General features: G+C 54.8%; 43 protein-coding genes and 3 pseudogenes. 33 read left to right on the forward strand and 13 right to left on the reverse strand.

Annotation, left to right across the window (positions count from 1 at the left end):
• Positions 1–91: 91 nt before the first annotated feature.
• Positions 92–1,942 (reverse strand): dihydroxy-acid dehydratase, encoded by a 1,851-nt coding sequence (ilvD, locus tag BUC32_RS17610; RefSeq protein WP_073256211.1) that lies wholly within the window; start codon positions 1,940–1,942, stop codon positions 92–94.
• Between the two features lie 364 nt (positions 1,943–2,306).
• Between ilvD and BUC32_RS21015 the strand changes: the two are divergent.
• From BUC32_RS21015 to BUC32_RS17640, 6 genes and pseudogenes are all read left to right on the forward strand, one after another.
• A pseudogene (locus BUC32_RS21015) lies at positions 2,307–2,762 on the forward strand (DUF2269 family protein).
• A 52-nt stretch (positions 2,763–2,814) separates the two neighbouring features.
• Positions 2,815–3,918, forward strand: coding sequence for an NAD(P)/FAD-dependent oxidoreductase (locus BUC32_RS17620; protein WP_083599389.1), 1,104 nt, complete (start codon positions 2,815–2,817; stop codon positions 3,916–3,918).
• Positions 3,905–4,219: a (2Fe-2S)-binding protein gene (locus BUC32_RS17625; RefSeq protein WP_073256110.1), complete on the forward strand. Its 315-nt coding sequence runs from the start codon at positions 3,905–3,907 to the stop codon at positions 4,217–4,219. Before BUC32_RS17620 ends, BUC32_RS17625 begins: the two co-directional genes overlap by 14 nt.
• Positions 4,216–5,601: an FAD/NAD(P)-dependent oxidoreductase gene (locus tag BUC32_RS17630; protein WP_073256113.1), complete on the forward strand. Its 1,386-nt coding sequence runs from the start codon at positions 4,216–4,218 to the stop codon at positions 5,599–5,601. Before BUC32_RS17625 ends, BUC32_RS17630 begins: the two co-directional genes overlap by 4 nt.
• 56 nt (positions 5,602–5,657) lie before the next feature.
• Positions 5,658–7,481 (forward strand): Na/Pi cotransporter family protein, encoded by a 1,824-nt coding sequence (locus tag BUC32_RS17635; protein ID WP_073256116.1) that lies wholly within the window; start codon positions 5,658–5,660, stop codon positions 7,479–7,481.
• 3 nt (positions 7,482–7,484) lie between these two features.
• Entirely contained in the window at positions 7,485–7,751 is a 267-nt protein-coding gene (locus tag BUC32_RS17640; RefSeq protein WP_073256119.1) for a hypothetical protein, read from the forward strand.
• A gap of 75 nt (positions 7,752–7,826) precedes the next feature.
• Here the strand turns inward: BUC32_RS17640 and BUC32_RS17645 are convergent, their stop codons facing one another.
• Positions 7,827–8,975 carry an alpha-D-ribose 1-methylphosphonate 5-triphosphate diphosphatase gene (locus BUC32_RS17645; protein ID WP_073256121.1) on the reverse strand — a complete coding sequence of 383 codons (1,149 nt, stop codon included), beginning with the start codon at positions 8,973–8,975 and terminating at the stop codon, positions 7,827–7,829.
• A gap of 236 nt (positions 8,976–9,211) precedes the next feature.
• Here BUC32_RS17645 and phnF point away from each other — a divergent pair, with 236 nt between their 5' ends.
• Entirely contained in the window at positions 9,212–9,943 is a 732-nt protein-coding gene (gene phnF / locus BUC32_RS17650; protein ID WP_073256124.1) for a phosphonate metabolism transcriptional regulator PhnF, read from the forward strand.
• 7 nt (positions 9,944–9,950) lie between these two features.
• Here the strand turns inward: phnF and BUC32_RS17655 are convergent, their stop codons facing one another.
• Together BUC32_RS17655 and hemP are read right to left on the reverse strand one after the other, a co-directional pair.
• Entirely contained in the window at positions 9,951–10,871 is a 921-nt protein-coding gene (locus tag BUC32_RS17655) for a CehA/McbA family metallohydrolase (protein WP_073256127.1), read from the reverse strand.
• Between the two features lie 107 nt (positions 10,872–10,978).
• Positions 10,979–11,134: a hemin uptake protein HemP gene (hemP, locus tag BUC32_RS17660; protein WP_073256130.1), complete on the reverse strand. Its 156-nt coding sequence runs from the start codon at positions 11,132–11,134 to the stop codon at positions 10,979–10,981.
• A 184-nt stretch (positions 11,135–11,318) separates the two neighbouring features.
• On the opposite strand from hemP, the gene BUC32_RS17665 reads away from it, so the two are divergent.
• Positions 11,319–12,149 (forward strand): BKACE family enzyme, encoded by an 831-nt coding sequence (locus BUC32_RS17665; protein ID WP_073256133.1) that lies wholly within the window; start codon positions 11,319–11,321, stop codon positions 12,147–12,149.
• Positions 12,150–12,283: 134 nt separating this feature from the next.
• Here the strand turns inward: BUC32_RS17665 and BUC32_RS21020 are convergent.
• Both BUC32_RS21020 and BUC32_RS17675 read right to left on the reverse strand, forming a co-directional pair.
• A pseudogene (locus BUC32_RS21020) lies at positions 12,284–12,490 on the reverse strand (IS6 family transposase); the annotation flags it as partial.
• A 175-nt stretch (positions 12,491–12,665) separates the two neighbouring features.
• Positions 12,666–13,421 (reverse strand): cupin domain-containing protein, encoded by a 756-nt coding sequence (locus BUC32_RS17675; protein WP_073256136.1) that lies wholly within the window; start codon positions 13,419–13,421, stop codon positions 12,666–12,668.
• 275 nt (positions 13,422–13,696) lie between these two features.
• Here BUC32_RS17675 and BUC32_RS17680 point away from each other — a divergent pair, with 275 nt between their 5' ends.
• The 8 genes from BUC32_RS17680 (at position 13,697) to BUC32_RS17715 (ending at position 23,313) form a co-directional block, all read left to right on the forward strand.
• Positions 13,697–14,815, forward strand: coding sequence for an ABC transporter substrate-binding protein (locus tag BUC32_RS17680; protein WP_073256139.1), 1,119 nt, complete (start codon positions 13,697–13,699; stop codon positions 14,813–14,815).
• A gap of 117 nt (positions 14,816–14,932) precedes the next feature.
• Positions 14,933–15,859 carry an ABC transporter permease gene (locus BUC32_RS17685; RefSeq protein WP_073256142.1) on the forward strand — a complete coding sequence of 309 codons (927 nt, stop codon included), beginning with the start codon at positions 14,933–14,935 and terminating at the stop codon, positions 15,857–15,859.
• A complete protein-coding gene (locus BUC32_RS17690; RefSeq protein WP_073256145.1) occupies positions 15,856–16,662 on the forward strand; it encodes an ABC transporter permease in 807 nt (268 codons plus the stop codon). Before BUC32_RS17685 ends, BUC32_RS17690 begins: the two co-directional genes overlap by 4 nt.
• Positions 16,663–16,664: 2 nt before the next feature.
• Entirely contained in the window at positions 16,665–17,762 is a 1,098-nt protein-coding gene (locus tag BUC32_RS17695) for an ABC transporter ATP-binding protein (protein WP_073256215.1), read from the forward strand.
• Between the two features lie 43 nt (positions 17,763–17,805).
• Positions 17,806–18,462, forward strand: coding sequence for a TetR family transcriptional regulator C-terminal domain-containing protein (locus BUC32_RS17700; RefSeq protein ID WP_073256217.1), 657 nt, complete (start codon positions 17,806–17,808; stop codon positions 18,460–18,462).
• A 19-nt stretch (positions 18,463–18,481) separates the two neighbouring features.
• Positions 18,482–20,539 carry an oxidoreductase gene (locus tag BUC32_RS17705; RefSeq protein ID WP_073256148.1) on the forward strand — a complete coding sequence of 686 codons (2,058 nt, stop codon included), beginning with the start codon at positions 18,482–18,484 and terminating at the stop codon, positions 20,537–20,539.
• A gap of 21 nt (positions 20,540–20,560) precedes the next feature.
• Complete coding sequence (locus BUC32_RS17710; RefSeq protein ID WP_083599390.1) at positions 20,561–23,113, forward strand: oxidoreductase; 2,553 nt, start codon at positions 20,561–20,563, stop codon at positions 23,111–23,113.
• Positions 23,110–23,313, forward strand: a complete 204-nt coding sequence (locus BUC32_RS17715; protein WP_073256151.1) for a hypothetical protein — start codon at positions 23,110–23,112, stop codon at positions 23,311–23,313. Before BUC32_RS17710 ends, BUC32_RS17715 begins: the two co-directional genes overlap by 4 nt.
• Before the next feature lie 175 nt (positions 23,314–23,488).
• Here the strand turns inward: BUC32_RS17715 and BUC32_RS17720 are convergent.
• Positions 23,489–24,078: pseudogene (locus BUC32_RS17720) on the reverse strand (IS6 family transposase); the annotation flags it as partial.
• A gap of 157 nt (positions 24,079–24,235) precedes the next feature.
• On the opposite strand from BUC32_RS17720, the gene BUC32_RS17725 reads away from it, so the two are divergent.
• The 8 genes from BUC32_RS17725 (at position 24,236) to BUC32_RS17760 (ending at position 32,402) form a co-directional block, all read left to right on the forward strand.
• Positions 24,236–25,384, forward strand: coding sequence for a tyrosine-type recombinase/integrase (locus BUC32_RS17725; protein WP_073256154.1), 1,149 nt, complete (start codon positions 24,236–24,238; stop codon positions 25,382–25,384).
• A 73-nt stretch (positions 25,385–25,457) separates the two neighbouring features.
• Complete coding sequence (locus tag BUC32_RS17730) at positions 25,458–25,982, forward strand: hypothetical protein (RefSeq protein WP_139280776.1); 525 nt, start codon at positions 25,458–25,460, stop codon at positions 25,980–25,982.
• A gap of 71 nt (positions 25,983–26,053) precedes the next feature.
• Entirely contained in the window at positions 26,054–26,245 is a 192-nt protein-coding gene (locus BUC32_RS17735) for a helix-turn-helix transcriptional regulator (RefSeq protein WP_073256160.1), read from the forward strand.
• Positions 26,242–26,946 (forward strand): hypothetical protein, encoded by a 705-nt coding sequence (locus tag BUC32_RS17740; protein ID WP_073256163.1) that lies wholly within the window; start codon positions 26,242–26,244, stop codon positions 26,944–26,946. Before BUC32_RS17735 ends, BUC32_RS17740 begins: the two co-directional genes overlap by 4 nt.
• The gene (locus BUC32_RS17745) at positions 26,856–28,535 is read left to right on the forward strand and encodes a primase-helicase family protein (protein ID WP_139280777.1); all 1,680 of its coding nucleotides are present in this window, start codon (positions 26,856–26,858) and stop codon (positions 28,533–28,535) included. Before BUC32_RS17740 ends, BUC32_RS17745 begins: the two co-directional genes overlap by 91 nt.
• 728 nt (positions 28,536–29,263) lie before the next feature.
• Complete coding sequence (locus BUC32_RS17750; RefSeq protein ID WP_058274113.1) at positions 29,264–30,235, forward strand: ABC transporter substrate-binding protein; 972 nt, start codon at positions 29,264–29,266, stop codon at positions 30,233–30,235.
• Between the two features lie 67 nt (positions 30,236–30,302).
• Complete coding sequence (locus BUC32_RS17755) at positions 30,303–31,331, forward strand: ABC transporter permease (protein ID WP_073256169.1); 1,029 nt, start codon at positions 30,303–30,305, stop codon at positions 31,329–31,331.
• 12 nt (positions 31,332–31,343) lie between these two features.
• Entirely contained in the window at positions 31,344–32,402 is a 1,059-nt protein-coding gene (locus tag BUC32_RS17760; RefSeq protein WP_073256172.1) for a quaternary amine ABC transporter ATP-binding protein, read from the forward strand.
• A gap of 33 nt (positions 32,403–32,435) precedes the next feature.
• Here BUC32_RS17760 and BUC32_RS17765 read toward each other — a convergent pair whose 3' ends face one another.
• Positions 32,436–33,359, reverse strand: coding sequence for a LysR substrate-binding domain-containing protein (locus BUC32_RS17765; protein WP_073256175.1), 924 nt, complete (start codon positions 33,357–33,359; stop codon positions 32,436–32,438).
• 237 nt (positions 33,360–33,596) lie between these two features.
• On the opposite strand from BUC32_RS17765, the gene BUC32_RS17770 reads away from it, so the two are divergent.
• From BUC32_RS17770 to BUC32_RS17795, 6 genes are all read left to right on the forward strand, one after another.
• Positions 33,597–35,201 (forward strand): fatty acid--CoA ligase, encoded by a 1,605-nt coding sequence (locus BUC32_RS17770; protein WP_073256219.1) that lies wholly within the window; start codon positions 33,597–33,599, stop codon positions 35,199–35,201.
• Positions 35,198–35,884 (forward strand): dimethylsulfonioproprionate lyase family protein, encoded by a 687-nt coding sequence (locus BUC32_RS17775; protein ID WP_073256178.1) that lies wholly within the window; start codon positions 35,198–35,200, stop codon positions 35,882–35,884. The genes BUC32_RS17770 and BUC32_RS17775 overlap by 4 nt, the downstream gene beginning before the upstream one ends.
• Positions 35,885–35,895: 11 nt before the next feature.
• Positions 35,896–38,016 (forward strand): 3-hydroxyacyl-CoA dehydrogenase NAD-binding domain-containing protein, encoded by a 2,121-nt coding sequence (locus tag BUC32_RS17780; RefSeq protein WP_073256181.1) that lies wholly within the window; start codon positions 35,896–35,898, stop codon positions 38,014–38,016.
• Positions 38,013–39,197 carry an acetyl-CoA C-acyltransferase gene (locus tag BUC32_RS17785; RefSeq protein WP_073256184.1) on the forward strand — a complete coding sequence of 395 codons (1,185 nt, stop codon included), beginning with the start codon at positions 38,013–38,015 and terminating at the stop codon, positions 39,195–39,197. The genes BUC32_RS17780 and BUC32_RS17785 overlap by 4 nt, the downstream gene beginning before the upstream one ends.
• Before the next feature lie 128 nt (positions 39,198–39,325).
• A complete protein-coding gene (locus BUC32_RS17790) occupies positions 39,326–40,339 on the forward strand; it encodes an AraC family transcriptional regulator (RefSeq protein ID WP_073256187.1) in 1,014 nt (337 codons plus the stop codon).
• Positions 40,340–40,535: 196 nt separating this feature from the next.
• On the forward strand, positions 40,536–41,714 hold the full coding sequence (locus tag BUC32_RS17795) for an acyl-CoA dehydrogenase family protein (protein ID WP_073256190.1): 1,179 nt from the start codon (positions 40,536–40,538) through the stop codon (positions 41,712–41,714).
• 380 nt (positions 41,715–42,094) lie between these two features.
• On the opposite strand, the gene BUC32_RS17800 is transcribed toward BUC32_RS17795, so the two are convergent.
• The 4 genes from BUC32_RS17800 to BUC32_RS17810 form a co-directional block, all read right to left on the reverse strand.
• The gene (locus tag BUC32_RS17800) at positions 42,095–43,114 is read right to left on the reverse strand and encodes an IS110 family RNA-guided transposase (protein ID WP_073256193.1); all 1,020 of its coding nucleotides are present in this window, start codon (positions 43,112–43,114) and stop codon (positions 42,095–42,097) included.
• Positions 43,115–43,179: 65 nt separating this feature from the next.
• Positions 43,180–43,305, reverse strand: coding sequence for a hypothetical protein (locus BUC32_RS21150; RefSeq protein WP_281249005.1), 126 nt, complete (start codon positions 43,303–43,305; stop codon positions 43,180–43,182).
• Between the two features lie 176 nt (positions 43,306–43,481).
• Positions 43,482–45,035, reverse strand: coding sequence for a trimethylamine methyltransferase family protein (locus tag BUC32_RS17805; protein ID WP_073256196.1), 1,554 nt, complete (start codon positions 45,033–45,035; stop codon positions 43,482–43,484).
• Positions 45,032–47,014, reverse strand: coding sequence for an oxidoreductase (locus tag BUC32_RS17810; RefSeq protein ID WP_073256199.1), 1,983 nt, complete (start codon positions 47,012–47,014; stop codon positions 45,032–45,034). Before BUC32_RS17810 ends, BUC32_RS17805 begins: the two co-directional genes overlap by 4 nt.
• A gap of 241 nt (positions 47,015–47,255) precedes the next feature.
• Between BUC32_RS17810 and BUC32_RS17815 the strand changes: the two genes are divergently transcribed.
• The 3 genes from BUC32_RS17815 (at position 47,256) to aguB (ending at position 51,015) form a co-directional block, all read left to right on the forward strand.
• Positions 47,256–48,902 carry an ABC transporter substrate-binding protein gene (locus BUC32_RS17815; RefSeq protein WP_073256202.1) on the forward strand — a complete coding sequence of 549 codons (1,647 nt, stop codon included), beginning with the start codon at positions 47,256–47,258 and terminating at the stop codon, positions 48,900–48,902.
• Between the two features lie 151 nt (positions 48,903–49,053).
• Entirely contained in the window at positions 49,054–49,719 is a 666-nt protein-coding gene (locus BUC32_RS17820) for a TetR/AcrR family transcriptional regulator (RefSeq protein ID WP_073256205.1), read from the forward strand.
• Positions 49,720–50,139: 420 nt separating this feature from the next.
• Positions 50,140–51,015 carry an N-carbamoylputrescine amidase gene (gene aguB / locus BUC32_RS17825; RefSeq protein WP_073256207.1) on the forward strand — a complete coding sequence of 292 codons (876 nt, stop codon included), beginning with the start codon at positions 50,140–50,142 and terminating at the stop codon, positions 51,013–51,015.
• 1,570 nt (positions 51,016–52,585) lie between these two features.
• Here aguB and BUC32_RS17835 read toward each other — a convergent pair.
• A complete protein-coding gene (locus BUC32_RS17835) occupies positions 52,586–52,927 on the reverse strand; it encodes a hypothetical protein (protein WP_073256209.1) in 342 nt (113 codons plus the stop codon).
• Positions 52,928–53,760: the final 833 nt, after the last annotated feature.

The following is a 53,760-nucleotide window of genomic DNA, read 5'->3' on the forward strand; positions in this document are numbered from 1 at the left end:
ATTGGCCGAAGTCTGCGACATGTTCACACCGCAAGAATGCTGGAACTACTTTTGCGAGGCCGGGTATGCATCAGGTTAAAAGCGCGTAGCTTTAGTCGTCTTCTTCCACCGCCCGAACAGCGCCCAAAGACGCGTTTGTCACGTGTGACGCATAGGCCTTGAGCGCAGTCGACACAGCACGCGGACGACCAACCGCTTTCCAAGCTTTTTTGTCAGCTTGGGGATGATTGGCCCGGCGCTGCGCCAGAACCTCATCAGAAACCTGCAACTGGATCGACCGGTTTGGAACCGAGACTGTGATTTTGTCACCATCTTCCACCAAGGCGATCAGGCCTTTTTCTGCAGCTTCCGGCGACACGTGCCCAATCGACAGACCAGCGGTCCCACCCGAGAAACGACCGTCCGTGATCAGCGCACAGGTGGTGTCCAGTTTCTTGGCTTTCAGATAGGCGGTTGGATACAGCATTTCCTGCATGCCGGGCCCACCTTTGGGGCCTTCATAGCGGATCACAACAAACGAGTGCGGCTTAACCTTGCCACCCAGAATGCCTTCGACGGCATCATCCTGAGACTCAAAGACCACGGCAGTGCCTTCAAACTCATACATGTCTTTGATCACGCCGGCGGTTTTCAGGATACAGCCCTGCTCGGCGAGGTTGCCGAACAACACGCACAGGCCACCTTCCTGGCTATAGGCGTTGTCAAAATCGCGCACACAGCCGTCTTGGATATCCAGATCCAATTCGGTGTAAATCCGTGATTGGCTAAAAGCCTGCGTGGTGCGCACGCCGCCGGGCGCGGCAATGAACAGATCGCGGGCTTCGTTGCCCGCGCTTTCGCGGCGCACGTCCCATTTGTCGATAAACGCACCGACGGTTTTCTCATGCACCGTCGCACAATCGCGGTGAATCTTTCCTTCGCGGTCCAACTCGCCCAGAATGCGGGCAATGCCGCCTGCGCGGTGCACGTCTTCCATGTGATACTTGGGCGTTGAAGGCGCCACTTTGCACAGATGTGGGATTTCACGGCTGAGACGGTCCATGTCGGCCATGGTGAAATCAACTTCGCCTTCATGAGCAATCGCCAAAAGGTGCAGCACTGTGTTGGTTGAACCGCCCATGGCGATGTCCAGCATCATGGCGTTTTCAAAGGCATCAAAGTTGGCAATGCCACGCGGCAAGGCGGTTTCATCGCCGTCCTTGTACCACCGGTCACACAGCTCCACGATCTTGCGACCTGCTTCTTCGAACAGGCCCTGACGCTTCGAATGCGTCGCCAAAAGCGATCCGTTGCCGGGCAATGCAAGGCCCAGCGCCTCGGCCAAGCAGTTCATTGAGTTGGCGGTGAACATCCCCGAGCACGACCCGCAGGTCGGACAGGCAGAACGCTCAAGTTTATCCACATCCTCTTGGCTGCGGTCCGTATCAGTTGCGCCCACAATGGCCGTCACAAGGTCGGCCTTGTGTTCACCGTCTTTCAACAGAACCTTGCCCGCTTCCATCGGGCCACCAGACACGAACACGGCAGGAATGTTCAGGCGCATCGCCGCCATCAGCATGCCCGGCGTGATCTTGTCACAATTCGAGATACAGACCAGCGCATCGGCGCAATGGGCGTTGGCCATATATTCCACGCTGTCGGCGATCACTTCGCGCGAAGGCAGCGAATAGAGCATGCCATCGTGGCCCATCGCGATGCCGTCATCCACGGCGATTGTGTTCATTTCCTTGGCAACGCCACCGGCCTTTTCGATCTCGCCAGCCACCAGATCACCCATGTCCTTGAGGTGCACGTGACCGGGTACAAACTGAGTATATGAGTTCACCACTGCCACAATCGGCTTACCAAAATCTCCGTCCTGCATACCGGTTGCGCGCCATAGTGAGCGTGCTGCGGCCATGCGGCGACCAAAAGTAGATGTCTTTGAGCGAAGATCAGGCATATCGGTTTTCCCTGTAAGCTGCGGGTCCCAAAAAGGGGTCTGGTCCTGACGGGTGCCATCGGAAAGCATGATTTGCAAGGGAGTTCGGCAATTTTATTGATTTGAAAAGGCCGATGTCCGGACCAATACCCCATCTTTCAGGGCATCTAAAGATCATGAACCTGCGCTGTGACGCGACGCAAAACCACATATCGGCCAAAGGCGGCTCCACTCACGAAACAGGGCGTTGATTGACGAAATCCAGCTTCGTCAGAGCCAGAATTCGCAAGTAAGGTCTTTTTGAAACACGCGCTTTGCGGAGATTCAAACAATGTCCTTCTTTGGTCCCCTGATCGCTCAGTAACTCGACTACAATATACTCAAGATATTACACCTGTTCGGGGTCATTATCTTTATGGGCAACATAATCATCACTGGTTGGTGGAAAGTTATGGCCGATCGTACCCTTGAGCCGCGGGTGGTGGCATTCGCTCAAAGGCAAGTCACTCTGACTGATTGGCTGTTCACCTTTGGCGGTGTGCTGATCACGTTGATTGCCGCCTTTGGGATGGTGGCACATATGAACACCGCCATAATGGCTGAAATTCACTCTGAGCGCTGAATGTGGTGGGGGTTTTATCTGTTTGTGATCTCTGGCGTGATCTGGGCTGCCATCTTGGTGCCCTGTCAGATTGTTCAGGCCAGACAGGCCAAGGTGTTCGCTGAAACCGGTGTCATTCCGCCCTCGTATTGGGTTTATGGTCGTATCTGGTTGTGGTTTGGCATTGCAGCCATTCTGATCCCTCTGGCGAACGTCTATTGGATGGTCATTAAAGCCTAAGGCGCGCGATCCAAACCGTTGACGCCACCTGCGCTTGTGTCAGGGTGGCGCCATGAATGCGTTGCGTGCAGAAAACCTGGTGATTGGTGGTGGTGTGGTCGGCCTGTCAGTCGCCTTTGGCCTGCTTCAGGCCGGACACAAGGTGCATGTTCTGGACGGGGCCGATCGTGATCTGCGCGCCAGTCACGGTAACTTTGGTCTGACATGGTTGCAGGGTAAAGGCGCGCGGTACGCGCCGTATTCGCGCTGGACGTGGAGCGCGGTGCAGCAATGGCCGGCCTTTGCCGAAGAACTGGCCGAGATATCCGGTCAGGAGGTTGCTTTGGAACAGCCGGGTGGCTTTGAGTTCTTTACCGACTCGGATGAGCATCAGACCTTTGCCGCCGACCTTGCAGCCCAAGCCAAAACACTGGGCCACGATTTCACCTATCAAAGCTGTGACGGCGACACATTGCGCCGGAACATTCCCGGCATCGGACCGGATGTGACCGGGGCCACCTATTGTGCGCATGACGGGCATGTGAACCCTTTGAAGTTGCTGCACGCACTTCGCCTTTCGGTGCAACGACTGGGCGGAACCATTCAAACCAACGCAACGGTCAAAGACCTGAAGCGCGATGGCGCTTTCTACCGGGGCATTTTGGCTGACCAGTCACAAATCGCAGCGGACCGGGTATTTCTTTGTGCCGGGCTTGGCGCATCCGACCTTGCCCCGCAATTGGGGTTTCGAACAATCGTGCGCCCGCAACGAGGCGAGTTGCTGATCACTGAGCGCCTTGAGACCCGGTTGCCGTTTTTGTCGTCAACCATACGTCAAGTGGATGAGGGCGGCGTGCAGATTGGCGGCACCAAGGCCGAAGTGGGACCCGACGACGCCGAAACCTTGCCAAAGATGCGTGAGCTGGCACGCCATGCCGTTGCGATCTGGCCTGCGTTGGCCGAGGTGAACATACTGCGCAGTTGGGGGGCTTTGCGCGTGGTGACACCAGACGGCTATCCGGTCTATGGCCGAGCACCGGACGGCGGAGACGCCTTTCTGGTCACATGCCACAGCGGCGTAACCCTTTCGCCCGTCCATGCCAAACAATTGGTCGCTTGGTTTGACGACCACAAGGATGCACCAAATCTGGAGGGTTTTCGCGATGACCGTTTCTAGGTTCACACGGCGAAACGAAGCCATTCAAGACATCATTTCGTTCAGCCTTGATGGCCAACCAGCATCGGCTTGCGCCGGCGATACCGTGGCCGCAGCACTTCTGGCGCATGACAGCGCAGCTTTTCGCCACACTGGTATCCACAGCAGCCCCAGAACCCCGTTTTGCATGATGGGCATTTGCTTTGACTGTCTCGTGACGATTGACGGCGTGCAAAACCAGCAGGCCTGCATGATCACTGTGACCGTGGGCATGGACATCCGCCGCCAAGCCGGGTTTCGCAAGCTGGAGGGACGGTCATGAAGAATTTGATCGTCATCGGCGCAGGCCCGGCAGGTATGTCCGCCGCCGCCACGGCGGCCCGGGGTGGAGCCAAAGTGCTGTTGCTGGATGAACAACCACATCCCGGCGGGCAGATTTTTCGCAACATCACCCGCAATCGTAACACCCTGCCCCATCTTGGTCCTGACTATGCCAAGGGGTTGGAACAGGCCGAAGCATTGCAGCATCCCAACCTGACTTGTCGCTTTGGCAGTACTGTCTGGCGGATCGATGACGGTCGGGCAAAAGACGGGCCGCGCGTTGCCTATTCGCAAAACGGAAAAAGTCAGAGCGTGGCCGCCCGTCATGTTCTGATCGCCACGGGAGCACAAGAGCGCCCAACACCGTTTCCCGGCTGGACCCTGCCCGGAGTAATGCCGGCCGGAGCCGCGCAAATCCTGATGAAATCCTCAGACCTGATCCCACGCGAGGCCATTCTTGCCGGGACCGGCCCGCTTCTTTACCTGATTGCGGCCCAGATGATCGACGCGGGCACGCCGCCATTGGCGTTAGTCGAAACCCAGACGTCTTCGATGATGGCCCGCGCCTTGTCCAAGATGCCCCGTGCCATGATCGACCGACAACAGGTGTTCAAAGGTCTGTCTCTGCTGCGTAAAATCCAAAAAGCAGGTGTGCGCCGCTACACTGCAGCGCAAGAGTTTCGCGCGAGACCACAAGGCGATGGATTGACCTTTACCTTCACAAGCAAGGGAAAAGAACATGTCCTGCATTGTGCACTGCTTTTGTGTCATCAGGGCATTGTCCCATCGACCAACCTGACCCGGTCCGCAGGCATTCCCCATCAGTGGAACGTCACGCAGCTTTGCTGGCAACCCACACATGATGACGACGGGCGCACAGACCGACCCGGTCTGTGGGTGGCAGGCGACGGAGCCGGTATTTTTGGCGCTGACGCGGCATGTGCACAAGGGGTCATTACGGCCAATGCGATCTTGTGTGCGCTGGATGATCTCAGCCCGGACATTGCCCGCCACATCAATGCCCATGCGCTGAACCGCCGCTTTCGCGCCGATGCCCTACGCCCGTTTCTGGACGCGGCCTATGCACCCGCCCCGGAATTCTTGTCCCCTGTTGATGAGACGATCCTATGTCGCTGTGAAGAGATCACAGCGGGGCAAGTTCGCGTCGCCGCCTCAAATGGGGCAGAGGGACCGCGTCAGATGAAAACCGCCACCCGAGCTGGAATGGGACCCTGTCAGGGACGCATGTGTGATCTTAGCGTCACCACTACGCTTGCCGCCCACTCAGGCCGGCATCCGACTGATCTGGGGCCGCACCGGGCGCGCAGCCCCTGCAAACCTGTTACATTGGGCGAATTGTCCCGGCTTGATCTCGGGGATTGAACCCAAAGCAGACCTCTGCTCATAGTATCTACACGCCCCGAACCCGGAGACCTGACGTGGCCAGAAAGCTCATCCTGCCCCTTGTGCTTGCCCTGCTGGTTGTCGGTTTCTGGCTCAAACCTGACTTGCAGGAAATTGCCGCCGGGGTCGCGATCTTTCTGTTTGGCATGACCATGCTGGAAGACGGGTTCAAACTGTTCTCGGGTGGCTTTCTGGAAAGGATTTTGGCCAAGGCAACAGCATCGGTTCCGCGCGCCCTGGGGTTTGGGATGCTGACCACCACAATCATGCAATCGTCATCGCTGGTCACGATCATCACCATTTCCTTCCTGAGCGCGGGACTGATCACGCTCACCGCAGGTGTGGCGATCATTTTTGGCGCCAATATCGGCACGACAACCGGGGCCTGGCTGGTCGCAGGGTTTGGTCTCAAGGTTGACATTGCGGCTTACGCGATGCCGATGCTGGCGATCTCCATCGTGTTGGTGTTCCAGTCCTCAAAATACATGCGTGGTGCCGGGTTGGTTCTGGCAGGCATGGGTTTCTTGTTTCTGGGCATCCACTACATGAAAGAAGGCTTTGATGCCTTTCAGACTCAGTTTGACTTAAATCGTTTTGCGCTTCCCGGGTTGTTGGGATTGGTCGTCTACACGCTGATCGGGGCTGGCATGACTGTTGTTATGCAGTCCAGCCACGCCACGATGGTGATCATCATCACCGCGCTGGCCGCCGGACAAATCGGCTATGAGAACGCATTGGCGCTGGCAATCGGGTCCAATATCGGCACCACAATCACCGCCATCCTCGGAGCCATAGGCGCCAATTACCAGGGGCGCAGGCTGGCGCTGGCCCATCTTGTGTTTAATGTGTTCACTGCGGCTGTTGCCCTGGCTTTTATTGTGCCACTGGTCAGCATCGTGAATTTTCTGGGCACAGCCCTGGGCATTGCGCCGGATGACTACGCTTTGAAACTGGCGGTGTTTCACACGATTTTTAACGTGCTGGGCGTCTCGCTCATGTTGCCGTTTCTCTGGCGCCTGATCACATTTCTAAAGCGTCGTATCCCCGAACCGGCCAAAGACATCTCAACCCCAATTTATCTGTCTGACGCCACCGATGACTTCCCCGAAGTCGCCGAAGAAGCGTTGCGCAAAGAACTCGGGCACCTGATGCACAACGCCGAAGAGGTGATTGCCCAAGGGCTGAACCTCAATATGCCCCGCCTTTTGCAAACCTCTGATATTGCCGCCACGGTTGAAGAGAGCACAAAAGCATTCCCGGTGGACTTTGACATCGCTTACGATCAACGCGTCAAACCTCTGCATGCCGCGATTGTGGAGTTTGCGTCCCGCATGGGGTTGGGCGACAAAGACACGCCAGAAGACATCATGCACCGTATTCACGATTTGCGCGCCGGTGCGGGCCGCATCGTGCGGGCCGTCAAAGCGGTAAAGCACTTGCGGCGCAATACCACCCGCTACACCGAAACCAATCACGGCACGACCACAGTTCTTTACAACGCAATCCGTGCCGACATTGCGCGTATGTTGGTTGAGATGGACAAAATTCGCAACGAAGACTCCGAGAGCCGCAGTGCCCTTTGGCTCGACGAAGAACGGGTACAGGCCAAGCGATCTTACAAAGATGCGATCCATGTCACAGAAGCGTTAATCAGAGATGGTAGCCTGACAGCGGCCGAAGCCACTTCGATCCTCAACGATTCGCAGTATGGATATGAGGCGCTGAAGGATATGATTGAAGCCTGCAAAACTCTGCACGCTGAAACAAAGACTGGTCTGGAAGAGGTCGAGCGTATTCTGGCGCTGGAAGAAGACGAAGCAGATGAAATGGCGATGGATCGTCGACAAAGGGACGCGTGAGACATGGGACTTGGTAAAAGTATCGACAAACTCGACGACTATTATGACCGCCTTGCGCAAAAGAAGGTGGGCAAGATCACTCCGGATCATGTGGACAAAGTGCTGGCCAAGCTTCGCGCTAAGGAAGTCAAACTGCTGATCGAAATCGATGGAGCCGCGAAAGTGGCCAAGAAAGAACGGCTGACGGGAAAACTGGCGGTGGTGCGCGAACAAATTCAGCGTGGCGAATGGCTGCACGCGCAGATTACTGAAAACAACGAAACCGCCTAAGGTCTGACACCGTGGGATGGCGGGTGGGGCGATGTTGCATGGCAACGAGCGCCAGACACCAGCCCCAGACAAGCATCAGGCGACGCGCGCTCCTTTGCACCAAACGGCTTGCAGGGTCGGGACATTCCCAACCAGTTTGAAGCGGATCACATCCGCCGCAAGACCAACCCCAAGGCGCCCGCGATCTGTCCATCCGACCGCTTGCGCAGGCGTCGACGTAACGGTGGCCAATCCTTTGGCCATATTGTCCCAGCGCTGCCCCAGTTGCACTGCACCCAACAGCAAAGAGGCCGGGGCATAGTCCGATGAAATAATGTCCAGAATACCTAGGTCGGCCAATTCCGCGGCCGCCACATTTCCCGAATGGGACGCGCCACGCACGAGGTTCGGCCCTCCCAGAACAGTGGCCATACCACGCATCTTACTTGCACGCGCGGCCGCAACGGTTGTCGGGAATTCAGCCAATCGAGCACCGTATTGCACCGATGTCTCAACTTGCTGCTCAGTCGTATCATCATGGCTTGCCAAGACCGCGCCACAGCGTGCCGCAGCTTCAACGACCGCGTTTTCATGGGTTTGCCCCAAGCGGCTGCGCAATTCCTGCAAAAACCTCACATAGTCGTCAAACCCATCACTTGGCAGATCGTGTTTTCCGCGTGTGTAGGTTTCAAATTTGCCCATGTCCGCGAACTGGCGTTGACCGGGCGTGTGATCCATCAGGCTCATGATGCCAACGCGATCTTCCGGCCCAAAATCCGCGAGTTCATCAATGAGCGTTTCCGAGCAGGTCTCGGCGCGCAGATGCACATGATGCCTGATTTTCAAGGTGCCCTGCTCACCGAGGTTTCGCAGTTCAGTTGCCACCTCGCGCGCATATCCTTTTCGCAGTTTATTGCGTGCGGCAGACTGAAAAAACCCGATCCGCAATGCATCAAAAACCGTGGTTACTCCGGCCCCCGCCATTTCCTGATCATGCGCGAGTATCGCAGGCAAATGCGGCCAATTCACCTTGGGTCGCGGATGCAGGTGCCGTTCCAGATTGTCGGTATGCAATTCCACCAGCCCCGGTGCGACGTAATCGCCCTGACAATCCACAGCACCTGAGGGCACGGATGTACCGGTCTCTAATGCCTGGATTTTCCCATCCCGGAGCAACAATGCGCCCCGTACAGTTTCATCCGGCAGAACCAACATGGCATTCGCGAGGATTGTCTCTTGTGTCATTGCGTCCTTAGATCGTCCAGAACAACGCCTAGGCCAAATTGACCCGAAGCGTGCAATCGTTTGTAAGTCTCCTTCTACACGCCTCCCGCGGGTTCGTCAGCCACTTTTGGCTTAGCGCAGCAGCGGTGAGTGACACTTCGTCTCTTGGGGAATTCGCGCGCGCAGCTAATCCTTGCTGGACTTGAGCTAAACCAATACAATCAAGGCATCTTTTCCGATCCGGGCGTCACCAACTCATGAATCGCTTTCACAAAAAAACGCCCCTTTGGGAAAGCATTGCACGAAGTCTCACGTCGGACATTACCGAAGGGCAATATGGGCCCGGGGACAAACTGCCCACCGAGGCGGAACTGGCGGCGCGGTTTGATGTCAACCGACACACCGTACGTGCCGCCTTAAAGGATATGGCAGAGAGTGGATTGGTGACCTCACGCCGTGGTGCGGGAGTTTTTGTCGCAGAGACACCGGCCGATTACCCGCTTGGCAAACGTGTGCGGTTCCATAGCAACCTTGAACAGTCCGGTCGCCTGCCCACAAAGAAAACCTTGTCTGTTGAAACGCGACAGGCTGACCAGAACGAAGCTCAGGCCCTTGGGATTACAAAAGGCGATCCAGTACATGTGTTCGAAGGGCTTTCTTTGGCCGATGATCAGCCGATTGTGCTGTTTCGCAGCGTGTTTTCCGCCGACCGGTTGCCTGAAATGGTAGAACACATCGCATATTCCAACTCGGTCACAGCCGCGCTTCAGGCCTGTGGTGTAAAAGACTACACGCGCAGTTCAACCCGGGTCACAGCCTTGCGCGCGACAAGTACACAGGCGCATCATCTGCATATCCGCGAAGGCGATCCGGTTTTGCGAACGTTGGGTATCAACGTCGACCCAAACGGCACTCCAACCGAGTTTTGCACATCCTGGTTTGCGGGCGATCGCGTGACATTGTCCTTAACTGATACGGACATGCCATAGAGCGCAATTACAGCCAGATCGGGTTAGACCACGCGTGCTTTCCATCTTTGTCGATCACTGTCACGCGAATCCATGGACAGTTTTTGAAACGCTCCAAAGGCAGGCGCACATTGGTCAGCCTAGCCCCATGTTTGGCCCGAACCGCTGGCCCATATCCCTGAACAAACACATTGCTGACTTCAGAACAGGTAATCAGAATTTCATCGCCGGCAATCTCGACATGAAAAAGCTCGGGCCCTTGCGACGCATAGAAATCGCCCCGCTTCAACGCCTCTAACAATGGGCCCGGTTCATTGGATGTCGCCTTGACCATGACCCACCCCCCAAATTCATCTGGCAATCTGGAATGCGCATCATCCGCCGCAATCAGGGTCAGCTTGCGTCCTTCGGACAAAAGAGTTTCCAACATGTGCGCCCCATCAGGCCGGTCACTGCTGAGCGCACATTCGTGATTATAAATCTCAACCGCATGGGCAGCGTCCAGACCGCGCGCATCTTCAACCGTTAATCCGGACCACTGAGGATGTGCGATGGTCACAAAAGCCCCGGCCGCGCGTGCCCGGCGGGCAATGTCCGGGCCGCTTTCCTGCCCTTCAACGGGCTCAAACCCCGGGGCATTGGGCGGGGCAAAATCAGCTGGCAACCCCACCGCCAAAATATGCCAAAGCGCGCCGTTTGCCATGGCTCCTGAATGGAGTTCGGCTCCCAATATCGTGGTAAAATCTTCGGTGCGGTAGGGCGTCGTATCGGCAATTGGATACCCATATTGCCCAACAAAGTGATCACTCAGGCACAGGAAATCATACCCTTCATCGCGATATCTCTGGCATATGTCCTTGGGATCAAGGCATCCATCCGACAGGGTTGAATGGGTGTGCAAGTTACCCCGGTAGAATTTGCCGGGGGCTTTAAAGGCAGACAAGATCACCGGTTCTCTCCAAAGTTCGACATCTCAGGTCTCCTTGGTTTTACGGCATGTCGTCGCCCATGCGAAGCCATAGCACGCATTGTCGGTTAGAAACCGCCGAGCGCAATCTATTTGGTCAGGATCAGCTTGTTCGCACGGGTGATGCGCAGCGTGTAAACCTGTTCATCCAGCACAATGCGGGCCTGAATGTCGCCATTGGTCAATTCGCGTGCGTCATGCACGGGATGGGGATCCTGATAAGAGGCTTTGGGTTGGCTGAACATGTTTGAAACTCTCTTGAATTTTACTTGCATCAATTATCTGACTATTTTTGTCAGATAAGTCAAATGAAAATTTATGAGTGCCTTTTTGAGCAAAACCCGCGAAAAGAATGGACAAGCGACCTGTCATTTTGACATCACGCTTATGGGCGGAACCAAATACGCCTGATGAAAATCGAGGTATGACATGAGCAAACCCTGCATTCTGTGCTGTGCTATCACCGGTTCAGTGCCCACTCAGTCTGACAATTCGGCGGTTCCAATTACCATCAGCGAGCAGGTCGAAAGCAGTCAGGCTGCAGTCGAAGCCGGAGCCAGCATCATCCACGCTCATGTGCGCAACGACGACGGAACAACCACATCTGACCCGGAAAAATTCGCGCGATTGGGGGAAGAGCTGCGCAAGCATTGTCCCGGCGTCATCATTCAATTCTCTACCGGTGGCCGCTCAGGTGCCGGTGCCGCGCGCGGTGGCATGCTGCCGCTGCGCCCCGATATGGCCTCGCTTTCCGTGGGGTCCAACAACTTCCCCACACGCGTATACGAAAACGCGCCCGATTTGGTGTCATGGCTGTCCGAAGAAATGGTCAAATATGAGATCACCCCGGAAATCGAAGCCTTTGATTTGTCACATATCCTGCACGCCATTCGCATGCACAAAGACGGCAAATTATTTGGCAAACTCTATGTGCAATTTGTAATGGGCGTAAAGAACGCAATGCCCTGCGATCGCGAGGTATTCGATTTCTATGTCAAGATGATGCGTGAGCGTGCTCCAGATGCGCAGTGGTGCGCCGCGGGCATCGGCCCCAATCAGATCGTGGTCAACGAATGGGCCATTGCAGCGGGCGGCCATACCCGTGCCGGGCTGGAAGACAACATCCGACTGGATCGCGACCGGCTTGCGCCGTCCAATGCCGCACTGATCGCGCGGGCTGCCGAATTGTGCGAAAAACACGAGCGCCCTGTAGCCACGCCCAAACAGGCGCGTGAAATCTTGGGTTTACGGGCAGGGTAATCCAAATAGCGGACTCCTCAGAAAACATAACCCGGACGCGTCTGCATCTGGGTTTCTGAAATTCCGCGGTGACGGCACAGAGGTAGTGTCAGACGAATTCAAACCAGTCTCTTCTAGGCCAGTGAAGTTGTCCTTTATGCCGCACAAAGACCACGTCCCTCGGCAAGAGCGGCGGTGCGATTCAGTTTGAAATGGCATCTTTTCGGAAGGCTGCGTTCCTGATTGAAGGGGGTGAAAACAGAGGCATAAACGAAAACAAATTTCTGCAAACTTCACATACGACGAAAGCGGTGCATGGCTCGCTCTCGCTTTCGAAACGGCAGTTGAGAACTCTCGGTTCGGCATTGTCAGACTAAGACCAATTGCTATTCTTTTTGCGCGGATCTCTGGCTGGTTTCAATTGCTGATGTTTGGCAAAAGCCAATCAAATATGAAGATTTGCCCAATCTTTTAGCGGATTGGGGTGGGAGAGGCGGCCACACAGTTTTAATCTGACATCACCTCTCTATCCCTTAGTCAGACGTCTAGAATGGCGTAGTGTTTCTTGACGTGGTCTTTGATTTCCCAGCTACACACTGTGCCTTTGGGCACAAAGAAGCAGTCTCCGCCAATAAATGTCTGTGCCGTGCCGTCCCCTTCAGTGATCGTGACCTCTCCGGTCAGCATGCGCACGAACTCATGTGTCGGGAAGGGCAGCATCTTGGATACCATCGGCCCGCTTTCCCACGTGCCGGTAAAGAAGTTGCCAGCGTCATTGGTAAAGTTGGTGTGGTTTTTCTGAACTGGAGCGTCACCCTCGATGACAAAAGGATCGGTGTTGTCCATCACGGCGAGCGTGGCATTTGGATCCAGAACCTGGATCGCACCATCTGCAGAGTCAATTTTGGGCGTTTCTGCTTTTGGATCCATATAGGTGATGTAGAATTTCTTCAGATAGCCCTCTTGTAGCCAACTGACGGGGGCCGCATTGCGAAAGCTAACGCAGGAATTGGGCGGGCATACTACGGCGTCGCCACTGCCATCCAGCATTTTGAATTCACCGTCCAGCACCCAGATAAATTCGTCACCGGGGTAGGGGCCAAAAGCTTCTTGCATGGTCGATGTATCCCAGACGCCAACACTAAATCCAGCTTCCGGATCATCGTAATACACATGCAGATGTTGTGTGGGCAATGGGGACTGAAAACCCGCCGGGTCGCATTCCATCTCGGGCATGCCTGTTGCCGAGGGGCCGTTTCTTTCCAGTCGAATAACGCGTTTTTCCATAGTCATGAAGTGCTCCGTTTTGTCATTTTTCGGGGCATTTGAGCGCCGCGAATCCCAGTGTTGGTCTTGATTTGGCCAAAAACCTGACTTGACTCGACTCAAAAATCAACCCATCCATTGAATAAGTATTCAATTAGTGGGTCATCTTTTTGGCTAATGTAAGTTGAAATTCGGCGCGTTTCTTTCGGGAGGAACCAATAGAAAACGCACCGCATTCCACCGTTTAGGTGGGATTAAGGCCCGGGCACTTTCGGGCGCAAAACATAGGGAGACTAAGAAGAATGGATGTACTTGATCAGCTAGGATCGATGCGCGAAGGCAAGATGAGCCGCCGTGCATTTACCAAGTCGTTGATGGCCGCCGGCATCGGTGTTGCCACTGCGCCGATGTTGCCGCGTGGCGCTTCTGCTGCAGGTCAGCAGGGCACGTATTTCACATGGGGTGGTTACGATATCCCAGAGCTGTTTGGTGAATATGTAGAAAAAAATGGCGAATTGCCGAATTTTGCAATTTTTGGTGGCACCGAAGAAGGTTTGACCAAAATGCGCGGCGGTTATGTTGTGGATGTCGCGCACCCTTGTAACTCGGGTGTTCCGCGCTGGATTTCGACTGGATTGTTCCAACCGGTGGATACATCGCGTCTGTCTCATTGGGATGATGTGATGCCGGAGCTGGTCAATGTTCAGGGCAATGTTGTTGACGGCAAACCATATATGGTTCCGTTTGACTGGGGTCAAACCTCGGTGACATATCGCACGGACCTGTTTGAGGTCGAAGGCGAAGAGAGCTGGGATATGCTTTGGGACAAGCGCTATTCAGGTCGTCTTGGCAGCCTCGCATCTGGTGCTGATGCCTGGTGGTGCGGCGCGATTAAAGCAGGCGTTCCACTTACAGATATTGCCTCTGAAGACGCCTTTGAAAAGATCGCCGCTGCCATGCGCGAGCAGCGTCCTTTGATCCGTACTTACACAGATGACACCACAACCCTGGAACAGGCTCTGGCCTCAGGCGAAATGGTTGCAGCAATGACCTGGAACAGCTCGGCTGTTGTGCTGAAGTCTGAAGGTGTACCGGTGAAGTTCGCCAAGCCAAAAGAAGGCGCACTGACCTGGGTTTGTGGTATGATGATCCACAAGGACGCCCCAAATCTGGATCGTGCATATGATATCATCGACTCGCTTCTGAGCGTCAAGACCGGTGAGTTCATGATCAACGATTATGGCTATGGTCACTCGAACAAGAAAGCATTCGACGCCTTTGATGCTGCGACCCTCGAAGGTCTGGGTCTGAGCAAGAATCCGATTGAAATTCTTGAAGCTGGCCATTTCCAGATCCCGCAGACGCAGGATTGGGAAACACGCATGAACGAAACCTTTGAACAAATCAAAGCTGGTTTCTAAAGGTTATCTCCCTCTCCGTCGGCCTTTTAGGTCGGCGGGGTAATCTTGTCTGAACAATGTCGACCAAACCGCAATAGTCGTAGCGGCACGGGTGCGATCACTGGAAAGCTTGTCTCAATGACAGATACTTCAACGCTTTCGGAGACCGGCACGCCCTCGAAAGGGGCCAGCCACTTATCCCGGTATTTTTACAAGTCACCGCTTTCGCGTGGCTACGGGCTTTTGTCTCCAACATTGCTTTTGATGACACTTGGGATTGTAGTCCCGGTTTGCATTTTGCTTGTGATGAGCTTTTGGACCCGTCAGGGGTTCGGGTTTGACACGACGTTTACCACCGCAAACTATGTCAAAGCCTTTGACCAGCCAATCTATATGGCATTGATGAAACGGTCTTTGTACGTTTCTGCCTGGGCTACGATCAGCACCGTCTTGCTGGCCTACCCGATGGCGTATTATGTCGCATTTCATGTCCACAAAAACAAAATGATGTGGATTGTGCTGATGACCCTGCCGTTCTGGACCAGTTACCTGCTGCGTGTATTCGCGTGGAAAGTGGTTTTGGGCTACGAAGGCGTTATCAATTCCTTTTTGATGGGCATGGGCGTGATCGACGCGCCACTTGAATTCCTGCTCTACAGCCCAACGGCTGTGATCGTGACGCTGACACACGCGTGGGCGGCTTTTGCCATCCTACCGATGTATGTCTCGCTTGAAAAAATAGACAAGTCGCTGCTCGAGGCCGCCACCGACCTTGGTGACGGACCTATCTGGCGCTTTATCCGTATCACATTGCCGCTTTCGATGCCGGGCATCATCTCGGCCAGTTTCCTGATCTTCATCCCAACCACTGGCGACTATATCACTCCCGCCTTGTTGGGTGGCCCCGACGGCATGATGATTGGGAACCTGATTCAACTTCAGTTCGGTGCGGTCAACAACTGGCCGATGGGTGCCAGCCTGTCGATCATCCTGATGCTGTTTATCGCCTCAATCGGATTGGTCTTCCTGTTTTTGACTAAACTCGCAAGGGAGCGCATATCGTGAGAAACGACGTATCCTATATCAAACGACCGAACCGCCCCCTTCAGGTCTATGCGATCATCTTTTTGATCGTGCTCTACACGCCGGTCCTGTTTTTGCCGCTGTTCAGTTTCAATGACTCGATCTATGTCCGCTTCCCGCTCAAAGGCTTTACCATCCAGTGGTACTTTGAGTTGTGGGAACGTGCACAGGTCTGGAACTCGCTGATGAACAGCATCAAGGTCGGCATTTGCGTGTCCATCGCCTCCACGGGCCTTGGCATCTTTGCAGCCAAGGCGCTGACCAACTATCGCTTGCCGGGCAGACCTTCGATCATCGGTTTTATCATGCTGCCTTTGGTCGTGCCGGGGATCATTTTTGGTGTGGCGCTGTTGGTGCTGCTCAGCCAAATGGGTGTGCCGTTGTCGCTTTATACGGTCGCGATTGGGCATATGATTGTCTGTCTGCCATTTTCAATTGCGACGTTGCTGCCGCGGTTTGAGGGCTTTGATCGCTCGATTGAGGAAGCCTCGGCCGATCTGGGTGAAAACGCATGGTGGACTTTCTGGAGGGTGACCTTCCCGGTTGTCTATCCCGGCGTTGTGGCCAGCTTGTTGCTCAGCTTTACCATCTCGTTTGACGAATTCATCATGGCGTTCTTCCTCAGCGGAACCGAGCCAACACTGCCCATGTACATCTGGGGCCAGCTGCGATTCCCACAGGAGTTTCCTTCGATCCTTGCCCTTTCCTCCATCATCCTCTTCGTGTCGTTCTTGTTGGTCTTTATCGGCCAGTGGATCAATCGCGACGATGCCTACGGTAAATGACCATGACAAACAAAGACGCCTTTATCTCAATCCAAAACGTCGACAAGTATTTCGGTAAATTTCAGGCCATCGACAAAATCTCGATGGACATTGGGCACGGTGAATTCTTTTCGCTTCTGGGTTCGTCCGGCTGTGGGAAAACCACGCTTTTGCGCATGTTGGCTGGGTTTGAGACACCGACCAACGGCGAGATTTACATCGACGGTCAACCCATGTCCGAGGTGCCGCCACACTATCGCCCGGTGAATATGGTGTTCCAAAGCTATGCCATCTTTCCGCATCTGAACGTGCGCGACAACATTGCTTATGGCCTGCGCAAACAGCGCCTTTCCAAGATGAAGAAGTATGAGATGGTCGACGAAATGCTCGACCTGATCAAACTGCCCGAGTACGGCGACCGTAAGGCACATGAGCTGTCTGGTGGTCAACGCCAGCGCATTGCCCTGGCGCGCGCATTGATCCTAAAACCCAAAGTGCTGTTGCTGGATGAGCCACTTGGGGCGCTGGATAAACAGCTACGCGAACAAATGCAGCTGGAACTGCGCGCATTGCAACGCACCGTCGGAATTACGTTTGTGTTCGTGACCCACGATCAGGAAGAGGCGCTGACCCTGTCGGACCGTATCGCCGTAATGTCGGGGGGCACCGTTCTTCAGACAGACACACCTACTGGCTTGTATGAAATGCCGCAAAACCGCGAGGTCGCGGCCTTTATCGGGACCATGAACTTTTTTGAAGCAATGGTGGATCGGGTTGAAGGCGACACTCTGGTTCTTGATGCCAAGGGCTTGGGCAAAGTGAGCACCACCAAAGGCCAGCGCACCACCACCAAGGGCGATCGCTTTGAACTCGCTATTCGACCCGAAAAGCTGAAGATATCAGACACCAAACCCACCACCGGCGCCTGTGTCGAAGGCACGCTAGAGAATGCCGCCTATCTCGGCGAGCGCAGCCACTACTACGTACGCGTTGACGGACAAGACACGCCGGTTGCCGTTTCGGCTCAGAACCAAAAGCGTGTCATCTCCTCAGATCAGAACGCGCACTCGGTTTGGCTGACTTGGGACGATGATGCACTCGTCCTGTTGAATGACGCCTGAAACCGCGGGAAAAGAGTTCGATATCAGGGAGCTTCGTGAATCTATGACAACGGCCAAGACCCATACGGCAAATGCCCGTGCAAAAGCACCCCGCACCGCCTCGAAAGAGGAGCGGCGCAAACAGCTGATCGATGCGACGATCGCCAGCATTCGCAAGTATGGGATATCCGGCACGACCATGACCACGATCACCAAGATCGCAGGTCTGTCCACGGGGTTGGCAAATTTCCACTTTAAGTCCAAGGAAATCTTGTTTCAGGAAACCCTCAGGTTTCTCGCTGAAGAGCATCACGAACAGTGGAAGAAGAGTTACGAACAGGCCAAGCTTGCCCCAGAGGCCAAGTTGATGGCCATTGTAGCTGCGCATTTTCACCCAAAGATCTGCAGCCGCAAAAAGATCGCCGTTTGGTATGGCTTTTTCGGAGAGGCCAGCGCGCGGGCCTCTTACCGCCTGCTGGTCAACGAGATCGACGCCGAACGCCGCGAATTGTCGACGAGGCTGTGCAAACAGATCATCGCAGAAGGCGGCTATGTCACTGTTGACGCCGACGACGTCACCTATTCGCTGGAAGGGCTCTATGACGGGTTCTGGCTCAATATCCTGATGTATCCCGGCGAATTCACCCGCTTTGACGCAATGAAACGAATCCAGGTCTATCTGGCGCAGGTCTTTCCCGACCATTTCAGCAGACCTGCCTAATCCAAAAAGAAAGACCACAATGCCCCGCGACCCTCGTTATGATGTGCTGTTTGAACCCGTGGAAATCGGCCCAGTCACTGCAAAGAACCGCTTTTTTCAGGTCCCCCACTGTAACGGGATGGGCTATCGCTATCCGTCCTCAATGGCCGAAATGCGCCGGATCAAGGCCGAGGGCGGCTGGGGTGTCGTGAACACCGAAGAGATGGAAATCTCGCACAATTCGGAACTCAGCCCGATCCCCGAAGCCCGCCTGTGGGATGACGCCGACATCCCGATCCTCGCCAAGATGGTCGATGGCGTACATTCGCACGGGGCTTTGGCCGGGGCAGAGCTGGCGCATCTCGGCGGCGGCGCGAGCAACATGTACAGCCGCGAGATACCCATGGGGCCCTCTGCACGGCCAACGGATCTGTTGGACCCGGTCAATGTGCGCGCCATGGACAAATCCGACATCCGTGATTTCCGCAAGATGCATGTAGATGCGGCCCTGCGTTGCAAACGGGCCGGATTTGACATTGTCTATCTCTACTGTGGCCATGACATGACGACCTTTGCGCATTTCCTTTCAAAGGGGCGCAATGACCGCTCGGACGAATACGGCGGGCCTCTGGAAAACCGCGTGCGGCTGTTGCGGGAATCCCTGACAGACATCAAAGACGCCGTGGGAGACCGCTGCGCCATCGCCATCCGCTTTGGCCTGACGCTGGTGCCAGGCCCGAACGGGGACCAATGCGACAGTGAAAACCATGATGTTGTGCGTATGCTGGCGGATATCCCGGACCTTTGGGACGTGCAAGTTGGCGACTGGCCGTTTGATTCATCAACCTCGCGATTTGAAAAACAGGGCCATCAGGACAGCCATCTATCTTTTGTGAAAAAGGTCACGAACAAGCCCGTGGTTGGCGTGGGGCGCTACACCTCGCCAGATGCAATGGTGTCGCTGATCAAAGGCGGGCACATAGACTTGATCGGTGCCGCAAGGCCTTCGATTGCTGATCCGTTCCTGCCCAAGAAGGTCAAAGAAGGCAGGATTGAGGACATCCGCGAATGCATTGGCTGCAACATGTGTGTCACCGGTGATTTCCGCGCCGTGCCGCTGCGCTGCACCCAGAACCCAACCATGGGAGAAGAGTGGCGCAAGGGTTGGCATCCTGAACAAATCAAAGCCAAGACCAGCGACGAAACCGTGCTGATTGTCGGTGGTGGCCCGTCCGGTCTGGAAGCCGCCCGCGCCCTGGGCGCACGCGGTTACGAGGTGACACTGGCCGAAGCCCAAAGCGATACAGGCGGCCGGGTCAACGTCGAAAGCAAACTGCCGGGATTGAATGAATGGGGGCGTGTCACTGATTACCGCCAATATCAGATCAGCCAAATGGTCAATGTGAACGTCTATTGCGAAAGCGATCTGACAGCCGAGCAGGTGATGGAGTTCGAAGCCGATCACGTGGTTCTGGCCACGGGATCAGACTGGTGCTCTTCGGGGATCGGGCGGCACAACCACACGGCCATTGCCCGCGACGAAGGGGCCAGCGTGCTCACGCCAGATGAGATTTCAGCCGGTGCTCTGCCGCAGGGGCCAGTCGTGGTGTTCGACGACGACCACTACTATATCGGCGGCCTCATGGCTGAAAAACTGCGCCTTGCCGGGGTAGAGGTGACCTATGTCACACCTGCACCAGACGTGTCGAATTGGACCCACAACACCATGGAACAAGGTCGCATTCAGGCCCGCCTGATCGATCTGGGTGTGACGATCGTTCCCTTGCAGAACCTCGCCCATATCGGTTTGGAACAGGTCACGCTGAGCTGCATGTACACGGGGCGCGAGACCACCCTGCCGGCGACTTCGGTCGTGATGGCGACCATGCGAAAACCCCGCGAAACGCTGTACAACGATCTGTTGGCAGCCGGTGCGGACAAGGCATGCAAATCCCTGACCCGCATTGGCGACTGCCTCGCACCCAGCACCATTGCCGCTGCCATCTACAGCGGCCACCGATATGCGCGCGAGTTGAACGAACCGAAAATCGAAGGCGTCCCCTTTCGCCGTGAACTCCCTGCCCTCGCCACTGACTAATCTCATGAACCGGAGAGTGCCATGACGCGCGACCCCCGCTATGACATCTTGTTCCAACCGATGAAAATCGGCCCCGTGATCACTCCGAACCGCTTTTATCAGGTGCCGCACTGCACCGGAATGGGCTGGCAGCGCCCCCGCACTCTGGCCCATATGCGTGGGGTCAAAGCCGAAGGGGGCTGGGGGGTGGTCAATACCGAATACTGCTCAATCCATCCCAGTTCTGACGACACGCCAAATCCTTGCGCATCACTTTGGAACGACAGCGATATTCGCGCGCACAGGCTTATGACAGACAAGGTCCACGCGCACGGAAGCCTTGCCGGGGCCGAGCTATGGTATGGCGGTATTCGCACCGCCAATCTCACGACGCGAGAAGTGGGGATTGATCTGGGCAGCTATCCCAACTCTGCCGGCCACCCCTTTCAAACGCGTGCCATGGACAAAACCGATATCCGCATGTTCCGTGACTGGCATCGCAAGGCGGCACTTCGCGCCAAAGAGGCCGAGTTTGATGTCGTCTATGTCTATGCCACCCACGGTTACATGATTTCGAATTTCCTCAGTCCGACCCTGAACACACGCGGCGATGAATATGGCGGATCTCTGGAAAACCGAGTGCGCTTTGTGCGCGAGTTGATCGAAGACACCAAGGAAGCTGTTGGGGATCGCTGTGCCGTGGCTGTGCGGTTTTCGGCCGACGAGGAAATTGGCAAAGATGGCACGCCAATCTTTGGCGATCGCCGCGAAATGTTCGAGATGCTGGCAAACACGCCGGACCTCTGGGACATCAACATTGCCGATTACTCGCTAGAGATGGGAGTATCGCGCTATGTCAAAGAGGCGCCTTTGGAACCCTATATGGACTGGGTGAAATCCGTCACGGACAAACCAGTTGTCACTGTTGGGCGCTTTACCTCACCTGACACGATGGCCAGCCAAATCAAACGCGGCGTCACCGACTTTATCGGCGCAGCACGCCCGTCGATTGCCGACCCGTTCCTGCCCAACAAGATTAAGAACGGTCAGGTGGATTCGATCCGCGAATGCATCGGCTGCAACATGTGCTATGCGGGCGACAGCCTCGCGGCGCCCATTCGCTGCACGCAGAATCCGACGATGGGAGAAGAGTGGCGCAAAGGCTGGCACCCGGAAAAAATCGAACCAAAGCACGCGGATGAAAAGGTTCTGATCGTAGGCTCGGGACCCGCTGGTCTCGAGGCAGCACGCGCCCTTGGCCATCGCGGATATGAGGTGATGTTAGCCGAAGCTGGGCGCGAATTGGGTGGGCGCGTGACACGCGAATCTGCCCTTATCGGCATGAGCGAATACGCGCGTGTCCGGAACTACCGACAGCAAGACATGGCTGAAATGGCCAACGTCGATGTGTTCTTGGAAAGCCCCCTAGGTGTCGAAGACGTCATGGCGGTCGAAGCGGATCACGTTGTCGTCGCCACTGGCGCCAAGTGGAACAAGACCCGGTTTGACTGGACGACCTATCGCTCGGTTGCGCCCGAAGGCAGCGACATCAATATCTTTACGCCCGACGATATTATGGATGGCACCCTGCCAACCAAAGGTCCGGTTCTGATTTATGACGAAGACAGCTACTACATGGGCGGCGTGATTGCCGAGACACTGACCAAGGCCGGGCTCGACGTCATCATCGCAACTCCCGCAGACAAGGTGTCTGCCTGGACCGAGCAGACCTCGGAACGTTGGCGCATTCATACGAGCCTGATGAAGCTGGGTGTCGGCATTGAACTGAGCCATGGGTTGGACAGCTACGACGGCGCCACCGCCACGCTGGTCTGCGAATACAGTGGCAACAGCAAAAAAATCAGAGCCGCCTCACTGGTGATGGTCACGCAACGCACACCCAATGATGCGCTTTACCAGGATCTATTGGCCAGCGTTGATGGCAACATTGACGCGCTGCCCTTTAGCCTAGGCAAGATCGGCGATTGTGACGCCCCTGCGGTTGTGGCGGCGGCAACCTATGCCGGGCACCGCTATGCGCGAGAGCTGGGCGCACCTTATGACGTCGACCAAATGCGCCACGATAGGGTGGATGTTGGCGAAACATCAGACGCTCCAAAGGTGAAGAAACCATCCACCAGGTATCTGGAAACGCTGTGTAAATACTACGAGGAAGAAGTCGAAGGCGAGGCCTATTTCCACGCCATTGCCGAGCGTCTGAAAGATCCTGAGAACCGGCGCAAGATGACCGTCATTGCCGAAGTTGAGGCCTTTGCGGCCCAATCCGTGCGCCCGTTGATCGAAAAATACGGCCTCTCCCCGCGCGACCATAAAGACCTTTTGAAATCTGGGAGGGACGAAGCCGCTAGGGCTTCGGCCAGCTGGGCCGATCAGATTGCCGAAATGACCCGAAGCTTTCCCGGCTATGTCGATGATTTTCTCGCGTTAGAACAGATGGCCCCGCCTGAAGATCTGCCGCGCCTCAAACTTCTGACAGAACATGAGGTGGCCGCCATCGCGTTTCTCAACCGCGAAAATGCCGGGTTGCCGGCCAGCGAGAAGCCCATGCTCACGTATCTTGGCAGAATCTCATGACTCCTTTGGGTCGATATCTCGCCATCGCAGGTGTTTGTACGATTGTCGTGGTGATGGGATTTCGTTTTCTCGCTAAGGACGACGCACCGCTTGCGCTCCAACAGGTGGAGGACGAAACATGTGACAGTTGTACAGCTCGCCACAAAGGCATGATGAAAGCAGCCCAGAAAAAAGTAAGTGAAGAGGCATTGTCAGATTAAACCTGTGAGGCTGCCTCTCTCATTCCAATCCAATTGCGGATTGGGTAAAACTCGATATTTGGTCAGCTTTCGCAAAACAGCAGCAGTTGAAACCAGCCCGAAATTCGCTCGAAAATTGTAGCGGTGACTTCAGACTAATTTGAACTCGTCTCCACTAGGCCAGTAGAGCTGTCGTTTATGCCGTGCAGAGACCGCACCATTCGACAAGAGCGGCGGTGCGATTCAGTTTGAAATAGCATCTTTTCGAAAGGCTGCGTTCCTGATTGAAGGGGTTGAAACCAGAAGCATGAACGGAAACAAATTTCTGCAAACTTCGCCTCTTACGGAAGCGCTGCATGCCCTCTCTCGCCGTCGAAAATGGAAGTGTGAGTTTTCAGCGCGATTGTTTTCCCAACGCCTAGCTTCCTGTTAGCAGGTGTTGCCAACGACCTTCATCGCGGCCCTATAAGATCGTAGCTTGTCGGTCACGATGGTTTCCGGTCGCCGATACTGTTTCATTACCTTTTCTCAAGAATTTTAGGGCAGCGGTGCGATTACGACGTCTTTTGGCGTAGCCTTCCAGCACCTCGCCTTCGTGACCGACCGCACGCCAAAGGTAATGCTGGACACCATAGATTTTTCAAAAACTTCATCCAGGTGTCATTGCCAGTTCGAGTAACATCGCATTCGACTGGCCCGTTTTCTGTAAATTTCGGTCGCGAACAGTGGGCCAAAACTGTTCCATCAGAAACGGATGGTTTCGTGGCTCACGTCGATACCTCTTTCGGGTGCTGTCAGACAGCACGGTGTTCCAATATGATACAGTCTGATGTCCTATGAAGTTTATATTAAGGTTATATAGTTAAAAGAATAATCGTTCCTATGCCTTCCCTTCCAGACCGATGCAACCTACCTTCTAAAGGTGGATAATCAGGTGGGTATAATGAGAGCCAGAAACAAACTTACAGCGTTGCAGATCCGGCATCTTGAGTCGGGCAAATACAATGACGGAGGTGGACTCTGGCTGCAGAAAAGACCCGATGGTGGTGGGCAGTGGTTTCTTAGGATCACTGTACATGGGCGTCGCCGCGAAATGGGTCTCGGTGGGTTGCAGGATGTCAGCCTTGCAGAAGCACGAGAAGAAGCAGATCGCTGGCGATCTGTTGTCCGCGCCAATAAAGACCCCATCAAGGAACGCGCCCGCATTCGCCGGGAAGCTGAGCGCGAAGACCACACTCTGGCAAGCATCACTGATCAGGCGTTCCGTGCAAGGAAGGCAGATTTAAAGGGCGATGGCAAAGCCGGGCGCTGGTTATCGCCACTGAACATGCATGTGCTACCCAAGCTTGGCCGGGTTCCGATCGAGATGATCGACCAACAGGATATCAGGAATACACTTATCCCGATCTGGCACGACAAGGTTCACACGGCTCGCAAGGCCATGAACCGCCTAGACATCGTGATACGCTATGCGGCCGCGATGGGATTAGATGTGGATATCCAAGCCGTAGAGAAAGCCAAGGCGCTCTTGGGCAGGCAAAGGCATGTCACGCGAAACATCCCTGCCGTACACTGGAGAAACGTACCGACTTTCTACACCTCCCTGTCGGAACCCTCCGTTGGCAACCTTGCCTTGCGTCTTCTGATCCTGACGGCCGCCAGAACAAGCGAGATACGGTTCTGCCACGAGAGTGAAATACAGGATGACGTCTGGGTCATACCGGCAGATCGGATGAAAGCAGGTAAGGAACACCGGATTCCCCTGCCCTGTCAGGCCCTGGAGTTGTTGGACGCTGCGGGAACATGGCAACGTAACGGCTTCTTCTTCTGGAACCGGCGTTCGGTGATCTCAGACGCAGCCATGTCCAGCATCATGAAGCGCCGGGAGATGGAGGAACGCCCACATGGGTTTCGCTCAAGTTTCCGCACTTGGTGTGCCGAAGCGACCGACACACCACGTGAGGTCGCTGAAATTGCCTTAGCCCATTCCGTTGGCGGCAAAGTTGAACAAGCTTATCGCAGGACCGACTACCTCGATCAGCGTCGAGACTTGATGCAGAGTTGGGCAGACCATGTGACGGGAGGTGCCTGACGTGGCACACAAGGGACCAACGCCTAGAATTTTCCCGTATACCGGCACAGCTTGTTTCTTGGAGAACCACGCTGTGATCTTAGATAAGGAGAACTGGTGGGCGCGGCTAGGTTTAATCGCCACCCCGGAAGACAAGGCAGAAATCGCACAGGTAATATCTAACTTTCACGCGGCCCAAAACGATAGGCAGGGAGTTTCGCTCCATGAGATGGAACGAAAGGTGAAACGTGAAATTTCGGCCGAAAAGCAAGGGGATGAACCAAGTGATCCCGACGTAATTCGCCAGATGGTTTTGCAAAACATTCCCACATTGAAGGACTTTCAAGACCTCATTCGAAAAGAACGCAAGTTGATTAATGCTGAGCAGCCGGGTGAACTTACTGTAAGAGGAGAGGAACCAACTTTCGCATACATCAGAAAGGTTCTTGCCGTTCTTAATCGAAATGGTTTGGAGGTTGATAAGTCAAATCGTTGGGATGAAAACTCTGAGCCAACAGAGCAAGAGCTCTTTTTTCAAAGATTCTTTTTCCCTAGGCATGGTACTTCCGTGGAAGACCGAAAAGTCATCCACCACGCTCTAAAAAAAGCTGAAAAGTAGTGTCTTAGCGCTCGCAAAAGGATTCCGTCAGTATCGGTTTTATAAAGACCGGATCGAAGAAGGAATCTCTCATGCCACTTGAACTAATGAAAGACCGTGAAGTCGCCGCAATGTTGAGTATCGCGGTTTCCACAGTGTGGGATTATGCCAGCAATGGTGTGATCCCGAAGCCCCTGAAAATAGGTGGTTCGACCCGTTGGGTTCGGGACGAGATCGAAATTGTGCTGCAGGAGCACATCGACACCTTGCGTAACGTACAATGACCTATCCGACACAAGCGCAGTACGTGCTGCACAACCAGAACAAAGAACCGTGTGATGCGTCAGGTAAGCTGGTTGACCCGCATCAACCGAGCGCATGGATGACACACAAGGAAGCGGACGCAATTGCTGCGACCACAGGATTCGGGGTTGGTTTTGTCATCACCGAAAACGATCCATATTTTATCGTCGACATCGATGGTTGCCGTGATCCGATCACGGGCACACCAAACGAACTCGCAAAGAAATGGTCGGGTATTTTGCCCGGTGCCGCTGTGGAAATCTCACGATCCGGCACAGGATATCACTTTTGGGGATGCTGCGAGGCGGGTCTAAGCGAGCACTATTACAATCGTAAGAACGGCATCGAGTTCTATCAAGGCAAACGATACGTTGCGCTCGGATCGCAGATGCAGGGTGAAATTGGTATAGATTGGTCCGCACAGTTGAGGGCCAACTTAACACCTCGCCCAGAGACGTCCACATTGCCCGAGGAAGGACCTGTGCCGGAATATACTGGACCGTCAGACGATGAGACACTGTTGCGCATGGCGATGGACGCCAAAGGGTCAGCAGCGGTCGCGTTCGGCAACAAGGCTCGGTTCAAAGACCTATGGAACGCCAACGCAGATGCACTTGCACGGTTTTTCCGACCGAGGGTGACGACGCGTTTGATCGATCCGGTGCAGATTCAGCATTGCTGACACACCTCGCATTCTGGACAGGCAAGGATCGAGCACGCATGGAACGCTTGTGGCTACAATCACCACTCGCCACAACGCGTCCAGATCAGAAGAAACTGAACCGTGCTGACTATCGTGCGGCGAGTGTGACGGGTGCGGCGAGTGTCGGTGATGCGGTTTACAGTAAGCCACCGCTCGCCGTACCACCGGGTGCCGCGCCTGTGACACCACCCGGCGTCGTACCGGGTGCGACGATTGACGGTGAGGTTCTCGATGCTGGTTCGGGCGGGTATCTGACGATTTACGATCAGGATCAGCACTTCGAAGGGTGTGTGTACGTCAGAGAGGATCACAAGATTATGACACCGGACGGTTCGCTCTTACCGCCTGATAAATTCAAAGTCGAATACGGTGGCCACGAGTTTCAGATGCAAGCCGATGGTGCCCGGCCAACCAAAGACGCTTGGGAAGCGTTTACCCAGAACAGGTGCAAGAGGTTCCCAATGGCGAAATACAAATGTTTCACACCAGATCGACCCTTTGGTGAGATACGTGACGATGCAGTAAACACGTTCCGCGCGCCCGAGTGGGAACCGACCGAAGGCGATGTCACACCGTTCCTGACTTTGGTTGAGAAAATGCTGCCGGATCCAACAGACCGATCAATCTTTTTGACATGGTGTGCCGCAATGGTTCAAAACCCCGGTCAGAAGTTTCAGTGGGCGCTCGTGCTACAGGGTGCAGAAGGTAATGGTAAGACATTCCTCTTGCGGTGCATGGCGTATGCTGTTGGATCACACATGTCGCACTTCCCTAATCCGGAAGACATGAACGAAAAGTACAACACGTACCTTGAGGGAAACCTGCTGATTGGTGTTGAGGAAATTCAAATGTCCGGGCACCGGGAACAACTGGATCGCCTCAAGAAATACATCACCAATGACCGTGTGGAAATCCGCGGAATGCGCACGGACAAACGTATGGGTGACAACCTGACCAATTGGATATTCTGCACCAACCACAAGGACGCTGTGATTAAGACCAAGGATGACCGCCGATATGCGATTTTCTTTACCGCACAACAAAATGCAACTGATCTTTTCCGGGATGGTATGGACGGTCGGTTTTTTGCAGACCTCTGGGATTGGGCCCGCGATGGTGGGTTTGCGATTGTGGCGACGTATCTGCACCAGATGCCGCTTGACGAACGTTTCAATCCTCTGGGTGACTGTACGCGAGCTCCGAATACGACGACAACACATGAAGCGATACACTCTTCTTTTGGACCTTGGGAACAAGAACTCTTGGAAGCGATTGACCAGGAGTTTTCGGGCTTCAGGGGTGGTTGGTTAAATAGTGCTAAGGCCAAGGAGTTGTTAGAGCGACAGGGCTACCGAAAAATTTCACAGAATAGACTCAGCGAAGCAATTAGGAACATTGGATTTGAAAAGTGCAAAGCGTACAAACATGGCCGCTCACCCAGACCTGTTCACGCAGACAAAACGCGGCCGCGTTTGTTTTGTCGCCCAGAGCACAATCGTGCCAACTACAATGTCGACCAGTATGTGGCCACAAATGAGGACCTTCCTCCTGGAACTCAAGTCACGTGACTGGTCACGCAACCGGCGAGGCGTCGATGATTGATGAGAGGTTTGGGACAAGTCGCCACCAGCTGACTTCCAGATCGCGTAAGAATTACTAGAACGACAACAACGAGGATTCCTACATCACAGTTCCCACATCGGAAGACGCCCGAGGGAGGGCGTGGAACACGGCGCCGATTTTGTAGCGACAGAGCAGACTATCAATCTGATCGCGGTTTCAACCTTGCCGATCCACACCCAGCCAACCCCATCATGAGCCAGTGAGCTCGAAGAGAACCAAGGCAACCTCAGACGTAAAACCGCCCACACAGTGAGAAAGAATATTGATAGATTAGAGAACACAATCGGCCCAATGCCGACTTTCGAACAGCTTGCAGCTAACGTCTGCTCTGAGCCGAATCTACCGATGCTGCAGCTGGTTCGAATGGGCGTGATGAGCACAGAACGGACGTCCCCGGGTTTGATCACTCCTCCTGCCGACTCTTGAGAAGAGGCAATTATACACACGCATAAGCCACCTATGGATTTACATCTAAGAAGCTTTCGTTGGAACGAAGGTCGCTAAATTCGAGCCTGGCTTCATCTCTCCACCTGTAAACAACTGTACATGATTCAAAATTCTTTTCAGTTCTTTGCTCATAGACCTGTCGGTACAACTCTTCGCTACAAACAAGGCGAATTTTGGCTTGGATCGTTTCTCTGCCCCTGTTTCGCCGATGACAAGGAGGAAAGAAATGTTCAAGATATCAGCGGGTCTCGGGTGTGTATTTGCTGCGGCAATCACCGCTTCGGCGGCCCAGGCAAACGAATGCGGTGAAGTATCACTGATGCAGGCCGATTGGGGGTCAGCGCAAATTGTGACCGCGGTCTCGAAGTTTCTGATGGAGCAAGGCTATGGTTGCGAAGTGACCACGGTTCCGCTCTCGAGCAACCCTGCGCTGGCATCCGTTTCCGAGACAGGAGAGCCCGATATTCTGACTGAAATCTGGACAAACGGCGCGCCGGCTTACCAAGGGCTGGTTGACTCAGGTGCAATCATTCCTGTGACCGAAGTTCTGTCAGATGGCGGTGTCGAAGGGTTCTTTGTTCCGAACTACCTTGTGGAGGAGCATCCGGAACTGGCAACAATTGAAGGCATCGCAGCCAACCCCGAACTCGTCGGAAATCGCTTTCACAATTGCCCCGAGGGATGGACCTGTCTGAATGTCAGCACCAACCTGATGAAGGCAGGCGGGCTGATTGATGCAGGCATTGAAAACTTCGTGCATGGATCAGGCGAAACCCTTGCGGCTTCGATCGCTGCCGCCTACGAAAACAAAGAGCCGTGGTTCGGCTTTTATTGGGCACCGACATCGGTACTGGGCAAATACCCGATGACCCTGGTCGATATGGGCCCCCATGACCCTGAAAAGCACGCCTGCAACATCACAGCGGAATGCGCGACGCCAGAAATGAGCGCCTTCCCCCGCAGTGAAGTCGTTACAGTTCTGTCGAAAGAATTCATGGCCGAAAACGCAGCAGTGTCTGACCTGATGACAAATCTGTCCTTCACCAACGCACAGATGGGCGAAACGCTGGCATGGGTCGAGGACAACAATGCCTCCTACGATGAAGGTGCTGTGCACTTTCTGACGACCTACAAGGATGTCTGGGGGGCGTGGCTTAACGATGCTGCGCGCGACAAACTTTCCGCATTGCTGCAGTAAACTGCACGGACAGGGGCATCCTCAGCGATGCCCCTAACGCACTGAAGTAGATCGGAAAGTGGGATAAATGGCCTTCTATGACAAGTTATTCAGCGCATTGGGTTTGAGCGAATGGTGTGGCACGTCAGACGATAAAGCGCCTCTTTCGCTGGCGGACCTTGCGGCGCAAGCAGGAGGAGAAGAGGCCTCTGGACCGCTCATGCCAATTCCCTCGTTTGATAATCTGCATGAAAGCTGCAACCGCATATGGCAGTCGCGCGATGTAACCAACGGGATCGAAGAAGGGTTTCTGGCAGCCAAACCGGTCCTGAAAACTGTTCTGGACCCGATCACACAACCACTGAGCTGGATGTTGGATGGCGCACTTTGGCTGTTTGAAGCGATGCCGTGGTTCATCATGGTCCCGCTTCTGGTGGCGATTTCCTGGTACGCCTCGCGTTCGCGCCCTGTGACGATCTTTGTCGCCGTCTCGATTATGCTGCTGGCTGTCGTAGACCACTACGATGTGGCGATGCAGACTCTGTCGATCATCTTTGTATGTACGACGATATCGGTGCTGTTCGGTGTGCCCATTGGCATTGCCATGTCGAAATCCGACCGATTGCAAAAAAGCGTGGTTCCGTTACTCGACCTGCTGCAGACCCTGCCGACCTTCGTGTACCTGATCCCTCTAATCTTCTTGTTCTCGGTCACGGAATCGAAACTTTATGGGATCGCGATCATCCTTTACGCGATCGTCCCGGTGATCCGCCTGACCGATCTGGGCATCCGCCTTGTAGATCAGGACGTGATCGAAGCGGCCAATGCCTTTGGCATGAATGACCGCCAGAAACTGATGCGAGTACAATTGCCGCTGGCGCTGCCGAACATCATGGCCGGGATCAACCAGACCATCATGATGAGCCTTGCCATGGTCGTGATCGCCTCTCTTGTTTCGGCCCCTGGCCTTGGCGTGAACGTGTTGCGCGGTATCCGAAACCTTGAACTGGGTGTGGGCATCGTCGCTGGCATCGGCATTGTTCTGCTGGCCGTGATCCTTGACCGCGTGTCCAAGGCAGCTCTCACACGGGTCGATAAGACCCAAGTCAAACATTAAGGAGCCGGTTCAATGACACAACCAATGGTCCGCCTGTCCGGGCTCTATAAAATATTTGGCGCCCGCGACAAGGACGTGTTGCAGCATGTCAAAGGAGGCATGGGTAAGGAAGAATTGCTGGCGCAGCACGGGCACGTGTTGGGGCTCAACAATATCAACGTCGATATGCAGGCGGGGGAAATCACAGTGGTCATGGGCCTGTCCGGCTCTGGGAAATCTACTCTGATCCGCCACCTGAACCGGTTGATCGAACCCACTGCGGGCGAGATCATCGTGCAGGGTGAGGACGTGATGCAACTGTCCGAGGACGGGTTGCGCCATGCTCGACAGGAAAAGATGTCGATGGTGTTCCAGAAGTTCGCGTTATTGCCGCACAAGACCGTGCTGAAGAATGCAGGCATGCCCTTGTCGGTGCGTGGCGAAGACGAGGCCACCTGCGACCGCGAAGCCGCGAAATGGCTGGATCGCGTCGGTCTGAGCGGGTTCGAGAACCATTATCCGGCGCAGCTGTCTGGTGGGATGCAACAGCGTGTGGGCATTGCTCGGGCACTGAGTGCAAACACACCGATCATGCTGATGGACGAGGCTTTCTCGGCACTTGACCCGCTGATCCGGACCGACATGCAGGACCTGCTGCTCGAGCTGCAAAAAGAGCTGCACAAGACCATCATCTTCATCACGCATGACCTTGATGAGGCGCTGAAGCTGGCCGATCACCTTGTGATCTTGAAGGATGGTTTTGTTGTACAACAGGGCGAGCCGCAGCATATTCTGTTGAACCCTAACGATCCCTACATCGAAGACTTCGTGAGCGACATCAACCGCGCACGGGTTCTGCGGGTGCGCTCGGTTATGACCCCACTTGGGGATGACAAAGTGCCCGCGGATGCCCATGGCGAAGTGGACGTGAACGACACGCTCGAAAGCATGATCGCGCGGTCCGGCGGGGATACGTCACACGCCTATGTTGTCAAGGATGGGGAGCAGACGGTCGGCACACTGGACATGACCGAACTGGTTCGCGCTCTCGTCCCTCGTGTTGCCTCCGAAGCAGGTGCGCGTCAGTCCTGACGCGCGCTGACGGCAGAGCTGTAATTCAACAGATCAGGCCCGGAAGAACCGCATGGCTGGGTCGGCCTCGATCTGTTCGAACAGCCAGTCGATAAATGTATCGAGCTTGGGGTTGGGTGCACGCTCTTTTTGCGTCGCCAGATACCAGCGGCCTGGCTCTGGCACCGAAATGTCGAACGGTCTGACCAAGCGCCCCCTTTCAAGATCACGCGTGCAAAACGGTGCCCTTGAGATGCTCATTCCGTTGTTGTTCAAAACGGCTTCGCGGACAAGCGGGTAATTGTCGAAAACAGAGCCAAATTTCATCGTTTCGCGATCTAAGCCCGCCGCATCCAACCAGCAGTCCCAGTCATCCGGCTCATTCCATGTGTTTGGGACACTCAGCAACAGGTAATTTTTTAGCTCTTCCAGCGGCATTCCACCGCTTGCGGTTTTCAAGGCCTCCGGAGCACATACTGGGTAGATATCGGTTTCGAACAACGGGCTATAGTCAAACCGTTTGTCAAATGGTGGTGCATTGAACACGCCCACATCGAACCGGTGCATGTCATAATCACCGTCTTCAAAGGTAGAGACTATGCGCACGCGTGTGTCTGGATTATCCTGAAGAAATTCAGCCAATCTGGGCTGTAACCACATTGTATTGAAACTTGCGTAGGACTGGACAAGCAACACGTCCGGTTCCTCAGGTGTCTGGATGCGCCGAGTGGCTTTGATGATTCCCTGAATGTGTTCGCGTACTGGTGGGTAATACTGCTCGCCAGCCGGTGTTAGCTCGACCGAACGGCTTGTGCGTTCCAGTAGTTTAACGCCGATTGTTGTTTCTAATGCTTTGACCTGGTGGCTGACTGCCGCATGGGTCACACAAATCTCGTCAGCGGCCTTTCGGAAACTCTTGTGACGCGCCACCGCCTCAAAAGCGCGCAGTGAAACCAGCGTGGGCATGTGAGTGGTCATTGCTGCATCTCCTCGATGAAATCAATTCTGCTTACCCTCAAGCAGAGTTATCCGACGACGGGCGCGAATATAGCAGGGTATAGATACTCTTTTTCATAACCTGTCAGGGGGTAGCACGCAATTCGCGGTGCGATGTGATCGGTTAGAATTTCTTGATGAAAGGAAATTCCTTTCAATTCTTCAACTGGACGAGAAATGCCAGATTAGCAGGTGAAGAAGCTCAAGGATTCCACCTTCATGCCACCATTGTCACCTTCGTCTAATGCATATGGCTATCCGTTGCTGATCAAGCACTTGTTAACCAGATCGAACATTGCGTCCGCCCGCCAAGAGATCGTCAGCGGCACCGAAATGCGGCTGAGCTACGCGGACTTGGGCAAACGCGTGCGCCAACTTGCCAATTCTTTAAAGGTCAGCGGGATACGTGAGTGCATGCGCGTCGGCGTCATGGATTGGGACACACACCGCTATCTTGAATGTTTTTTTGCGGTCCCGATGATGGGCGCAACCCTTTTCACGATCAACGTGCGGCTGTCTCCTGCGCAGGTACTTTATACGATCAACCACGGCAAACCGGACCTGATCATTGTTCATCGGGACTTCATGCCGCTCATTGATGATATCAAATCGGGCTTTGATCGGGACATCATCGTTGTACCGATTGGAGACGGTGAAGGGTATGAAGAGTGGATAGGTAAGGCCCTAGGCAGCTTTGACTTCCCAGACTTCGATGAAAACCAAACGGCAACCTTGTTTTACACAACCGGGACCACCGGCAATCCCAAGGGGGTGAGCTATTCACATCGGCAGTTGGTCCTTCACACATTGGGCTTGATCGCAGGTTTCGGCGCATGGCCCGGGAATGCCGGATTTCATCGCGGCGACGTCTACATGCCGCTGACACCCTTGTTTCATGTCCACGGCTGGGGATTTCCATATGCCGCAACGATGCTGGGGCTGCGTCAGGTCTATCCCGGTCGATATGACCCTGACACAATCTTGGGATTGATTGCAGCCGAAGGCGTCACCTTTTCCCATTGCGTGCCCACGGTTCTGTCAATGGTGCTCGACCATCCGGACTGCCCACAAATTGACCTGCACAGATGGAAAGTGATCATTGGCGGGGCCGCTTTGCCGCGCAGTCTGCAAGACCGTGCTGCTGCGGCAGGCATATCCTTGCATGCGGCCTATGGTATGTCCGAAACCTGTCCGTTTCTGACGGTGGCCGATTTGTCCAGCAATGACCCCGAGATGCAGGCGCAAACCGGCTTTCCCGGCCCGCTTGTCGACCTTCGTGTTGTGACACCGGATATGCAGGACGTTCCGCATGACGGTGAAACAACCGGCGAAGTTGTTGCTCGGGCTCCCTGGTTGACACAAGGCTATCTGGACAATGCGCAAGCCTCGGACGCGCTTTGGGACGGTGGGTATCTGCATACCGGGGATGTTGGGTATATCCGCGAGAATGGATCGTTGCAGGTTACTGACCGCCTCAAGGACGTGATCAAGACCGGCGGCGAATGGATATCCTCACTGGCACTGGAAAACATAGCATCGTCTTGTGATGGCATCGAGGACGTCGCCGCGATCGGGCTGCCACACGCGAAGTGGGGCGAAAGGCCAGTGTTGGTCGCTCAAGTCGCAAAGGATGCCGACCCGGATCTTGTACGCCAGAGCGTTATGAAAGAAATCCAGTCGCGTGTCGACGCAGGTGAGATATCAAAATGGGCAGTTCCGGACGAATTAATCTTTGTCGACCGCCTTCCAAAAACCAGCGTCGGCAAACTCGATAAGAAACTCGTGCGGCAAGATATTTCGACGCGCTCGGACTTAAAATCATGACAGACAAACAACGTCGCATTCAGGCGCTTATTCAATCCATTGTCACCTATCTGCAGGCTCACAGAGCTGCCACGCGCGGCGTTGATCTGACGTTGGACAAGCTGGCAACCATGGACCTGTCTGACGAGAGGCTCATTGACTTACCCTCCCAAGGAACCCGGCATGATGAGGTTCTGAAGAACGCCATCGACGGGGTTGTCGCCCCCGAATTGCAGGACATCGCAGGTTGTCTGAAAGCCGCCAAGGATGATCTGATTTGGCGCGAAGACAACGCCCAATTCTATCCCCCTGGTGCCGAATTGGGCGAGGGATACACAAAGTGTAACCTACATACTCTGCTGATTGGGCCAGACGCATGTGGACATCACCATCCCGATTTCAACCTTGGCATTTTCATGCTGGGTCCACGGACACTGTATCGCGACCACAACCACGACGCGCCAGAGCTTTATCTGAACCTGTCCGAAAAATCGGGTTGGCGGTTTGGCACTCGCGATTGGCAGGATTATCCGGCTGGATCACTTATCTGGAACGCAGCGGGCGATCCCCACGCCACCCGGGTCTATGATCAACCGTTCATCTCGGTCTTTGTCTGGCTCGAGAACGTGCATTCACCCTGCAATGTAATCCATTTCGACGACTGGGCAGAGGTCGAACAGGATCTTGCCAAACAGTCCAATTGAGGTTTCCAAACATGATTTACATTAAACACACCGAGGGTGCCGCTTTCATTGAGCTGAATGCCCCGCCAGTGAACGCTCTTGGCCTGAAGATGCGGCAGGCGCTTTCCTCGGCCATCCACGAGTTGGACGCCGATGAACAGGTCAAAGCTATCGTTCTATGCTCGGCTCTGCCGCTCTTTTGCGGCGGCGCTGACATCGTCGAGTTCCGTACCGGGGCAGTTTGGGACAAGCCGGACCTGCCAGACCTGTGTGTAACGATTGAAACCAGCAAAAAACCCATTATCGCCGCGATAGCAGGTCCCGCTATGGGTGGTGCGCTGGAGATCGCGCTTGCCTGTGATTACCGTGTCGCCACGCCGAATGCCGTGATGGGCCTACCTGAGATCAAACTGGGGCTGCTGCCAGGCGCCGGGGGCACCCAGCGACTACCCCGGATTGCCGGGCTGGAAGCGGCAACGCGAATGATCCTCTCGGGTGATCCCGTGAAAGGCGAATATGCCCTGTCTTGTGGGCTGGTCGACGCACTATTTGAGAACGACCAGGATTTTCGCGCGCATGTTTTGGGTTTCGCCACCCGTGTCAGCCATGAGGGCGATCCGAAACGCAGTTGCGCGGATATGACCGTCACACACCCTGATCCGAAGGGATATCTGACGGGTTTCCGAGACCAGATAGCGCACACGTCCGAAAACCTTGTCGCCCCTGAACGATGTTTGGTGTCCATCGAGGCTGCGTGCGAAATGCCGCTGGCCGAGGGGTTGGCACAAGAGAAGGCAGGTTTCGCTGAACTGCTCGACACACCTCAATCGCGCGCGGGGCGGCATCTGTTCTTTGCAGAGCGTGAATGCACCAAGGTTCCCGGCGTTACCCGTGCTGACCAACCACGTAGCATTTCATCGGTTGCCGTGATCGGTGCCGGAACAATGGGGCGCGGCATTGCCATCGCCTTTCTTCAGGCGGGGTATCGGGTCACGTTTCTGGAAACCACGCAAAGTGCGCTTGAACAGGGGCTGGAAATGGTCCGGGAGCATTTCCAGCGCGCGGCCCAAAAAGGGCGGCTCAGTGCCGATCGGGCAGAGACCATCGTTTCCAACGCCACCGGGACGCTCAGCTACGGCGACCTCGCAGAGGCCGACCTGATCATTGAAGCGGCGTTTGAAAGCATGAATGTCAAACGCCAGATTTTCGCGAACCTAGACCAGCACGCCAAACCTGGCGCGATACTGGCCTCGAACACATCGACGTTGGATCTTGATGAAATCGCCGCGGTCACCTCCCGCCCGGAGGATGTGATTGGCCTCCATTTCTTCAGCCCGGCCAATGTCATGCGCTTGCTGGAGGTGGTGCGCGGCGTCAAGACCGCTCCGGATGTCATCGCAACGGCAATCACGGTCGCAAAGAAGATCCGAAAGCTCCCAGTCACGGTTGGCGTGTGCTACGGCTTTGTTGGAAACCGGATGCTGGAGCCATACTTTCGCGAAGGATCTCGTCTGCTTCTTGAGGGGGCGACGCCGAAACAGGTGGATGACGTCCTTGAGAACTTCGGCATGGCCATGGGTATTCACGCGATGGCGGATCTGGCTGGGGTCGATGTGGGCGCCCGCGTGCGTCAGGAGCGGCGAAGTGAAATCGCACATGACCCCACATACCAGGCCGTGCAGGACATGTTGTTTGAACTGGGCCGACTGGGTCAGAAAACCGGGCGTGGAAGCTATGTCTACGAGGGACGGACACGGGTCGAAGACCCTGAGATGGTTCAAATCAGTTCCGAACTGGCGGACCTGCATGGCGTGAAACGCAGGGACATCGACGATCAGGAAATCCTTGAGCGATGTCTCTATCCCCTGATCAACGAGGGCTTTTTGATCCTTGAAGAGGGCATTGCAACGCGCCCGGGTGATTGCGACCTGATCTGGGTCAATGGCTATGGCTTCCCAAACTGGCGCGGCGGCCCAATGCACTATGCTGACGAGATTGGATTAAGTCAGATTTTGGAACGCATGACCCACTATCGGCAGTCGCTTGGTGCCTATGGTGAGATGTGGTTCACGCCTGCGCCTTTGCTGGAACAACTTGAAACCTCGGGCGTGACACTTGACGCACATTTTGATGCCAAAAAGGAAAAATCATGAGAGAAGCCGTTATCGTCTCAACCGCACGAACCCCCATTGGGGTTGCCTTCAAAGGTGCGCTGAACAACATCAAATCCCCTACCATGATGGGGCACGCCATTCAGCACGCGGTTGAACGTGCAGGCGTGGACCCCGGTTCGATCGAAGATGTCGTCATCGGATCGGTCCTTACGGCGGGGACAGCAGGCATGAATGTCGCCCGTTTGTCGGCGCTGGCGGCGGGCCTTCCCAATACGGTGGCAGGACAGACGATCGACAGGCAATGTTCCTCCGGATTGATGGCCATTGCGACGGCCGCAAAGCAGGTCATTGTGGATGGTCAGAATGTCTCCGTGGCAGGCGGGCAGGAAAATATTTCTACCCTGCAGAATGCCTATCTGAAATGGGCGGGCGATGAGAAAGATCCAAACGTTATCGACCAATCTGAACATGCCTATATGCCGATGCTGATGACGGCGGAAAATGTGGCGCGGACCTATGGGATCAGTCGTGACGCCCAGGATGAATACGCTGCACTTTCCCAAGGTCGGACCGCCCGGGCTCAGGCCGCTGGCGCGTTTGAAGATGAGATCGTCCCGATCACTGCGATTAAGCGGGTCAAGAACCGCGAAACCGGAGAGGAAACCCTGGAAGAGGTGACCTTGTCAAAAGACGAGGGCAACCGGCCGGGTACGACGGCCGAAACACTCGGGGCATTGAACCCGGTTGTCGAAGGAGGACTGATCACTGCCGGAAACGCAAGCCAGCTTTCTGACGGGGCCTCGGCTTGTGTGCTCATGGAAGGCAAAATGGCTGAGCAACAGGGTCTCACACCGCTAGGTATCTATCGCGGCATGGCTGTTGCAGGAAACGCACCGGAAGAGATGGGGGTCGGCCCGATCTATGCCATACCAAAGCTGATTAAGAATGCAGGTCTTCGCATCGAAGACATCGGCCTTTGGGAGCTTAACGAAGCCTTTGCCTGCCAGGTTCTCTATTGCCGCGACCACCTTGGGATTGATCCCGAAATCTACAACGTGAACGGCGGTGCGATATCGATTGGCCACCCCTACGGCATGACAGGTGCGAGACAAGTCGGGCACGCTCTGCTTGAGGGGAGGCGTCGTGGCGTAAAATACGTGGTGACCTCCATGTGTGTTGGCGGAGGCATGGGGGCCGCAGCGTTGTTCGAAGTCGCCTGACCCCACTGAAATGAGTTCAAGCAGAGCGTTATCTGGTTGAGACATTGACATTCTGTCATCTGCGAAGGCCGCCATCTGCAAGCCTGCGTTTCATGTCGACCGGAATTGGTGATACCTCCTAAGGCGTTATGACCAATGTCACGCCAACGATCCTTTCCACGGTTTCCAGCCAGTTTGTCGATGACTGGCTAGCGGCGCTGCGTGCCCTGTGCCCAGAGGCGCAGATGGCGTCGCTGCTTAGCCGGTCCGGTCTGAACGCGGATACGCGCTCGCCGAATGGTCGCGTCACGCTGGATCAGATTGTTTGCCTCTATCAACTTGCCTCCGCCCAGACCGGTGATGAGATGATGGGGCTTTGGAGCAGACCAATCCGGCCGAGGGCCCTGCAACATCTTCTGACGACAGTGCGCGAAGCGACATCCTTGCCATCGGCGCTTTACCGGTTTTCGACCTTCTGGAACCTGCTGCTGGATGATTACCAGTTCGATCTGGATGATACTGACAGCGCTTTGGTGCTGACCCTGAACCCGCAAGGCGACGTGCCCATTCAGCGGTTTGGGCATATGCTGATCCTCAAACTTGCCCATGGGCTCATGTCCTGGCTGGCCGGGCATGAGGTTCCGGTCAGGGGCGTTGATTTCGCGTTTGACCGCCCGGACTTTGATCTCGATTACGCGATTATCTTTCCCGCACCCTTTCAGTTTGGCCAGCCCGCCACCGCGATCTCGTTCGATCCGAATGCACTGGGTCCAGTGCAGGCGCGCAGCACAGCTGATCTTGACCGGTTTTTGCAAAACGCGCCGCGGGACTGGATCTTCACCTCGTCGCGGGAGCACACACAATCGCTGCGGGTGCGTACGTATCTGGGCCAAACAGGATGGGACGCGGCGACCCTGACCCAGACAGCAACTGCCATGCACATGACCCCGCGCACCCTGATCCGCAGGTTGCACGCCGATGGGACATCGTTTCAGGCCATAAAGGACGCCCTGCGCCGCGACATCGCGATCCGCGACCTGCAGGCAGGACGCAAAAGCGTCGAAGCCATCGCACATGATGTCGGCTTCTCCTCGGCGGCCAATTTTCACCGGGCCTTTCAACGCTGGACCGGCAGCACGCCAAGTTCCTACCGTCGCAGGTAACATGATCTGATTTTGTCACTTTTGGACAATGATCTGTCAGCACACGAGATAGAGCTTAGCGGGCCAGCTCGCTAAATCTTGCTGCAGAAAAGCACTCTCATCTGACGTTTCGCCTTGATAGCTCATCAATCCGGCCATCCGCGATTGCCGGGTTGTGGCGTCATCTGAGAATAATCACCCTTGAAAGGATCCGCCAATGTCAGACAAACTCGCCACCATACTCCAGGCCGCACGCGACCACGCCGAGCAGGTCATCGCGCCCAATGTGGACGCCTGGAACGCCGCAAAGACATGGCCCCGGGATGCGTCGGACAAGGCCGGAGCCGCTGGCCTGACCGGCCTCTACGCCCCCGAGGAGTTTGGCGGTCAAGGCTTGCCGCTGGCGCAAGGCATTCAGGTCTATGAACAACTGGGACTGGGCGATGGTGCCTATGCCTTTGCCCTGTCGATGCATAACATCTGCACCTTCGCGGGCTGCGGTTATGGCACAGATGCTTTTAAGGAAAAGTGGGCGCGGGACCTGACTTCGGGGCGCAAACTGGCGAACTTTGCGCTAACCGAACCGCAATCCGGATCGGATGCCACAAACATGTATTCGCGGGCCGTGATCAATGACAACGGCACATGGACGATCAGCGGTGCGAAGGCATGGGTCAGCCTCGCGACCGAGGCTGATATCTATTTCACCGTGGTCAAAACCAGCAATGAGCCCGGCCACCAGGATATGGCGATGATCGCCATTCCCGCCGATGCGCCGGGCCTCAGCTTTGGCCCGCTCTACGACACCCCGTCCTACAACTTCCTGCCTCTGGCCGAGATGTACATGGACAAGGTGGTGGTGGATGAGGCCAACATCATCCTGCCGATCGGTCAGGGCCTGCAAGGCTCGCTCATGGCGATTGATATCGCCCGTGTGTCGATTGCGTCAGGATGCTGTGGATTGATGCAAGCTGCACTGGATACGGCGCTGTCCTATTCCAAGAACCGCAAGATGTTTGGCGGCAAGAACCTCGATCTGGATGGGATCCAGTGGATGCTGGGCGAGGTGGCCACCGATCTTGAAGCCTCCAAGCTGCTTTATCGCAAAGCGGCAGAGGCGCTCGGCACGCCCGAGGGCCCACTGATGGCCGCCCATGCCAAACGGTTTGTGCCAGATGCCGCAGTGAAGGCTGCGAACACCTGTACGCAAGTGTTGGGCGGCATGGGTCTGCTGCAGCCTTATGGTCTGGACCGTTTGTCCCGCCTCGCACAAATGCTGCGGATCGTGGACGGGACAACCGAAATCAGCCGCGTGGTCATTGGGCGGGCCCTGCAAAAACGAGCGGCGACCTTGCCTGATCTGCCAGTACCGAAAGGATTTGGTGAAACCGGCTGAACATCCCCCGGTGAAGCGGAACCAACCTGAAAATCTCCTCTGAGATCGGTAAAGTCGAAAGTCCAGCCGCACACGTGCGGCCGGTTACTCGAGATTGCAGACCTTGGTGCAAACGCAGCGGATTCACCCTTTGTCCTGTGTGGATGGCTCCCTTTTTGCAAGTCCTTTTTGTGATCGTCGTTTTGTCAGAAGCAGTCTTGTGTTCGGCCTGTTCGCGCGACGCACATGGCCGCTGGCCCTGATGGTTTCCACCAACCAAGTCCCATTCCGCATATCGAACAGCAAGCGTTCTGGACAAAGCTCGGGGTGTCTTGGTTTTTGGGCTGACAAAGTTCCATCACTTCATTGGTCTTGCAAACTCCTATTGTTTCGTTGGTCAGTTAAACCGTTCTCACTTTGTAAGGCTCATTCCGTGTCAGCACAGCCCAGATCATACGGGCAGTTTTGTTGGCCATGGCAACGGCGGCCACTCTGCTGGGCTTGCGTGAGAGGATGTCGGCAAGCCATGGATCAAATTTTTCTGGCTCTAACCTGATGGATCGGATGCGGGAGGTCATACCGAGAACCAATAATCGGCGTATGTATTGATCACCCATCTTCGAGATGTGACCCAGGCGTTCCTTTCCACCACTTGATCTATTAAGCGGTGTCAGTCCCAGCCAAGCGGCGAACTCTCGGCCGTTGTTGAACTGCTTGCCACTACCGACCGTCGCAACGATTGCTGACGCTGTAATTGGTCCTACACCCGGTATCGTTCGCAGCAACGCAACGCGTTTCTCGCTGTTGGCAATCCGCGTCATATGTCGAGAATGCCGCAGAATCTTGGCGTGTAGGAACAGCAGTTCGTCGCACAGATCGAAGACGACCTCTTGAGCGTCCATTGGCAGATTGAGCGGTTCGTCATTTATGCAGTCTTTGGCAAATTGCAGTGCGTGATAAATGCCTTGCGGCAAGATGATACCAAACTCGGCAAGCTGTGCCCGTAGCATGTTGATGGTCTGTGTCCGCTGCCTCACGATCAAATCGCGCGTGCGGTGGACAGAAAGTATCGCCTGTTGTTCCGGGGTCTTCACTTCGACAAACCGCATCGTTGGGCGCGTCACCGCTTCACAAATGGCCGCAGCATCAACGGCATCAGATTTACCACGCTTGACGTAGGGCTTCACATAGGCTGGTGGGATTAGCTTCACGTTATGGCCCAGTTTGATCAGTTCTCGTGCCCAATGGTGGCTCGTTCCACAGGCCTCAATGCCGACCAGACATGGCTCAAGGCGTTCAAAGAATGCCAGAACTTGTGCCCGTCTCAGAGCTTGGTTGAATGCAACTTCGCCATTCTCATCAATACCGTGGACCTGAAAAACGTTCTTGGCCAAATCTAGGCCGATTGTTGTAATATGCATTGGGTGGCTCCTCTCATAAGCAGTTCATAGCAGCTGCACTATGGCGCATTGCGACGCCGTTTGATTCAGGAGCCATCCACCCCATCCGCATAGCAGACCTTAGTGCAGGACGCAGCTAACGGCAGGTTTGAGCCCAAACCGACAAATGCTGCAATCAGCACGAACTGAAAATAGGAGAGGATTGCAGACATTCGCTGCGCTCTTCACCGAAGTCTGTGATGTGGAAAATGTTTCGTCCGGCTATGTAAGGTTCAAGAGAGCTAATAGCCTATCGCCGCCCCTGTCGTCCGGTGAACGGCAAGTCGGCCACACATCCACCGGACAGTCTCTGAACTGTGTTTTTAAGGTTCTGCTATCTCAAAGGCCATCATACTTGATTTAACCGAATATCAAACGCCTCTCGAATGACGGCATCTTTTTCGGCATTCAAATGTGTCGGGTGGTGGGTTTCGAGAATGCTGCGAGTGTAAGATCGCGCCCGGTCAAGGATGCTCAACTCTCCCTGCTCTTCCCATTCGGAAATGGTTTGGCGATCACTGAGTGCGGGATAAACGTATTCGCTTTCCATGACTTCAAGGGTCTGCGCCTCTCCCAGATAGTGACCCTCGCCATCGATATTGACGTCCGCAATAGTGTCAAAGGACAGGAGGCTGTCCGAAACCTCGACACCCCGGATGGTACGCAGAATGTTGCCCAGCATGTCGTTGTCGATCACATAGCTTTCCAGCGAGCACCCCATTAGGCTGGCGTGCATGCCTGCGCTTTCGTGGATCATGGCCGCCCCGGCGTGACCGGCCAGGGCCACAGTGACACCTTTCTCAAAACCTGATTGTGCATCCGGGATTTTCGAATCCGTCATGCCCGCGGGAACGCTTGCCGGGATACCAAGGTGGCAAGCGATCTGGGCGACCGCCGCCGCCAGAACACTTTGCTCACCGGAGCCACCTGACATTGCCCCGGTGCGCAAATCGGCCACAAACGGCCAGGCGGCGAAGGTCAAAGGGCAGCCTTTTTTGACGGTGTTGGCGTATACGATACCGGCCAAAGCTTCGGCGGTGCTCTGCGCGACGGATCCGGCCAAAGGCGCCGGCGAGGTGGCCCCGGCTTGTGTCGCCGACGCGATCATGATCGGAAAGCCCTGACGGATCGCTTCTTCCTTGATAATGCAGCGTTCATAAGCAAAGCGCAGCGGCGGAACGCCTGCACCCTGAACCGTATGTGCGATTGGTGTCTCGAGAAACTGACCTTCGCGCCCCAAGGCTATGTCGCACATTTGCGCTACTGCACGCACAGACTCAACAGATGACATCGACAGCCCAAAGGGCAGTGTCGTCCCCTTGAGCAGAGCATAGGCGGTATTGATGTCTTGCAGATAGTCATCTTCGATATCACGCGCCACGGGAGAGCGGTAGCACCAATGAATATTGGGCAGTGTGTCAACAAGCCGAGCCATGTCATAGACGTCCTGAAGACAGGTTTCCCGATAGGATCCTGTTTCAGAATCCAGGATCATGACGGCCCCGCCAGCGGTGCCAAAGTGGGGTTTTCCGGCCGCAATTTCGATGGTTCTATCGGGTTCCTGGCCGTGTAACGTCCATGACTTTGGCGTGGCGGCAATGGCGTCTTCGACCATTGAACGGGGGATCAGAATTCGCCCGGCATCACTTAGGCGGGCGCCATTTTCTAACATTTGTTTTGCGGCGGGGGGCAAATCACCGATCATGCCCATGCCCACGGATTCCAAAATGCGAAAGGCCGTATCCAGCACGGTTTGGACCTGAGTATCCGTAAGCGGACGATAGGCGCCTGCTTGTGGACCGTGAGGCGATCTTTTGACAACAGGGGAGGCGCGCTGTGCCACTCGGGCCATGCGGCCAGATGTACCACGGCGACTGCGGCGGGCTTGAAGGGCTTCGGTCATGATGATTTCTCCAGGGAAGAATTGGTATCGAGTGAGAGAGCTGCGCGCATACCTTCAAGGATTGCCTCTTCAGCAGTGCGCGGCGACAGGCAGTCACCAGCCAGCAGGATCGCAATGCCGGAATCCGCCAACTGACTCTCGAGAAGGATCTCGGGGCGGGTTCCATAAGCGAGCACCAGCGTATCGACCGAGTCACATAAAATGGCATCACCTGTGATGGTGTGCTGAAGGTACACAGTATCGGCATCCGCCCCAAAAAGTCTGGCATTCGCGAGAATTGATACGCCAGCCTGATGCATCTGACCCACAAGAACATCCCGTTGATAGGGTTGTAAATTTTGCCCTGCATGCAGCCCATTAACTGCGAGTTGCACGTCGTGCCCGTTTTGGGCAAGGCGCAGTGCAACCCCGATCCCAATCCAATCGCACCGCCAATCTGCGACAACGACTTTTTTTCCTAGACCGGACTCGCCACCCAGAACTTCATGCGCTGAGGTGCAGTGAATTTCGCCCAGCCCATCGACGTCCGGTGTAAAGGGGACCGATCCTGTCGCCAGTATCACAGCGTCTGGCGCGATCTGGCGCACGTAATCTGGAGTGACCTTCGTTTTCAGGCGGATTTCGACGTCTAGCTGATCAAGCTCCCTTGCGAGATTGCTGACCAACCCGCCAAATTCGGCTCGACCAGGTAGCTGGGCCGCCAAATTTGCCTGTCCGCCCAATTGCGTTGATGCTTCGCAGAGAATTACCTCATGCCCAGCAGAGCGTGCCGTGACGGCGGCTTTCATTCCTGCCGGGCCTCCTCCGACAATAAGAACCCTTTTGAGGGCTAAAGTAGGCGAAGCAGGGGCCAGCCGGGTTTCCCGCCCGGATACCGGGTTCTGAATACAGGTGATTGACGCGCCCTGATGGAAGTGGCCGATGCACCCCTGATTGCAAGCTATGCAGGCGCGAATATCGTCGAACTGCCCGTTACGGGCCTTGTTCGGCATGTCGGGGTCGGCGATCATCGCGCGGGTCATCCCGCACATATCTGCTTGTCCTTTGGCAAGGACGAGCTCGGCCTCTTGCGGCTGATTGATCCGCCCGGCGACAAAGACCGGCACGTTCACCTCGGCTCTGATCGCAGCGGCCTTTGGCGCGACATAGGCATGGGTCAGTTCCATTGGCGGAACAACATGGATCGATCCACCGGGCCCGGCCATCGAGCCGGTGGTGGTGTTTATGTAGTCGACGAAGTTGTTCCGAGCCAGATACCGGCAGACGTCCAGAACCAGATCGGCATCCATACCATCGGTTTCATGCTCTTCTGCGGAAATGCGGATTCCAACGACGCGATCCTGACCAAAGGCATTGCGGCATAGTTCGAGTGCAGCCGTCAGAGGGCGCATGCGGTTCTCAAAACTACCCCCGAATTCATCATCGCGTCGGTTCGTTTGAGGATTGATAAATTGGGCAAAGAGGAGCCCGTGGCTGACCAGAATTTCAACCCCATCAAGCCCGGCCTCTGCCATGCGCCGTGCTCCTTCGCCACAGCTTTCGATGATATCCTGAACCATCGCCGTTGGCATAGCGCGTGGCATCGTGTGAAACCGGTTGTCCGGTATCGAGGAAGGAGCATAGACGACGCCTCGAACACCGTCTGTGCGCAGCTGGCTGCATCGACCAGAATGTGAAAGTTGTCCGAACAGTTTTGCGCCATGGGCGTGGACGCGTTGTGCCAGCAGCCGATAGCCGTCGATTGCAGCATCTGTATGAGCATGGACTTCGGGTGCCGCGCTTATGCTTGATTCGTGAAACCGTGCAGATTCAACGATGATGAGTCCGGCTCCGCCTTTTGCACGGGCCTCGTGATAGGCAATAAGCGCATCACCAATTCTGCCATCTACGGCCAGGAAAGACTGGTGCCCGGTTGACAGGATGCGGTTGCGGATTTCCACGTTCCGGATCTTCAGGGGGCAAAAAAGCGACGCAGCCATCAGTCATCCTTTCTAAACGAAGAGCGCTCACCACGCGAGGGGGGCACTGTCTTGGGTTTCATGGAGTTTCACTTTCGGGTTTCCTCATCGTCTTGATCGAGGTTTGGCAAAAATGCTTCAAAAGAGCAACTAAAATAAATAATCATTTATTTATTGACATAATTATTCCGGATCGTGAAGTTGTCGAGGTTGAAGGATGAAGCCGAGATTAGGCGAGCGTGACAGAACCTTTGGAGGAAAAATGAAGTTAGCGAATTGGAAAACGCCGAAGAAAGGCGTGTTGAACAAACTGGCTAAGAGAGTCAGTGCGGGAAATTACGACAGACGAGAGTTTTTGGCGCTGGCAAGCGCTTTTGGAGTTGGCACCGCTGCCGCTTACGGAATGATCGGAGCGGCCAGACCGGCCCAAGCGTCCATTGAAGGGGCAAAAAAGGGTGGCACTCTAAAGGTCTCAATGACGGTAATGGACTTGCGAGATCCTCGAACTTTTGACGGCTCAGAGCAAGGCAATGCAGCGCGCCTCATTCTCGATAATTTGGTACGATACACCCGAGACTTCACGTTCGAAGGGCGCCTTCTGGAAAGCTGGACCGTCAACGACGATGCTTCGGTGTACACACTACACCTTCGCAAGGGTGTCTACTGGAGCAACGGAGATGAGTTTAATGCAGACGATGTTGTATTCAACCTTACGCAGTGGTGTGACAGCGAAGTCCCCGGCAATTCAATGGCGTCGCGCATGTCGTCTTTGGTCGACGCAGAAACGGGGAAAGCACGAGCCGGAGCAATCGAAAAGCTCGATGATTACACCGTGCGTTTGAATTTGCCGTCGTCAGATATCACCATCATTCCTGGGATGTCAGACTACCCTGCTTTGATCGTTCATCGAGACTTTAAGCCCGAAGGCGGTTTGGCGAATGGCGCCGTCGGAGTTGGCGCGTTTGAGCTGGAAAGCTATGTCGTAGGAGAATCAGCTAGGTTTGTGCGTCGCTCGGGGTCCTCATGGTGGGGTGGGGAGGCTTTGCTTGATGCCGTAGAGTTTCTTGATTTCGGCACAGATCCCACGGCAGAAGTGGCTGCGTTTGAGGCCGAAGAGATTCACATGAATTACAATACCGTTGCCTCGCACGCGGTAATCCTTGATGCGTTAGGTTTGACGAAATCTGAAGCGACAACTGCCGCTACGGTTGTTGTGCGTATGCATGCAGACGCGGAACCTTTTGGCGACGTAAGAGTGCGTCGGGCGATTCAGATGGCCGTCGACAACAATGTGGTTTTAGAGTTGGGTTATGACGGTGCCGGAACCGTTGCCGAAAACCACCATGTTTGCCCGATTCACCCAGAATACGCCGAGCTACCGAAACAAGAGCGCAATGTGGAAGGAGCACACGCATTGCTGGCCGAGGCCGGAGTTTCAGACTACGAGTTTGAGCTGACGTCGTTGGAGGACGGGTATCGTCGCACTACGGGAGATGCCGTTGCCGGACAGCTTCGCGACGCTGGTATCAACATCAAACGAAAAGTTGTGCCCGGATCCACGTTCTGGAACGATTGGAAGAAATATGCTTTCTCCGTCACCAACTGGAACCACCGCCCACTGGGAGTTCAAGTGCTCGCGTTAGCCTACCTTTCAGATGCCGCGTGGAACGAAACCGGCTTCCGAAGCGCAGAATTTGACGCGAAACTGAAGCAGGCTATGGCAACTCCAGACGCGGAAAAACGTCGAGAAATCATGTTTGATGTACAGAGCATTTTGCGCGACTCAGGGCACCTCATTCAGCCTTATTGGCGTTCTCTTTACATGCATCACAGACCCGAGGTGATGAATGTGGGAATGCACCAATCCTTCGAAATGCACTTGGAGGATGCTTGGCTGAATCAGGCATGACGGTGTTCTGATTGCGCTCGGCTCTTCGGAGCCGGGCCTTACTCTGTTCAAAGCCCACAATCTTGTCTATTAACTACTTATAAGTAGTCTTTAGTCGTGTCATTTGGCCCTTTTTGCCCCAATATGGGCAGCTGAAATTCTTGGAGACACAATGACATTGGCAAAGCATCAACCTGACGACGGCCGACAGTGGCGGCAGATGCCGACTGAGTACCGTCGCAAGCAACTGATTGAGGCCACGATTGATGTGATCGCCGAAGTTGGGCTTTCACGCGCTACTGTCTCGCTCGTGTCCAAGAAAGCCGAGCTCAGCCCCGCTGTTATTAACCTTCAGTTCCAATCCAAGGACAACATGCTTGTCGAAACGTTGAAATACGTTCGAGAAGAGTTCAATCAGGCCTGGCGCAAAGCAAACGAAGCCGGAGGTGAGAACGGAAATGCGGCTGACAAGGTCCAAAACCTGCTTGGGACCTACTTTCGTCCTGAGATTTGTGACCCAAAGAAACTGCGCGTTTGGTTTGCATTCTTTGGCGAAGCCGCTGCGCGCGAAACCTATCTGGACATTACCCGGCGCTATGAAGCGGCGGTCCTAGGTGTGTTGCGTGACGGGTGCGCCGTGTTGATCGAAGAAGGAGGATATGACTGGATGGATCCACACAGAACTGCGCGATCCCTGCTTGCGTCCTGTGACGGGCTATGGATGGGCCTCATGTTGCGACCGGACACTATCAGCCCTGAGCAATGCGTGGAGTCGCTCAACGAGCTACTGGCAAGCCATTTTCCAAAACACTTTGGCAGGCTTCCCGACGAGACCTAAAGGCAAGGAGCTGCACAATTCCCTTATCTAACGTCCCACCGGTTTAGCGTAGAATGAACAACGTGCTCGCTGTGATCAGCACGGATTTCTTCCAGATCGCGGCACGACACCGAATAGCGAAGGCAGAAGAACAATGCGTGCAAGATTCACGTTTTTGGAGAAATACGCGTCTCTAAATGAGATCGGCATGTGCAACTCTCGTCGTAATTCTGGACACCACTACCACGAGCATCTCAGCTCAAAAAAGTGGGGCAAAATTTTTCCCAGATTTGGGCAACTCCGCTGGCAATCAATGATTCCTGGTATTCAGATGGATCACCCGCCGATCATCTAGCAACAATCAAGCCGGACTAGCAGGATGAGATTGCTCACCAAACCTCAAGGCACCTTAAACCTGTGCTGAATCAAGGAGAATTAAGGATGAAGATCAAAGTCGCAGCCACCCAGATGGCCTGTTCCTGGGATCGTGCCGCCAACCTCACACGAGCCGAGGAAATGGTGCGCGAAGCCGCCGCACAGGGCGCGCAGGTTGTGCTTTTGCAAGAGCTTTTTGAAACGCCGTACTTTTGCGTGGATGAGAAGTACGAGTTCCTCGAGCTTGCGACGCCCATTTCGAAAAACCCTGCGGTTCAGTGGGGGCGGTCGCTGGCGGCGGAGCTTGGCATCGTTCTGCCTATCAGCATTTTCGAAAGGGCCAACAATGCCCTGTTCAACTCGGTCGTGATGATAGATGCAGATGGCTCCATACTGGGTACATATCGAAAAACACACATCCCCGATGGACCAGGCTATTCGGAAAAGTTCTATTTCAACCCCGGCGATACGGGCTTTCGCGTGTTTGACACCCGGTTTGGCCGAATCGGAACACTGATTTGCTGGGACCAATGGTTTCCCGAAGCCGCTCGGATTATGGCCCTTCAAGGGGCTGATCTTATCCTTTACCCCACAGCCATCGGATCATCGCCCAACCGAACTGATACCCATGCCTTGGCGCATTGGCAGACGGTGATGCAGGGACATGCGGCGGCCAACATTATCCCGGTTGTGGCCTCGAACCGTATCGGATCAGAGCAGGGTGAAACGAACGGACTGCGATTTTTCGGGTCATCCTTCATTTGTGATCACAAGGGTCAGCTGGTACAAACGGCCTCTGAGGACATTTCTGAAGTACTGGTTCAGGAGATCGATTTTGGCGCGGCGACCAAATATCGACTGGGATGGAATCTGTTTCGCGATAGACGTCCTTCTACGTACCGCAAGATACTAAGCCTCGAGGGCACGGAACCGAAAAACTAGTAGCGCGGGTCAGTTTGCAGATCACAAATGCTGCGGGCAATTTCTGGAAAGTGAGCAGCTATAAGCTTCTTTATTAGGCCCAAACGTCTTATGTGGGCTGCTTGCTGCCATTCGTGCAATCGTTGTGAACGGCAGCTTCGTCCCGCATAGCAGTCACTTGCGAACATTGCAGCGAACGTCCGGTTTCCGCCCAAAGCACCAAATGCTGCGTTTGGAATTGACGTCTGCTTTGATCTGATGCTGTTGAAAAACTCCGAATTTGCACAAATTCGAGTCAAAAGTTACCTGTACAAGCCCGGTAGGATTTTTTGGCTGAGGGGTCGGCCAAAACCTGATGCTTGCCGCCGGAGGGCTTCTCAGCGCTCGTCACCGATGTCGGTGATGGACTTTTCGATTGATCACCCGTTCGCGGAAAACCCGAGCTTCCCGGATTTCCGAGTTTTTCAACAGTATCATCTCTTACCCGCCTTTGGCTGCGGGCGGGCACCTAAGTCTGCAATGGACTGTTTGTCGCAACAGTTGGGTGCGAAACATCAATCCGTAAAATGGGATCAAGTGTTTTGAATGAAGCCTCGTCGTAGATTTTTCCATCAGCTGAACTGGGCGTTGAAATATGGGATCGTTGGCAGCAAGGAGAGCTGTTGAGGTCAATTGGACAGGTGTTTGATAGGCAAACATGGCCCGGGCCGGAACGACCGGCGCAACATTTGTGTCAGTCGCGATTTTACTGCTACAGAACAACACGTTAGATCGTTCGGACCGGCATGACCGAAGAAACACTGCTTTCCTTCTTGGTGATCGCTTGCGACATCCACGGAAATCGAAGCAGTGGAGCCCTTCCCTACTTATTTCTCTAAAGTCTATTTCTTCGGTCCTGTCGGTCCTGTAGCTTAAATAATTGTAAACATGATAAAAACCACGACCGGTGCATTGGTCCTTTCCGGTCAAACCCGGTCGGAAAACGTGAAAAAACCATTACGCGTCAATGTTACGGCACAACCTATAAGTTATCTGCAAATCTGTCGAGGTGGCGCGTTACCCTCGATCCCCGATGCCTCAGAAGGACCCGCAGTGTGGATACATGCCTCAAGCGGCTGCTCAGCAGCACTTCTCCTTCGTTACTCACTGCCCCCCAAAGGTTAATGCGTTCGCCTTGGCTTTCACAAGCTTCTCTTCTCAGTATCATCAGCCACCTGCTTACGCGTCAGCCCACTGGTCAGCGCGATCCGCACCGTATCCCGTCGAAATTCGTCCGTCCGTTTCAGTCTCATAGTTCGTCTCCTTTGGTGCAATAAATGCTATCAAAGGGGCGGCATCAAACCGTGACAGGTCCACTATGAGCCAAAAGGCGAAAGTGCTGAGAACCTGCGGTTCATGAGTTTTCTGGGAAAGAGCTCCAAGGTGTTTGTTCAAATCCTTACTCCATAGATCCGAATTATCCTCGGGAACGCCCGCGCCAAAATTGGGATGCGGCGTCTCTTTTTGACAGTTTCAACGAAACGTGGGTCCGTCAAAAAGTCGAATTGCGACAACTCTGAGCTCATCGGCCTTACTCTGAGACCCCCATTGTTTACCCTGCAGCTCCTCTGGCATGCGCCAGCCTCACAGCCGGTAGGATCGACATGATTTCTTGTTCTTTCTCGACCTTACAATAGGTGCCTCCCGAAAACGCGGCATACATAATGAAGGTCCATTGACTTGCATCCTCGAGGTGTTCCGATATCTCCGCGCTACGCGCAAACTCCAAATCGATCAGGATTCCGAGCCCGTACTTTCGTGGAATGACTTCGAGAAAGAAGTCAGGATCGTGGTAGCTGATCGAACGTTCTTCCGGGATGACGACCGCATCGGGGCAAACCGATTGGAGTTCGCGTTTTAGCACTTCGAAAAGCCGCTCCGCTTTCTCCGTCATCTGGACGTCCGCCACATTTCTTTGCCTTGCCCGAGCCTTCTTTGCTTTGAGTTCTGCCTCATCCAGCCATGCCTGCTGAACGGTCAGTTTGCCCCAAATCTCGAGTGCCTCTGAGCCAAGAACACTCTCTTATCAAATCACTCTATTTGGACCCATAAGCGCTGACGTCAGACACTTCAAGCCCATCAAAATTTGCCGGATGTTCGAAATCAAGGGTGCGGTATATGAGATCGATCGTAACTGGTCTGCCATTCTGAAAACGCGCCTTTCAAATTACGCGATTGGGTAAGAGCATGAAGCCGCTCGACCTCTCAGAGCCGAAATTCACTCCCCAATCACGAAAACACATTCCAATCACGAAAACACATTGATGCATCTGTGGGCCATAGTTGCCTTGACCTAAACCAATCTTGCGGTGAGTGGCGATGTGGGAAGACTTGACGCGAATTTGCGAGCTCCAACCGCGATATTCATCAGAGAATACTCCAGCCATGCGAGAATGCGGCGAGATCCTTCGCCATCGGGTCAAACCCAACCAGCCACGGCGCATGTTTGGGAATGGCAATGCTTCAGCCTTCAAGTATCAGCGTGACGACAAGAAGAGGTGTCCCCTCAATGATTGCTGAAGCTCAGAAGACACGGTATCAATCAAGGAAAGATTTAGGGTGGCCTCAAGGGTGGATAAATTTCCGTACTAAACTTTATATTATTGTTTTTGTTGTTTTATTTTATGTAACTACGTGCTGTCAGACAAATTCGAACTCGTCTCCACTAGGACAAAGTTACTGCCCTTTATGCCGTGCAGAGACCGCGCCACTCAGCAAGAGCAGCGG

Source organism: Shimia gijangensis, assembly GCF_900142085.1.
Classification (GTDB): domain Bacteria; phylum Pseudomonadota; class Alphaproteobacteria; order Rhodobacterales; family Rhodobacteraceae; genus Shimia; species Shimia gijangensis.

What these genes read in the sequence shown, in the direction of transcription:
- ilvD (WP_073256211.1), bottom strand. Translation starts at nt 1,942, where the DNA reads ATGCCTGATCTTCGCTCAAAGACATCTACTTTTGGTCGCCGCATGGCC.
- BUC32_RS17620 (WP_083599389.1), top strand. Translation starts at nt 2,815, where the DNA reads ATGAATGCGTTGCGTGCAGAAAACCTGGTGATTGGTGGTGGTGTGGTC.
- BUC32_RS17625 (WP_073256110.1), top strand. Translation starts at nt 3,905, where the DNA reads ATGACCGTTTCTAGGTTCACACGGCGAAACGAAGCCATTCAAGACATC.
- BUC32_RS17630 (WP_073256113.1), top strand. Translation starts at nt 4,216, where the DNA reads ATGAAGAATTTGATCGTCATCGGCGCAGGCCCGGCAGGTATGTCCGCC.
- BUC32_RS17640 (WP_073256119.1), top strand. Translation starts at nt 7,485, where the DNA reads ATGGGACTTGGTAAAAGTATCGACAAACTCGACGACTATTATGACCGC.
- BUC32_RS17645 (WP_073256121.1), bottom strand. Translation starts at nt 8,975, where the DNA reads ATGACACAAGAGACAATCCTCGCGAATGCCATGTTGGTTCTGCCGGAT.
- phnF (WP_073256124.1), top strand. Translation starts at nt 9,212, where the DNA reads ATGAATCGCTTTCACAAAAAAACGCCCCTTTGGGAAAGCATTGCACGA.
- hemP (WP_073256130.1), bottom strand. Translation starts at nt 11,134, where the DNA reads ATGTTCAGCCAACCCAAAGCCTCTTATCAGGATCCCCATCCCGTGCAT.
- BUC32_RS17665 (WP_073256133.1), top strand. Translation starts at nt 11,319, where the DNA reads ATGAGCAAACCCTGCATTCTGTGCTGTGCTATCACCGGTTCAGTGCCC.
- BUC32_RS17675 (WP_073256136.1), bottom strand. Translation starts at nt 13,421, where the DNA reads ATGACTATGGAAAAACGCGTTATTCGACTGGAAAGAAACGGCCCCTCG.
- BUC32_RS17680 (WP_073256139.1), top strand. Translation starts at nt 13,697, where the DNA reads ATGGATGTACTTGATCAGCTAGGATCGATGCGCGAAGGCAAGATGAGC.
- BUC32_RS17685 (WP_073256142.1), top strand. Translation starts at nt 14,933, where the DNA reads ATGACAGATACTTCAACGCTTTCGGAGACCGGCACGCCCTCGAAAGGG.
- BUC32_RS17695 (WP_073256215.1), top strand. Translation starts at nt 16,665, where the DNA reads ATGACAAACAAAGACGCCTTTATCTCAATCCAAAACGTCGACAAGTAT.
- BUC32_RS17700 (WP_073256217.1), top strand. Translation starts at nt 17,806, where the DNA reads ATGACAACGGCCAAGACCCATACGGCAAATGCCCGTGCAAAAGCACCC.
- BUC32_RS17705 (WP_073256148.1), top strand. Translation starts at nt 18,482, where the DNA reads ATGCCCCGCGACCCTCGTTATGATGTGCTGTTTGAACCCGTGGAAATC.
- BUC32_RS17710 (WP_083599390.1), top strand. Translation starts at nt 20,561, where the DNA reads ATGACGCGCGACCCCCGCTATGACATCTTGTTCCAACCGATGAAAATC.
- BUC32_RS17715 (WP_073256151.1), top strand. Translation starts at nt 23,110, where the DNA reads ATGACTCCTTTGGGTCGATATCTCGCCATCGCAGGTGTTTGTACGATT.
- BUC32_RS17725 (WP_073256154.1), top strand. Translation starts at nt 24,236, where the DNA reads ATGAGAGCCAGAAACAAACTTACAGCGTTGCAGATCCGGCATCTTGAG.
- BUC32_RS17735 (WP_073256160.1), top strand. Translation starts at nt 26,054, where the DNA reads ATGCCACTTGAACTAATGAAAGACCGTGAAGTCGCCGCAATGTTGAGT.
- BUC32_RS17740 (WP_073256163.1), top strand. Translation starts at nt 26,242, where the DNA reads ATGACCTATCCGACACAAGCGCAGTACGTGCTGCACAACCAGAACAAA.
- BUC32_RS17745 (WP_139280777.1), top strand. Translation starts at nt 26,856, where the DNA reads ATGGAACGCCAACGCAGATGCACTTGCACGGTTTTTCCGACCGAGGGT.
- BUC32_RS17750 (WP_058274113.1), top strand. Translation starts at nt 29,264, where the DNA reads ATGTTCAAGATATCAGCGGGTCTCGGGTGTGTATTTGCTGCGGCAATC.
- BUC32_RS17755 (WP_073256169.1), top strand. Translation starts at nt 30,303, where the DNA reads ATGGCCTTCTATGACAAGTTATTCAGCGCATTGGGTTTGAGCGAATGG.
- BUC32_RS17760 (WP_073256172.1), top strand. Translation starts at nt 31,344, where the DNA reads ATGACACAACCAATGGTCCGCCTGTCCGGGCTCTATAAAATATTTGGC.
- BUC32_RS17765 (WP_073256175.1), bottom strand. Translation starts at nt 33,359, where the DNA reads ATGACCACTCACATGCCCACGCTGGTTTCACTGCGCGCTTTTGAGGCG.
- BUC32_RS17770 (WP_073256219.1), top strand. Translation starts at nt 33,597, where the DNA reads ATGCCACCATTGTCACCTTCGTCTAATGCATATGGCTATCCGTTGCTG.
- BUC32_RS17775 (WP_073256178.1), top strand. Translation starts at nt 35,198, where the DNA reads ATGACAGACAAACAACGTCGCATTCAGGCGCTTATTCAATCCATTGTC.
- BUC32_RS17780 (WP_073256181.1), top strand. Translation starts at nt 35,896, where the DNA reads ATGATTTACATTAAACACACCGAGGGTGCCGCTTTCATTGAGCTGAAT.
- BUC32_RS17785 (WP_073256184.1), top strand. Translation starts at nt 38,013, where the DNA reads ATGAGAGAAGCCGTTATCGTCTCAACCGCACGAACCCCCATTGGGGTT.
- BUC32_RS17790 (WP_073256187.1), top strand. Translation starts at nt 39,326, where the DNA reads ATGACCAATGTCACGCCAACGATCCTTTCCACGGTTTCCAGCCAGTTT.
- BUC32_RS17795 (WP_073256190.1), top strand. Translation starts at nt 40,536, where the DNA reads ATGTCAGACAAACTCGCCACCATACTCCAGGCCGCACGCGACCACGCC.
- BUC32_RS17800 (WP_073256193.1), bottom strand. Translation starts at nt 43,114, where the DNA reads ATGCATATTACAACAATCGGCCTAGATTTGGCCAAGAACGTTTTTCAG.
- BUC32_RS21150 (WP_281249005.1), bottom strand. Translation starts at nt 43,305, where the DNA reads ATGTCTGCAATCCTCTCCTATTTTCAGTTCGTGCTGATTGCAGCATTT.
- BUC32_RS17805 (WP_073256196.1), bottom strand. Translation starts at nt 45,035, where the DNA reads ATGACCGAAGCCCTTCAAGCCCGCCGCAGTCGCCGTGGTACATCTGGC.
- BUC32_RS17810 (WP_073256199.1), bottom strand. Translation starts at nt 47,014, where the DNA reads ATGGCTGCGTCGCTTTTTTGCCCCCTGAAGATCCGGAACGTGGAAATC.
- BUC32_RS17815 (WP_073256202.1), top strand. Translation starts at nt 47,256, where the DNA reads ATGAAGTTAGCGAATTGGAAAACGCCGAAGAAAGGCGTGTTGAACAAA.
- BUC32_RS17820 (WP_073256205.1), top strand. Translation starts at nt 49,054, where the DNA reads ATGACATTGGCAAAGCATCAACCTGACGACGGCCGACAGTGGCGGCAG.
- aguB (WP_073256207.1), top strand. Translation starts at nt 50,140, where the DNA reads ATGAAGATCAAAGTCGCAGCCACCCAGATGGCCTGTTCCTGGGATCGT.
- BUC32_RS17835 (WP_073256209.1), bottom strand. Translation starts at nt 52,927, where the DNA reads ATGACGGAGAAAGCGGAGCGGCTTTTCGAAGTGCTAAAACGCGAACTC.